Annotated in this window: 54 protein-coding genes (2 of these 54 cut by a window edge); 23 read left to right on the top strand and 31 right to left on the bottom strand. The window is 72.6% G+C overall.

From position 1 onward, the window contains the following. On the bottom strand, nt 1-2,835 hold the 5' portion of the coding sequence (locus A4U64_RS07855) for a UPF0182 family protein (RefSeq protein WP_198163409.1). Its footprint begins 153 nt before the window's first position; 2,835 of the gene's 2,988 nt are visible here — the first part of the coding sequence; the start codon lies at nt 2,833-2,835; its stop codon lies beyond the left edge, outside the window. A gap of 155 nt (nt 2,836-2,990) precedes the next feature. Here A4U64_RS07855 and A4U64_RS07850 point away from each other — a divergent pair, with 155 nt between their 5' ends. Next, complete coding sequence (locus A4U64_RS07850) at nt 2,991-3,596, top strand: PPA1309 family protein (protein ID WP_044476283.1); 606 nt, start codon at nt 2,991-2,993, stop codon at nt 3,594-3,596. 20 nt (nt 3,597-3,616) lie between these two features. Here A4U64_RS07850 and A4U64_RS07845 read toward each other — a convergent pair whose 3' ends face one another. After that, nucleotides 3,617-4,642, bottom strand: coding sequence for a YlbL family protein (locus A4U64_RS07845; RefSeq protein WP_029544543.1), 1,026 nt, complete (start codon nt 4,640-4,642; stop codon nt 3,617-3,619). 88 nt (nt 4,643-4,730) lie between these two features. Here A4U64_RS07845 and A4U64_RS07840 point away from each other — a divergent pair, with 88 nt between their 5' ends. From A4U64_RS07840 to A4U64_RS07830, 3 genes are all read left to right on the top strand, one after another. Further along, nucleotides 4,731-6,233 carry a zinc-dependent metalloprotease gene (locus A4U64_RS07840; RefSeq protein WP_065922416.1) on the top strand — a complete coding sequence of 501 codons (1,503 nt, stop codon included), beginning with the start codon at nt 4,731-4,733 and terminating at the stop codon, nt 6,231-6,233. 93 nt (nt 6,234-6,326) lie between these two features. After that, nucleotides 6,327-7,187, top strand: coding sequence for a TOMM precursor leader peptide-binding protein (locus A4U64_RS07835; protein ID WP_029544547.1), 861 nt, complete (start codon nt 6,327-6,329; stop codon nt 7,185-7,187). Nucleotides 7,188-7,245: 58 nt separating this feature from the next. After that, nucleotides 7,246-8,577: an ABC1 kinase family protein gene (locus A4U64_RS07830; RefSeq protein WP_029544549.1), complete on the top strand. Its 1,332-nt coding sequence runs from the start codon at nt 7,246-7,248 to the stop codon at nt 8,575-8,577. A gap of 21 nt (nt 8,578-8,598) precedes the next feature. Here the strand turns inward: A4U64_RS07830 and A4U64_RS07825 are convergent, their stop codons facing one another. Both A4U64_RS07825 and A4U64_RS07820 read right to left on the bottom strand, forming a co-directional pair. Then, on the bottom strand, nt 8,599-8,877 hold the full coding sequence (locus A4U64_RS07825) for a WhiB family transcriptional regulator (RefSeq protein WP_043797088.1): 279 nt from the start codon (nt 8,875-8,877) through the stop codon (nt 8,599-8,601). Between the two features lie 383 nt (nt 8,878-9,260). Further along, complete coding sequence (locus A4U64_RS07820; protein ID WP_232334177.1) at nt 9,261-11,393, bottom strand: ATP-dependent DNA helicase UvrD2; 2,133 nt, start codon at nt 11,391-11,393, stop codon at nt 9,261-9,263. A gap of 114 nt (nt 11,394-11,507) precedes the next feature. On the opposite strand from A4U64_RS07820, the gene A4U64_RS07815 reads away from it, so the two are divergent. Beyond that, nucleotides 11,508-11,762, top strand: coding sequence for a mycoredoxin (locus A4U64_RS07815; RefSeq protein ID WP_029544555.1), 255 nt, complete (start codon nt 11,508-11,510; stop codon nt 11,760-11,762). Between the two features lie 36 nt (nt 11,763-11,798). Here the strand turns inward: A4U64_RS07815 and A4U64_RS07810 are convergent, their stop codons facing one another. Next, nucleotides 11,799-12,641, bottom strand: a complete 843-nt coding sequence (locus A4U64_RS07810; RefSeq protein ID WP_081705050.1) for an SDR family NAD(P)-dependent oxidoreductase — start codon at nt 12,639-12,641, stop codon at nt 11,799-11,801. A gap of 103 nt (nt 12,642-12,744) precedes the next feature. Here A4U64_RS07810 and A4U64_RS07805 point away from each other — a divergent pair, with 103 nt between their 5' ends. Beyond that, a complete protein-coding gene (locus tag A4U64_RS07805) occupies nt 12,745-13,356 on the top strand; it encodes a TetR/AcrR family transcriptional regulator (RefSeq protein ID WP_081705051.1) in 612 nt (203 codons plus the stop codon). 5 nt (nt 13,357-13,361) lie between these two features. Here A4U64_RS07805 and nudC read toward each other — a convergent pair whose 3' ends face one another. Continuing rightward, nucleotides 13,362-14,264 (bottom strand): NAD(+) diphosphatase, encoded by a 903-nt coding sequence (nudC, locus tag A4U64_RS07800; RefSeq protein ID WP_065922414.1) that lies wholly within the window; start codon nt 14,262-14,264, stop codon nt 13,362-13,364. A 26-nt stretch (nt 14,265-14,290) separates the two neighbouring features. Further along, nucleotides 14,291-15,358, bottom strand: coding sequence for a potassium channel family protein (locus A4U64_RS07795; RefSeq protein WP_006942770.1), 1,068 nt, complete (start codon nt 15,356-15,358; stop codon nt 14,291-14,293). A 103-nt stretch (nt 15,359-15,461) separates the two neighbouring features. Here A4U64_RS07795 and A4U64_RS07790 point away from each other — a divergent pair, with 103 nt between their 5' ends. Then, nucleotides 15,462-15,854 carry a DoxX family protein gene (locus tag A4U64_RS07790; RefSeq protein ID WP_029544562.1) on the top strand — a complete coding sequence of 131 codons (393 nt, stop codon included), beginning with the start codon at nt 15,462-15,464 and terminating at the stop codon, nt 15,852-15,854. 6 nt (nt 15,855-15,860) lie between these two features. Here A4U64_RS07790 and A4U64_RS07785 read toward each other — a convergent pair whose 3' ends face one another. From A4U64_RS07785 to A4U64_RS07775, 3 genes are all read right to left on the bottom strand, one after another. Further along, nucleotides 15,861-19,226, bottom strand: coding sequence for an ATP-dependent helicase (locus A4U64_RS07785; protein ID WP_157127573.1), 3,366 nt, complete (start codon nt 19,224-19,226; stop codon nt 15,861-15,863). After that, nucleotides 19,226-22,549, bottom strand: coding sequence for an ATP-dependent helicase (locus A4U64_RS07780; protein WP_065922413.1), 3,324 nt, complete (start codon nt 22,547-22,549; stop codon nt 19,226-19,228). The genes A4U64_RS07785 and A4U64_RS07780 overlap by 1 nt, the downstream gene beginning before the upstream one ends. A gap of 146 nt (nt 22,550-22,695) precedes the next feature. Further along, nucleotides 22,696-23,106, bottom strand: coding sequence for a PaaI family thioesterase (locus tag A4U64_RS07775; protein WP_006942764.1), 411 nt, complete (start codon nt 23,104-23,106; stop codon nt 22,696-22,698). Nucleotides 23,107-23,158: 52 nt separating this feature from the next. Between A4U64_RS07775 and A4U64_RS07770 the strand changes: the two genes are divergently transcribed. From A4U64_RS07770 to A4U64_RS07760, 3 genes are read left to right on the top strand one after another with little or no spacing between them, the layout of a single operon-like run. After that, nucleotides 23,159-23,701: a winged helix-turn-helix transcriptional regulator gene (locus A4U64_RS07770; RefSeq protein ID WP_029544571.1), complete on the top strand. Its 543-nt coding sequence runs from the start codon at nt 23,159-23,161 to the stop codon at nt 23,699-23,701. Then, nucleotides 23,698-24,474, top strand: coding sequence for an alpha/beta fold hydrolase (locus A4U64_RS07765; RefSeq protein WP_006942759.1), 777 nt, complete (start codon nt 23,698-23,700; stop codon nt 24,472-24,474). The genes A4U64_RS07770 and A4U64_RS07765 overlap by 4 nt, the downstream gene beginning before the upstream one ends. Next, nucleotides 24,475-24,771 (top strand): MGMT family protein, encoded by a 297-nt coding sequence (locus A4U64_RS07760; protein WP_006942757.1) that lies wholly within the window; start codon nt 24,475-24,477, stop codon nt 24,769-24,771. 6 nt (nt 24,772-24,777) lie between these two features. On the opposite strand, the gene yczR is transcribed toward A4U64_RS07760, so the two are convergent. Next, the gene (gene yczR, locus A4U64_RS07755) at nt 24,778-26,214 is read right to left on the bottom strand and encodes an aminotransferase-like domain-containing protein (protein ID WP_029544575.1); all 1,437 of its coding nucleotides are present in this window, start codon (nt 26,212-26,214) and stop codon (nt 24,778-24,780) included. Nucleotides 26,215-26,275: 61 nt separating this feature from the next. Between yczR and A4U64_RS29045 the strand changes: the two genes are divergently transcribed. Both A4U64_RS29045 and A4U64_RS07750 read left to right on the top strand, forming a co-directional pair. Continuing rightward, the gene (locus tag A4U64_RS29045) at nt 26,276-26,404 is read left to right on the top strand and encodes a hypothetical protein (protein WP_006942753.1); all 129 of its coding nucleotides are present in this window, start codon (nt 26,276-26,278) and stop codon (nt 26,402-26,404) included. Nucleotides 26,405-26,449: 45 nt separating this feature from the next. Then, nucleotides 26,450-28,186, top strand: a complete 1,737-nt coding sequence (locus tag A4U64_RS07750) for an NTP transferase domain-containing protein (protein ID WP_029544577.1) — start codon at nt 26,450-26,452, stop codon at nt 28,184-28,186. 12 nt (nt 28,187-28,198) lie between these two features. Here A4U64_RS07750 and A4U64_RS07745 read toward each other — a convergent pair whose 3' ends face one another. The 7 genes from A4U64_RS07745 to A4U64_RS07715 form a co-directional block, all read right to left on the bottom strand. Further along, nucleotides 28,199-29,701, bottom strand: coding sequence for an FUSC family protein (locus tag A4U64_RS07745; RefSeq protein WP_198163433.1), 1,503 nt, complete (start codon nt 29,699-29,701; stop codon nt 28,199-28,201). 152 nt (nt 29,702-29,853) lie between these two features. Further along, nucleotides 29,854-30,558, bottom strand: coding sequence for a sirohydrochlorin chelatase (locus tag A4U64_RS07740; RefSeq protein WP_006942747.1), 705 nt, complete (start codon nt 30,556-30,558; stop codon nt 29,854-29,856). Nucleotides 30,559-30,604: 46 nt separating this feature from the next. Further along, on the bottom strand, nt 30,605-31,762 hold the full coding sequence (locus A4U64_RS07735) for a uroporphyrinogen-III synthase (RefSeq protein ID WP_006942745.1): 1,158 nt from the start codon (nt 31,760-31,762) through the stop codon (nt 30,605-30,607). After that, nucleotides 31,759-32,181, bottom strand: a complete 423-nt coding sequence (nirD, locus tag A4U64_RS07730) for a nitrite reductase small subunit NirD (protein WP_006942743.1) — start codon at nt 32,179-32,181, stop codon at nt 31,759-31,761. Before nirD ends, A4U64_RS07735 begins: the two co-directional genes overlap by 4 nt. A gap of 56 nt (nt 32,182-32,237) precedes the next feature. Further along, a complete protein-coding gene (gene nirB, locus A4U64_RS07725) occupies nt 32,238-34,751 on the bottom strand; it encodes a nitrite reductase large subunit NirB (protein ID WP_065922412.1) in 2,514 nt (837 codons plus the stop codon). A gap of 45 nt (nt 34,752-34,796) precedes the next feature. Beyond that, nucleotides 34,797-36,266: a nitrate/nitrite transporter gene (locus A4U64_RS07720; RefSeq protein ID WP_006942740.1), complete on the bottom strand. Its 1,470-nt coding sequence runs from the start codon at nt 36,264-36,266 to the stop codon at nt 34,797-34,799. A gap of 96 nt (nt 36,267-36,362) precedes the next feature. Beyond that, the gene (locus tag A4U64_RS07715) at nt 36,363-37,664 is read right to left on the bottom strand and encodes an MFS transporter (RefSeq protein WP_043797064.1); all 1,302 of its coding nucleotides are present in this window, start codon (nt 37,662-37,664) and stop codon (nt 36,363-36,365) included. A 55-nt stretch (nt 37,665-37,719) separates the two neighbouring features. On the opposite strand from A4U64_RS07715, the gene A4U64_RS07710 reads away from it, so the two are divergent. Continuing rightward, complete coding sequence (locus tag A4U64_RS07710; RefSeq protein WP_006942737.1) at nt 37,720-38,385, top strand: FadR/GntR family transcriptional regulator; 666 nt, start codon at nt 37,720-37,722, stop codon at nt 38,383-38,385. On the opposite strand, the gene A4U64_RS07705 is transcribed toward A4U64_RS07710, so the two are convergent. The 3 genes from A4U64_RS07705 to A4U64_RS07695 all read right to left on the bottom strand — a co-directional run bounded on the left by A4U64_RS07705 (nt 38,382) and on the right by A4U64_RS07695 (nt 41,603). Continuing rightward, the gene (locus A4U64_RS07705) at nt 38,382-39,236 is read right to left on the bottom strand and encodes a TIGR02569 family protein (protein ID WP_006942736.1); all 855 of its coding nucleotides are present in this window, start codon (nt 39,234-39,236) and stop codon (nt 38,382-38,384) included. The genes A4U64_RS07710 and A4U64_RS07705 overlap by 4 nt on opposite strands. 95 nt (nt 39,237-39,331) lie before the next feature. After that, complete coding sequence (gene moeZ / locus A4U64_RS07700; RefSeq protein WP_037200995.1) at nt 39,332-40,507, bottom strand: adenylyltransferase/sulfurtransferase MoeZ; 1,176 nt, start codon at nt 40,505-40,507, stop codon at nt 39,332-39,334. Between the two features lie 49 nt (nt 40,508-40,556). Continuing rightward, nucleotides 40,557-41,603: a DUF3152 domain-containing protein gene (locus A4U64_RS07695; RefSeq protein WP_373566439.1), complete on the bottom strand. Its 1,047-nt coding sequence runs from the start codon at nt 41,601-41,603 to the stop codon at nt 40,557-40,559. A gap of 226 nt (nt 41,604-41,829) precedes the next feature. Between A4U64_RS07695 and A4U64_RS07690 the strand changes: the two genes are divergently transcribed. Beyond that, nucleotides 41,830-42,507 (top strand): TetR/AcrR family transcriptional regulator, encoded by a 678-nt coding sequence (locus A4U64_RS07690; RefSeq protein ID WP_006942732.1) that lies wholly within the window; start codon nt 41,830-41,832, stop codon nt 42,505-42,507. A 106-nt stretch (nt 42,508-42,613) separates the two neighbouring features. On the opposite strand, the gene A4U64_RS07685 is transcribed toward A4U64_RS07690, so the two are convergent. Both A4U64_RS07685 and A4U64_RS07680 read right to left on the bottom strand, forming a co-directional pair. Continuing rightward, the gene (locus A4U64_RS07685; RefSeq protein WP_006942731.1) at nt 42,614-42,844 is read right to left on the bottom strand and encodes a DUF3107 domain-containing protein; all 231 of its coding nucleotides are present in this window, start codon (nt 42,842-42,844) and stop codon (nt 42,614-42,616) included. A gap of 46 nt (nt 42,845-42,890) precedes the next feature. Then, complete coding sequence (locus tag A4U64_RS07680) at nt 42,891-43,595, bottom strand: ferritin-like fold-containing protein (RefSeq protein ID WP_065922411.1); 705 nt, start codon at nt 43,593-43,595, stop codon at nt 42,891-42,893. 205 nt (nt 43,596-43,800) lie between these two features. On the opposite strand from A4U64_RS07680, the gene A4U64_RS07675 reads away from it, so the two are divergent. Continuing rightward, nucleotides 43,801-45,405 carry a DEAD/DEAH box helicase gene (locus A4U64_RS07675; protein ID WP_065922410.1) on the top strand — a complete coding sequence of 535 codons (1,605 nt, stop codon included), beginning with the start codon at nt 43,801-43,803 and terminating at the stop codon, nt 45,403-45,405. Between the two features lie 9 nt (nt 45,406-45,414). Then, nucleotides 45,415-46,632: an Rv3212 family protein gene (locus A4U64_RS07670; RefSeq protein WP_065922409.1), complete on the top strand. Its 1,218-nt coding sequence runs from the start codon at nt 45,415-45,417 to the stop codon at nt 46,630-46,632. Between the two features lie 25 nt (nt 46,633-46,657). On the opposite strand, the gene A4U64_RS07665 is transcribed toward A4U64_RS07670, so the two are convergent. Beyond that, nucleotides 46,658-47,446 carry a ParA family protein gene (locus A4U64_RS07665; RefSeq protein WP_006942721.1) on the bottom strand — a complete coding sequence of 263 codons (789 nt, stop codon included), beginning with the start codon at nt 47,444-47,446 and terminating at the stop codon, nt 46,658-46,660. Nucleotides 47,447-47,541: 95 nt separating this feature from the next. Between A4U64_RS07665 and A4U64_RS07660 the strand changes: the two genes are divergently transcribed. Next, nucleotides 47,542-48,042: a GNAT family N-acetyltransferase gene (locus tag A4U64_RS07660; RefSeq protein ID WP_006942720.1), complete on the top strand. Its 501-nt coding sequence runs from the start codon at nt 47,542-47,544 to the stop codon at nt 48,040-48,042. On the opposite strand, the gene A4U64_RS07655 is transcribed toward A4U64_RS07660, so the two are convergent. Beyond that, complete coding sequence (locus A4U64_RS07655) at nt 48,012-48,440, bottom strand: hypothetical protein (RefSeq protein WP_006942719.1); 429 nt, start codon at nt 48,438-48,440, stop codon at nt 48,012-48,014. The two genes, A4U64_RS07660 and A4U64_RS07655, sit on opposite strands and share 31 nt — an antisense overlap. A 47-nt stretch (nt 48,441-48,487) precedes the next feature. On the opposite strand from A4U64_RS07655, the gene A4U64_RS07650 reads away from it, so the two are divergent. Beyond that, nucleotides 48,488-49,450: a diacylglycerol/lipid kinase family protein gene (locus A4U64_RS07650; protein ID WP_006942718.1), complete on the top strand. Its 963-nt coding sequence runs from the start codon at nt 48,488-48,490 to the stop codon at nt 49,448-49,450. A 226-nt stretch (nt 49,451-49,676) separates the two neighbouring features. Beyond that, nucleotides 49,677-49,931, top strand: a complete 255-nt coding sequence (locus A4U64_RS07645) for a WhiB family transcriptional regulator (protein ID WP_006550236.1) — start codon at nt 49,677-49,679, stop codon at nt 49,929-49,931. A gap of 186 nt (nt 49,932-50,117) precedes the next feature. Here A4U64_RS07645 and A4U64_RS07640 read toward each other — a convergent pair whose 3' ends face one another. After that, nucleotides 50,118-51,596 carry a sensor histidine kinase gene (locus A4U64_RS07640; protein ID WP_006942716.1) on the bottom strand — a complete coding sequence of 493 codons (1,479 nt, stop codon included), beginning with the start codon at nt 51,594-51,596 and terminating at the stop codon, nt 50,118-50,120. A gap of 17 nt (nt 51,597-51,613) precedes the next feature. Then, on the bottom strand, nt 51,614-51,829 hold the full coding sequence (locus A4U64_RS07635; protein WP_003939128.1) for a biotin/lipoyl-binding carrier protein: 216 nt from the start codon (nt 51,827-51,829) through the stop codon (nt 51,614-51,616). 96 nt (nt 51,830-51,925) lie between these two features. Here A4U64_RS07635 and A4U64_RS29220 point away from each other — a divergent pair, with 96 nt between their 5' ends. Further along, nucleotides 51,926-52,000, top strand: coding sequence for a 50S ribosomal protein bL37 (locus A4U64_RS29220; RefSeq protein ID WP_022597109.1), 75 nt, complete (start codon nt 51,926-51,928; stop codon nt 51,998-52,000). Between the two features lie 64 nt (nt 52,001-52,064). Here A4U64_RS29220 and rsrA read toward each other — a convergent pair whose 3' ends face one another. Continuing rightward, nucleotides 52,065-52,349: a mycothiol system anti-sigma-R factor gene (gene rsrA / locus A4U64_RS07630; protein WP_006942706.1), complete on the bottom strand. Its 285-nt coding sequence runs from the start codon at nt 52,347-52,349 to the stop codon at nt 52,065-52,067. Continuing rightward, on the bottom strand, nt 52,346-52,975 hold the full coding sequence (locus A4U64_RS07625; protein WP_037200997.1) for a sigma-70 family RNA polymerase sigma factor: 630 nt from the start codon (nt 52,973-52,975) through the stop codon (nt 52,346-52,348). Before A4U64_RS07625 ends, rsrA begins: the two co-directional genes overlap by 4 nt. Before the next feature lie 162 nt (nt 52,976-53,137). Here A4U64_RS07625 and ybaK point away from each other — a divergent pair, with 162 nt between their 5' ends. Further along, nucleotides 53,138-53,635, top strand: coding sequence for a Cys-tRNA(Pro) deacylase (ybaK, locus tag A4U64_RS07620; protein WP_050035459.1), 498 nt, complete (start codon nt 53,138-53,140; stop codon nt 53,633-53,635). On the opposite strand, the gene A4U64_RS27655 is transcribed toward ybaK, so the two are convergent. Further along, nucleotides 53,619-54,074 (bottom strand): SOS response-associated peptidase family protein, encoded by a 456-nt coding sequence (locus A4U64_RS27655; protein ID WP_082120260.1) that lies wholly within the window; start codon nt 54,072-54,074, stop codon nt 53,619-53,621. The two genes, ybaK and A4U64_RS27655, sit on opposite strands and share 17 nt — an antisense overlap. 72 nt (nt 54,075-54,146) lie before the next feature. Between A4U64_RS27655 and aroA the strand changes: the two genes are divergently transcribed. Together aroA and rsgA are read left to right on the top strand one after the other, a co-directional pair. Next, the gene (gene aroA / locus A4U64_RS07610) at nt 54,147-55,433 is read left to right on the top strand and encodes a 3-phosphoshikimate 1-carboxyvinyltransferase (protein WP_198163407.1); all 1,287 of its coding nucleotides are present in this window, start codon (nt 54,147-54,149) and stop codon (nt 55,431-55,433) included. Beyond that, entirely contained in the window at nt 55,400-56,419 is a 1,020-nt protein-coding gene (gene rsgA / locus A4U64_RS07605; protein WP_006942701.1) for a ribosome small subunit-dependent GTPase A, read from the top strand. The genes aroA and rsgA overlap by 34 nt, the downstream gene beginning before the upstream one ends. A 79-nt stretch (nt 56,420-56,498) precedes the next feature. Here the strand turns inward: rsgA and A4U64_RS07600 are convergent, their stop codons facing one another. Next, on the bottom strand, nt 56,499-56,792 hold the end of the coding sequence (locus A4U64_RS07600; RefSeq protein WP_006942700.1) for a fatty acid desaturase family protein. The gene runs 942 nt beyond the window's last position; the window shows 294 of its 1,236 coding nt (coding positions 943-1,236); its start codon lies beyond the right edge, outside the window; it ends in the stop codon at nt 56,499-56,501.

The raw sequence follows: 56,792 nt of genomic DNA, 5'->3' as shown, positions 1-56,792 counted from the left end.
CGGGGCGGGAGCGGGGTTCGGCGCCGGAGCGGGCGCCGGAGCCGCTGCCTGACCGTCCTGCTCCGTCCCCTCGACCGGCGCGGTGGGCGCCGACTCGCCACCCGGCGCGGTGGCCGCACTGCCGACACCGGCCCCGAAGACCTGGTCCAGCGCCGAGGCGAGGGTGGGGGCGTAGCCGATGCGCACGCCGCCGGCAGGGCCGGGCTCGCGATAGCTGACGATCACCCGGGACAGCTGCGGGAACGTCGACGTGCTCCCCGTCGCCGAACTGCGTTCCGTGTACATCGGCTGGACGTAGAGGATCCCGCCCTGGGCGATGGGCAACGTCAGCAGGTTGCCGTACTGGATCCGGTTGGATCTCTCGAGCAGGGTCCGCTCCGACGCGACGCGCGTGTCGGAGATCATCGCGTTCTGCGTCTGTTCGGGACCGAACGTCTGAGTGTCGGTCGGCAGCCGCAGGATCGTGAACCTGCCGTAGTTGTCCGGGTCCGAGTCCACCGAGATGTACGCGGACAGGAACTGCCGGTTGAAGCCCACCATCGCCGAGGTGAGCCGGAACGACGGGCGGGCCGTCTCCTCGTCACCGATCAGCACGTAGTACGGCGGCTGGTTCGCGGTCGTGTCCACCGTCGGATCGCTCGGCACCGACCAGAACGCGTTGTTGGTGAAGAACTCGCGCGGGTCGTCCACGTGATACTTCGCGAGCATCTCGCGCTGCACCTTGAACAGGTCCTCCGGGTACCGGAAGTGCGAGCGGAGCTCGTCGGAGATCTGATCCTGCGGGGTCACCGCATCGGGGAAGACACCCATCCACGCCTTCAGGACCGGGTCCTGATCGTCGACCTGGTAGAGGGTCACGGTGCCGTCGTACGCGTCGACCGTCGCCTTCACCGAGTTCCGGATGTAGGAGACCTCCTTGCGGGGCAGCAGCCGGCCGGTGTTCTGGTCGACGCTGTCCTCGACGAGCCCTTCGAGGGAACTGCGCTGCGCGTACGGGTAGTTGTCGAGCGTGGTGTAGGCGTCGACGATCCACACGATGCGCCCGTCGACCGCGGCGGGATAGGCGTCGCCGTCGGCGGTGAGCCACGGGGCGACCTTCGTCACCCGGTCCCGCGGGTCGCGGTTGAACAGCAGCTTCGACTCGCTGCCGATGGCGCTCGAGAACAGGATGTTGCGTTCGGCGTACTTGGACGCGAACGCGAGCCGGTTGAACCAGTTGCCGATCGAGACGCCACCCGAGCCGGTGTAGGTGTACTGCGCGGTGTCGGTGTCGTACTCCCGCGGGGCCTCCCCCTCGGCGGCACCGACGATCGCGTAGTCGGGCTCCTCCTGCGCGATGACCTCACCGAAGTAGATCCGCGGCTGCTCGACCGGAATCACCTGGTTGCCCGACTCGAGCGATGCGATGTCGCTGACCATGTACACCGGGTAGCCACTGTTGCTGTTCGCGGCCTCTTCCGCAGACTCGCTGGCGGCCGCGTTCACCCGGTTGGCGGGAGCCGCGACCAGCCCGTTGCCGTGGGTGTACACCGTGTGCTTGTTGATCCAGTCGGTCTGGTTGCCCGTCAGGCTCGACGGCGACAGCTCGCGGGCGGCGACGATGTAGTCCTCGCGCTCCCCGTCGATCTCGTACCGGTCGATGTCCAGCGACGGCGGGAACCCGTAGAAGTTCTTCAGCTGCTGCTGCTGGGTGAAGGTGCGCGGCAGCACGTTGGGATCGAGCAGGCGGGTGTTGGCGATGGTGGTCACGTCCGCCGGCACGTTGCGCGGTGACGTGGTGCCCACGCCGGGGTAATCCCGGTACTCCACGATCTCGTCCGTGATGCCGTAGGCCTCACGCGTCGCCGCGATGTTGCGCTCGATGTACTCGGACTCCTTGACGGCGGCGTTCGGCCGGACGGAGAACTGCTCGACCACCAGCGGCCACACGGCCCCGACGAGGATCGACGAGAGCACGAGCAGGGCCGTCGCCATCGCCGGGATGCGCAGGTCGCGCAGCACGATGGCCGCGAAGAACGCCACCGCGCAGATGACCGCGATCGCCATCAGGATCAGCTTGGCGGGCAGCACGGCGTTGATGTCGGTGAAGCCCGCGCCCGTGAAGGTGGGCTCCTTGCGCCCGCTCCACAGCAGTGCGTACCGGTCGAGCCAGTACGCGATCGCCTTGAGCGCAACGAAGACCCCGGCCAGCACGGCCAGCTGGATGCGGGCGGCGCGGGTGAGGCTGCCGCCGCGGCCGGCGAGCCGGATGCCGCCGAAGATGTAGTGGGTGACCAGGCTGGCGAAGAGCGCCAGGATGACCGCCACGAACATCCAGTTCAGCAGGAAGCGGTAGAACGGCAGGTCGAAGGCGTAGAACCCGACGTCCAGCCCGAACTGGGGGTCCGTGGTGCCGAACGAGCCGCCGTTGAAGAACATCTGCACGGTCACCCAGCTCGCCTGCGCGATCAGGCCCGACAGCAGGCCGAGCACGATCGGAATGCCGAGGCCGAACGTGCGCAGCCGGGTCATCACCGTGGTGCGATACCGCGAGATGGGGTCGTTGGGCCCGGATGCGGGCACGAACACCGGCCGCGATCGGTACGCCAGCAACAGCGCCAGCCACACCACACCGCCCACGAACAGGCTCACGAGGAGGAACAGGACGATCCGGGTCAACAGCACCTTCAGGTACACGTCACGGAAGTCGACCTCGCCGAACCACAGCCAGTTGGTGTAGGCGTCCACCAGTCGGGGACCGACCAGCAGCAGCACCGCGGCCACCACGGCCAGGCTCAGCAGGATCTTGCTGCGTTTCGACAGCGAAGGTACTCCGGTGGGGGGCCTCATGCCCACGTGCCACACTCCCAATTCTCCGGCGACGCGAACGCGCCGCAGCTGTTCACCCCGACTGTCACCCACGGCACTCGCGGTGACCGTTTCGCCCCACTCTACGGAATGAGGCGACCACCACGCCGCGCGGCGACGAGACCCGGCGACGATGCAAGGATATGTCCGTGAGCGACAGTCATCCCGTCCCGTCCGAAGACGCCCTGCGCCGGTGCGTCGGTGAGATCGTCGACTTCGTCGACGCCGGTGGCTGGGGACAGCCGCCGACGATGTTTGCGCTGGTGCCCACGGCCCTGCTGGCGGCGTCGGAACCCACCCTGCTCGACCAGCTGGACGAGGGCCACGAGTACACCCCGGTGGAGCAGGAGGCCTTCCCCGACGACGTCGAAGGCGGCAGCCCCGCCCTCGACGAGTTCCTCGCCACCACCAGCTGGCCCGAGTCCGTCGCCGGCTGCGCCCTGGTGCAGGAGATCGTGGTACTGCCCCCGAGCGCGGAGTCGGATCTCGACGACGCACTGGTGCCGCTGCTCGCCGATCCACACGCCGCCGACGAGGCCGCCCGGGCCGCGGCGCACGGGCACCCGGAGCGGCGTGATGCCCGCCTGATCGCGGCGGTCCTGCGCGACGGTCCGTCGCTGTCGCTGCTGCAGCTGCGGCCCACCGACGAGGACGACCCGTTCGCCGGGATCGAGCTGCGCACCTACGACAACCTCGCGCCGAACGTGGTGTCCGCCCTGTACGCGACCCTCGAACCGGGCGACGACTAGGAACGGTCCCGCACGACGACCTAGCCGCAGGTGGGCGCGTCGCCGCCGGCGGCGAGGGAGCCGAGCGCGTCGATCGCGCCCTCGAGGGTCTCGACCTTGACCAGCCGCATCCCGTCGGGGGCGTCGCTCTGTGCCTCGGCGCAGTTGTCGGCGGGCACGAGGAACACCGTGGCGCCGTCCTCCGCGGCCCCGACGAGCTTGTGGGTGATGCCGCCGATCGGGCCGACGACCCCGTCGGAATCGATGGTGCCGGTACCTGCGACGACCTCGCCGCCGCTGAGCTCGCCGGGGCTGAGCTTGTCGACCACGGCGAGGCTGAAGATCAGCCCCGCCGACGGGCCACCGACGTCGGCGAGGTTGAACGTCACGTCGAACGGCACGTCCGGGACCTCCTCGGGGCTGATGCCGAGGAAGCCCTTGTCCGGATCGTCGGGGCGGGCTCCCACGGTCACCGAGGCGGTCTGCTCGACCCCGTCGCGCACCAGCACGACGTCGACTGGGGTGCCGGGCGCGACCGCGGCGACGGCCCGCTGCACGCTGCCGGCGGTGGTTACCGGCTCCCCGGCGACGGTGACGAGCCGGTCGCCCTCGCGCAGCACGCCGGCGGAGGGCCCGGACTCGCCGACCCTGGCGACGCGCAGGACGACGGGCAGGTCGAGGTGGTGCAGGGCGGCGAGTTCCGCGCTGCGTTCGGACTGCTCGAACTGGGCGGCGTCCGCCTCCTTGACCTGCTCCCTGGTCGCGGTGGGCGGGTAGATCTGCTCGCGGGGGGCGATCCCGTACCGGCTGCCCAGCCACGCCGAGAGCGCCTGCGCCACGGTCAGGCGGTCGCTGACCCCGACCGTGGTCATCACGAGCTCGCCACTGGTGGGGTCGGTGTCGGCGCCCTCGATGGCGACGACAGCCTTGCCGTCGATCTCGCCGAGGGTGTCGAACGTCGGGCCCGGCCCGAGCGCCACGTACGGCACCTTCACGTTCAGCGCCACCGTCACCAGCAGCAGCGCGGGGAACAGCGCCGCCAGGATCGTCACGAGCCGTCGATTCACCCGGCCAGGGTATCCGGAGCGGCGATGTTCGCGATCAGCGTGATCGCGGGGGCCGCCACCCCGCGGTGCGCCTTGTACCGTTGACGACATGAGCGACACGCCTTTCGGATTCTCGAATCCCGACGACGACCCGGACCGCAGGAAGGACTCCGGTTCCGGTGCCGAGGGATCCGGCGCCGAGGGTGCCGGCCCGGAAGGCGCCGGGTCCCAGGGCGGCGCCACCGGCGGGTTCCCCTTCGGTTTCGGGGCCCCCGGCGCAGGCGGTGCCCCGTTCGGCTCGGGCGGCGACAACCCGTTCGGCGCGCAGGGCTTCGACCCGGCGGCGCTCGGGCAGATGCTGACACAGTTCGGTCAGATGCTCAGCGGCATGGGCAGCGCGGTGGGGTCCGGCGGTTCCGGGCCGGTCAACTACGAGGTGGCCGGCAAGCTCGCCCGCCAGCAGATCGGCTCCGTCACCCCGGTGTCGTCCGGGTCGGCGGACGCCGTCCGGGACGCCGCACATCTGGCGGAACTGTGGCTCGACGGGGCGACGACCCTGCCCGCGGGCGCGACCCGCACCGTCGCGTGGACGCCCGTCGACTGGCTCGACAACACGCTCGAGACGTGGAAACGCCTGTGCGATCCGGTGGCCGAGCAGGTCAACGGCATGTGGATGCAGGGCCTGCCGGAAGAGGCCCGGGCGATGGCCGGGCCGATGCTCGGCATGTTCTCCCAGATGGGCGGGCTGGCGTTCGGTTCCCAGCTCGGCCAGGCCCTCGGGCAGCTCGCCAAGGAGGTCCTGACCTCGACCGACATCGGCCTGCCGCTCGGGCCCACGGGCACCGCGGCGCTGATGCCCGCCGCGATCGAGGCGTTCGGTGACGGACTCGAGCAGCCGGCCCAGGAAGTCCTGGTCTTCCTCGCCGCCCGGGAGGCGGCACACCAACGGCTCTACAGCCACGTGCCGTGGCTGCGCTCGCGCCTGCTGTCCACTGTGGAGGACTACGCGCGTGGCATTCGGATGGACTTCTCCGCGATCGAGGACCTCGCCCAGGGTATCGATCCCATGGCGCTGACGGATCCGTCGAAGATCGAGGAACTGCTCAAGGGTGCGGCGTTCGAGCCGCAAACCACCCCCGAGCAGAAGCAGGCCCTCGAACGCCTCGAAACGCTGCTCGCCCTGGTCGAGGGCTGGGTGGAGACCGTGGTCGCCGACGCGCTCGGCGACCGGCTGCCCGGGGTGGCCGCGCTGAGCGAGACGCTGCGCCGCCGCCGCGCGAGCGGCGGGCCCGCCGAGCAGACCTTCGCGACTCTCGTCGGTCTCGAGTTGCGGCCGCGGAAGCTGCGCGAGGCCGCGGCCCTGTGGCGCCGGCTCACCACCGATGCCGGGCCGGACGCGCGGGACAAGGTATGGGCGCACCCGGATCTGCTGCCGGACTCGTCGGACCTCGACAACCCGGCCGCGTTCCTCGACCGCGTCATCGGCGGAGAAGCGGCGGCGTTCGACGATCCGATCGCCCAGCTGCGCGAGACCGAGGCGCGCGAACGCGCCGAGCGGGAGAAGGGCGAGCCGGGCTCCGGCGAGTCCACCGATCCCGACGAATCCGCCTGAACGCACATCGGGCCAGGTAGGCGCCGGTTTTACCCTGTGGACAACCCGCCTCGGGCACAGGTGGTGCGACGGGTTTGCTGTCAGGCTGACGGCATGACCACGGCAACGCATCCACAGTCCGGACCGGCGCTCGACCCTGCCCTCGAGGTGCTCCACCGACCGGACGGGACGGTACAACTCGGGTGGGGTCCGGACACGGCGGCCGTCCTGTCCCCCGGCGCGGGGCTCGACGCGTTCGGACTCTCGACGGTGCTGCGCCTGCTCGACGGGCGCTCGTCGCGCGAGGAGATCCTCGCCCGCACCGCGCGGGCGGGGCTGCCGGGCGCCGCCGTCACCGCCCTGCTCGACGAGCTGACCGCCCTCGGTGCGGTCCGTGATCCCGGCGTAGCCGCGCTGCAGGTCCCCCGGGTGCGGGTGCACGGGCGCGGGCCGCTGGCAGACGCGCTGGTCGCCCAACTGACGGTGTCGGGCACGCGGCTGCGCCGGTCCGCCGTCTACACCGGCGACAGCGACGTCGCCCGCTGGGACGCGCAGTGCGTGCTGCTCACCGACGCGCTGGTGCCCGACCCCGGTCTCGTCCGCGAGCTGATGCGGCACCGTGTGCCGCATCTGCCCGTACTGCTGCGCGACGGCCGCGGCATCGTCGGCCCCTTCGTCGTCCCGGGCCGCACGAGCTGCCTGCGTTGCGCCGATCTGACCCGCACGGATCTCGATCCGCACTGGCCGCAGCTGGCCGCCCAGCTGTGCGACCGCGTCGGGTGTGCGGAGCCCGCAGCGGTGCTGGCGACCGCGGCCCTCGCCCTCGGACAGCTCGACGCGATTCTCGCCGCCTCGCCGTCCACGCCGCCCGCGACGTTGGACCGGACCCTCGAGGTGGATCTGCGCAGCCATCGACTCACGTCGCGGCGCTGGTTCCGGCACCCGGACTGCGGGTGCGGAGGCACACCCGCGTGAAGCGGCGCACCGCGCCGGTGACGCAGCGGCGCACCGCGCCGGTCTGACGCCGTCAGGCATGATGGTGGGCGTGGCCGAAATCCCCCGCAGAAGCAGTTCCCGCACCGCCAAGCTCGCCAGCATCCCCCTCGGGATCGCCGGTCGCGCCGCGGTGGGATTCGGCCGGCGTCTGGCCGGCGGGGACCGCGAGGAGATCGATGCCGAGCTCGCGGCGAAGGCGGCCGAGCAGCTGTTCACGGTGCTCGGCGAGCTCAAGGGCGGAGCCATGAAGGTGGGCCAGGCGCTGAGCGTGATGGAAGCCGCGGTGCCGGAGGAGTTCGCCGAGCCGTACCGGGAGGCGCTGACGAAGCTGCAGTCGGCGGCGCCGCCGCTGCCGGCCAAGGCGGTCCATCGCGTCCTCGATCAGCAGCTCGGCGCCCGCTGGCGGGAGCGCTTCGCCTCGTTCGACGACATTCCCACCGCCTCGGCGAGCATCGGCCAGGTCCACCGGGCGGTGTGGGCGGACGGCCGCGAGGTCGCGGTGAAGGTTCAGTACCCGGGTGCCGACGAGGCGCTGCGCGCCGATCTGCGCACCCTGTCGCGGTTCGCGGGACTGTTCGCGACGGTGATGCCGGGCACCGACGTGCGGGCCGTGCTCGACGAGCTGACCGCGCGCACCGAGGAGGAGCTCGACTACCGGATCGAGGCCGACAACCAGCGGACGTTCGCCAGGGTGTTCGCCGACGATCCCCGGTTCGTCGTGCCGCGGGTCGTCGCCAGCTCCCCGAAGGTCTTCGTCACCGAATGGCTCACGGCGACACCGCTTTCCATGATCATCGCCGAGGGAACCCGCGAGCAGCGCAACCGGGCCGGGGCGCTGCTGGCCGAGTTCCACTTCGCGTCCCCGGCACAGGTGGGGCTGCTGCACTGCGATCCGCACCCGGGCAACTTCATGCTGCTCGACGACGGCCGGCTCGGCGTCATCGACTTCGGTGCCACGGCCGCGATGCCGAACGGGTTGCCGCCGGTGCTGGGCCGGATGGTGCGGCTGGCCCTCGAGGAGCGCTTCGACGAGCTGACCACGCTGCTCTACGAGAACCGGTTCGTCCTGCCGGGCCGGGAGGTCACCGAGCAGGAGATCGCGGACTACCTGCGCCCGTTCACGGATCCGATCCACACGGAGTCGTTCCACTTCACCCGGGCCTGGCTGCAGAAGGCGGCGGGCACCGCCACCGACTTCTCCGGATCCAACTTCCGCACTGCGCGGGCACTGAACCTGCCGCCGGAGTACGCGAACATCGTCCGCGTACTCCTCGGCTCCGTCGGTATCTGCGCGCAACTGGACGCGCACGCGCCGTACATGCGGATCCTGTCGGCGTGGCTGCCGGGATTCACCGATCCGGTGGACTGACCTCCCGGCAGCCGGTCCGGCCTAGGCGCACACCAGTTCCTTGCGGGGGCGTCCCCGCGGACGCTTGCGGGCGACGACGACACCCCGTTCGAAGATCTCGCCGCCCCACACGCCCCACGGCTCGGCACGGTCGAGTGCCGCGGCGAGGCAGTGGGCGCGGATCGGGCACCGGCCGCACAGCGCCTTGGCTCGCTCCAGTTCGGTCGGTGATTCGGCGAACCACAGGTCCGGATCGCCGTCGCGGCAAGGCAACTCGCGCACGCGCGTCGTATGGTCGACGTCGAGCGTTGCGGTCTGCACGATGGATGTCTCCTCTGTCTGGTTCGGATGCGATGCGCGAACCGGGCAGAAGACGAAGAAGGCCACGGTCCGCTGGGCGGTGTCCGTGGCCGGAAGGCGAATGAAGATTACCGGGGTGAACCTCGGTGGCTTCGGGGCACGGACGAAGGGGCGGCTGCTCGCACGCGGGCGACGCGCGGAGTGCACGCGCGGGCGGCGACGGGGGCGCCGGCGACGGGGGCGGCGACCACCACTGCAGCTGCATCGAAGCCGAGCATCGGGGCCACCTCCTTCGTCGTCCGCGCACGGGCCTTTCCCGTGACATCGACCTCCAGCCTAGGAACTCGGCCGTCGATCGCACAACCCATTTTCTACCTGCGGTTTTACCGCAGCTTTGCGAACCGCTAGAGATCGAGGGTATCGGGCGCGCGTTCACCGCGCACGACGGCGAGCACGTCCGCGCCGAACTGCTCGAGTTTCTTCGCCCCGATGCCGGGGATGGCGACGAGGGCACGGTCGTCGCCCGGCCGCTGCTCAGCGATCGCGATGAGCGTGTTGTCGCTGAACACCACGTAGGCGGGGACCTTCATCTCCTTGGAACGTTCCCGGCGCCAGTCCTTCAGCGCCATCAGCAGCGATTCGTCCAGGTCCGACGGGCAGCCCTCGCAGCGCCCGAGCATGGTCGCGGACGACCCCATCAGAGGCTTTCCGCACACGCGGCACTGCGGCCGCTTACGTTTCGGCGACGCGGGGGCCGCGATCCGGGAGGCCGGCGAGTCGTCGGGGATCAGACCGTGCAGGAACCGGGACCGCCGCCGCGACCGGCGGCCGCCCTCGGTGCGCGAGAGCGCCCAGGACAGTTGCAGGTGCACGCGGGCGCGGGTGACCCCGACGTACAGCAGGCGGCGCTCCTCCTCGATGCCGGCCTCGTCGGGCGGCGTGGAGCTGTCGCCGACGACGTGCACGATGGGCAGGGTCCCGTCGGTGAGGCCGACGAGGAAGACCGCGTCCCATTCCAGGCCCTTGGCCGCGTGCAGCGACGCGAGCGTCACGCCCTGCACCGTCGGCGGGTGCCGCGCCTCGGCCCGCGCCGCCAGGTCACGCAGCAGACCGTCGAGATCGAGGTCGGGCTCGTGCCCGAGAAGCTCCTCGGTCAGCTGCACGAGCGCCCGCAGCGATTCCCACCGTTCACGGGCCTGCGCACCGGCAGGCTCGGCCTCGGTCAGGCCGAGCGGGGCGAGCACCGCCCGCACCAGCGTGACGAGGGCGGCGCCGCGATCGGCGCCCTCGGGCAGGTCGTCGCGGCCGTGGGCCTGCCGCAGCGCGCCGACCGCCTGGCGCACCTCGGCGCGGGTGAAGAAGCCCTCGCCGCCGCGGACCTGATACGGGATACCGGCCTCGGTGAACGCCTGCTCGTAGGCCTCCGACTGGGCATTGATGCGGTAGAGCACCGCGATCTCGGCGGCGGGCACCCCCGATCCCAGCAGCTTCGCGATCGACTTGGCCACGGCCTGCGCCTCGGCGGGCTCGTCGTCGTACTCGGCGAACGCCGGCTCGGGTCCGGGCGGGCGCTGGCCGACGAGCTGGAGGCGGGTCCCGGCGATGCGGCCGCGTGCCGCACCGATGACCCGGTTGGCGAGGGACACCACCTGCGGCGTGGAACGGTAGTCGCGTTCGAGCCGGACCACGGTGGCGTCCGGGAATCGGCGGGAGAAGTCGAGCAGATACTGCGGGGTGGCACCGGTGAACGAGTAGATCGTCTGATTCGCGTCGCCGACGACGGTGAGGTCGTCGCGGTCGCCGAGCCACGCGTCGAGCACGCGCTGCTGCAGGGGCGTGACGTCCTGGTACTCGTCGACGACGAAGCAGCGGTAGCGGTCGCGGAACTCCTCGGCGACGGCGGTGTGCTCCTCGAGCGCGGCGGCCGTGTGCAGCAGCAGGTCGTCGAAGTCGAGGAAGATACCGTCGTCGCGCACCTTGAGGGACTCGTAGCCGGCGTAGACGGCAGCCACCCGTCCGGCGTCGGCGGGGGGCTCACGCCGGGCCCGGGCCACCGCGGCCGGGTAGTCCTCCGGCGCGACGAGCGAACCCTTGGCCCACTCGATCTCCGAGAGCAGGTCGCGCACGGTGTCGGTGTCGGTGGCGAACCCGGCACGGTGCGCGGCCTGGGAGACGACGGCGAACTTGCGGTCGAGCAGCTGCCACGGCGTGTCGCCGACCACTCGCGGCCAGAAGTAGCGCAGCTGCCGCAGCGCGGCGGCGTGGAAGGTACGCGCCTGCACCTGCGGCCCCGAGCCGCCCACCCCGAGTTCGCGCAGCCGGCTGCGCATCTCCCCGGCGGCGCGGGCGGTGAACGTGACGGCGAGGACCTGGCCGGCCGCGACGTGTCCGTGGGACACCAGGTGCGCGACGCGGCGGGTGATGGTCCGGGTCTTTCCCGTCCCGGCACCGGCGAGGACACACACCGGGCCCCGCGGCGCGAGGACCGCCGCCGCCTGCTGGGGATCCAGGCCCTCCACCGATGCATCTGCTCGCATGGGCTCCATCATGGCAGGACGCGGTGACAGGCCTCCGGCCCACACCGACTGTGGTGGAGAACACATTTCACCGTCGCGCGGAACAGCGGGTGCCCCGGAGTTGTTGTGCGCACCGTGACTACGACCGATGCTCCCGCCCTGACGCTCTACACCACCGACTGGTGCGGCTACTGCCGCCGCCTCAAGAGCCAGCTCGACGAGCACGGCATCGGCTACGCCGAGATCGACATCGAGGCCGACCCGTCCGCCGCCGAGTTCGTCGGCAGCGTCAACGACGGAAACCACGTGGTCCCCACGGTGAAGTTCGCCGACGGCAGCACCGCGACCAATCCCCCGCTGTCCGCGGTCAAGCAGGCGCTCGGTCTCTAGCCGACGGCACCGCATCCGCCGGGAGCACCGAGGAGCTCAGGTGGTGTATCCCGGCGGGGCCGGCACGGCGTGTTCGGCTGCCCGGCTGACCTGCTCCCATGCCGCCCAGTCCCGGATGCGCTCCTGCGCGAGTCCGACCGCGGCGTCGTAGACGACGCTGCCGAGGATCAACCGTCTCGGCGGGGCGTCGCTGTCCACGGCTGCCCGGACCGCGGCCGCGGCGAGCGCCGGCTCGCTGTCGACGCCGCCGGCGGCCGACGTCGCTGCCATCTCGGCGCGCAGCGCCGCATAGTCGTCGAGCGGCGCGGTGGCGGGCATGTCCTTGTACAGGTCCGTCCAGTATCCGCCGGGTTCGACGATCGTCACGGCGACCCCGAAGTGTGCAGCCTCGGCAGCGACCGCCTCGCTCAGTCCTTCCAGTGCGAACTTGCTGGCGCTGTACAACCCGGTGGTGGGAAATGCCGCGATCCCCGCAACACTGGAGATCTGCAGCAGGTGGCCCGGGCGCCGGCGCAGCGCCGGCAACACCGCCTGCGTGACCCACAGCGCTCCGAAGAAGTTGGTCTCCATCTGAGCGCGTGCCTGCTCCTCGGTGAACTCCTCGACGAAGCCCGTCCACATCGTCCCGGCATTGTTGACGACGACATCGAGGCGCCCGAAGTGGTCGACAACCCGATCGACCGCCGCGAACACCGCCGACCGGTCGGTCACGTCGACATCGACGGTGAGCACCCGCTCGTCGTCCCGGAACTCGGGCACGGCGGTTGCGGTGCGGGCAAGAGCGGCCACCCGGTCTCCTGCGGTGAGCGCCTCCCGGGTGAACGCTCGGCCTAGCCCTCGGCTTGCCCCCGTGACCAGCCATATCCGCTGCTCGACCATACCGGCGCCTCCTCGAATCTAGACGAGACGGATCGTCTCGCCATGCGAGTATGCGACCCTCGTTCCCTCTTGTCAAGACGGTCCGTCTCGTCTCGGTTTGGCTATGCTGGGTTCCATGCCGCCGAGAACCACCCGCCGCAGCGACGCCGCCCGGACAGCGATCCTGACCGCCGCGGTGGAGTTGGTCGGTGAAGTGGGCTACAGCAAGTCGAGCATCGAGGCGATCGCTGCCCGAGCCGGCGTCGGGAAACAGACCATCTACCGGTGGTGGTCGTCGAAGGGATCGGTGCTGCTCGACGCCTACCTCAACGCAAACGTGGGCGGCGAACCGGAGGACCCGCAGGGCCTACCGAACACGGGCGATCTCGTCGCCGACATGAGGGCGGTGCTGCGCGCCACCGTCGACGAACTGAACGATCCCCGGTTCGAACGGCCGTTGCGCGCGCTGACCGTCGCCGTACTCGAGGACGAGTCCCTGGCCGCCGAATACTCCCGTCGTCTCGACGAGCCGACGCGGCAGATGAAGAAGGAGCGGCTGCGCGCGGCGCAGCGACAGGGTCAGCTGTCCCCCGATGTGGATCTCGACGCCGTCGTCGACACCCTCTTCGCCCCCGTCGCCCAGCGCTGGCTGCTGCGCTCCGGTCCGCTGACCTACGAATACACCGATCACCTCGTCGAGACCGTGCTCACCGGTCTGCCGAGGCCGGGGTCCTGACCGGTTCAGTTCCCCCGGACCCAGCCCTCCAGCATGCCCCGGGCGATCGAGATCGATCCCGGCAGCAACAACGGGGCGTCGGCCGGGGAGGCCCAGTCGCCGAGCGCCAGCGCGGCCCGCACCTCGTCGCGGGTGAACCAACGGGCCTCGGCGATCTCCCCGTCGATGAAGGCCAGCGGATGCTCCGGATCGGCGACGGCGGAGAACCCGATCATCACCGACCGCGGGAACGGCCACGGCTGGCTGCCGAGGTACCGCACGTCTCGCACGTCGACGCCGACCTCCTCGCGGATCTCCCGCACGACGCAGGACTCGAGCGACTCCCCCGCCTCGACGAACCCGGCGAGCACGGAGAACCGTCGCTCCGGCCACACCGGCTGTCGCGCCAGCAGAACCCGGTCCGCGCCGTCGTGCACGAGGCAGATGATCGCCGGGTCGGTACGCGGGAACTCCTCGTGACCGGTGCTGGTGCTGATCCTCGACCAGCCGGACAGGGTCGGCTCGGTCGGCGCTCCGTCCAGTGAACTGAAGCCCGCGTTGTCGTGCCAGTTGAGCAGGGCCACCGCGGTCACCATCAGACCCGCGTCGGCGTCGTCGAGCCGCTCCCCGACCCGGCGCAGATCGGCGACGGTTCCGGTCTGCGCGAGCACCCGGATCGCCCACACGTGCCGGTCGCCGCGCACACCGAGGAACACCGCGCCGGGAACCGGCTCGGGTCCCAGCTCCACCGCCGCGGCGAACACCAGGGCGTCGCCGTCCACCGGCACCTGCCCGCGACGATCGACCCGCAGCAGATGGGCCCGGGACCAACCGTCGTGCAGGGCCGCGGCGTCGCCCCGCAACTCCTCGGCGCGGTCGACGACCGCACGGGAGAGCAGGGGGGTGTCGGACAGCTGGAAACGGCTCACGACTGCACCCTAGCGGCGGCGCGGGCTCAGCCCGACACCCGCCGGATGTAGAGCAGCTTGTCGTCCGCCTCCACGGCGTCGACCTCGGGGGACCCCACGCGCAGCAGGCGGCCGTCGCGCACGACTCCGAGCACGATGTCGGACAGGTGCCGGGGCGATCCACCCACTTCGTTCGGTTCGACGTCGCGTTCGGCGATCGCGAATCCCGCCTCCGGGGTGAGCAGATCCTCGATCATCTCCACGACGCTCGGCGTCGTGGTGGCGATGCCGAGCAACCGGCCCGCAGTCTCAGACGAGATGACCACCGAGTCCGCGCCCGATTGACGCAGCAGATGCGTGTTCTCCGATTCGCGGATGGCCGCGACGATCTTCGCCCTCGGGGCGATCTCGCGGGCGCTGAGCGTGACGAGCACCGCGGTGTCGTCGCGGTTGGCGGCGACGATGATCGCGGCGGCGTGCTGAACGCCCGCCAGGCGCAGCACATCCGACTTCGTCGCCGAGCCCTGTACCGTCACCAGCCCCTGCCCGGCGGCGGTCTCGAGTACCACCGGATCGGTGTCGACGACGACGATGTCCGACGGCGGAACCCCGTCGCCCAGCATCGCATCCACCGCGGTACGGCCCTTGGTGCCGTATCCGACGACGACGGTGTGATTACGCACGCGGCGCCTCCAACGCTGAATCTTGAACGCCTGGCGCGAACTCTCGGTCAGTGCCGAGAGCGTCGTACCGACCAGGACGATGAGGAAGAAAATCCGCAACGGCGTGACGACCAGGACGTTGATCAGTCTCGCCTCGGGTGTGAACGGGGTGATGTCGCCGTAGCCGGTGGTCGACAGCGAGACGGTCGCGTAGTAGATGCAGTCCAGCAGCGACAGTGCGTCGCCCTGGGCGTCGCGGTAGCCGTCCCGGTCGAGGTAGACCACCAGCACGGCGAATGTCAACGCCACCACCGCATATCCGACGCGGCGAGTGATGGCCCGGCTCGGGCTCGTCTGCAGCTGCGGCACCCGCAGGATGCCCACCAGCGCGAAGTCCGGGCGCTCGGTGAGCACGTCGGAACGGCTGAAGCGGGCACGCAACCTACCCGGCATGGCGGCGCTCCCGCGGTGTTCTCGGCTCCGGTGACGCGGTCACCGACGTTCTCGTTGCTGACATCGGCTCGCAGCCTACGCGTCGGCCGCTAGTGTGGCGCGCATGTCCACACTCCCGTCCCAGCGCGCGGCGCTGCGGCTGTCCGCGCTCCTCCTCGGAGCGGGCGCGGCGCACTTCGCCTCCCCCCGGCCGTTCGACCGGATCGTGCCGACGGCGCTGCCGGGCTCGCCACGCACCTATACCTACGTCTCCGGGGTGGCCGAGCTGACCGCCGGGACGGCGCTTGCGATTCCGCGGACCCGGCGGCTCGGCGGGACGCTGGCCGCGGCCCTGCTGATCGCGGTGTTCCCCGCCAACGTGCAGATGGCCGTGACATGGCTGCGCAGCGAGCGGCTCTCCCCGGCCGCGAAGGCGGTCGCGGTGGCCCGGCTGCCGCTGCAGGTGCCCCTGATCGCCCAGGCTCTCACGGCGCGGCGCAACGCCCCGCGCCGCTGACCGCCGCTATCGCTCGCCGGCCGACGGGCGGTCCGCGCCGGCGCTGCGCACCAACCGGTCCAGCCGCTCGGCGCCGGGCAGGTCCTCCGGCGCGATGGTCCGCCCGGTGCGCACGTAGTGGAATGCGGCCCGCACCTTGTCGAGAGGCGGCACGGCCGGTCGGCCCGTCGCGCGGAACGTGCGGGCGGCCATCAGCTGCGCCCAGGCCAGTCGGTACGCGGCCAGCTGCATCGCCACCGCCTCGAGCCGGTCCTCGTCGGGCTCGGCGCCGGTCTTCCAGTCGATGACCGTCCAGCCGCCGTCCGGGTCCTCGAACACCGCGTCGATCCGGCCACGGATCACCACCCCGGCCAGCGACGTCTCGAACGGAACCTCCACCTCCACCGGGCTGCGCTGCGCCCACCGCGAGCGCAGGAACGCCTCCTGGAGCCGGTCGAGTTCGGTCTCGTCGCCGCCGGCGTCGTCCGCGCCGGGCAGTTCGTCGAGGTCGAGCAGCCGCGTGGCGCCGTATCGCCGTTCGAGCCAGGCGTGGAAGGCGGTGCCGCGGCGCGCCAGCGGATTCGGCCGGAACGGCAACGGACGGCGCAGCCGCGCCGCCAGCGCGGCCGGGTCCGCGGCCAGATCCACCAGCTGGCTGACCGACATCTGGGCGGGCAGCATCACCTCGGCACGCTGCTCGGCGCGCCGGGCCCGCTCGGCGAGCAGCGCGTCGACGTCCGCGGCCCAGTCGTCGGGGTCGTCGTCCGGGATCGCCGGGGGCTCGGGTTCGGGCTCCTCGAGCATCGCGAGGACCAGGGCCGCGCCCTGCTCGACGAAGGGACGCCGCACCCCGAGGGGATCGCGCGGCCACACGGCGGTGTGCGGATCCGCGGTCATCGGGTTCTCGGTGCCCGGCTCCGGCGCCGGGGCCCAGGTCTCGATGCGGCCGAGCCCGGGTCGCGCCGCCACCAGCTCGTGCAGTTCGGACAGGAACGGGGACGGTCCCTTCGGGTCCGTTCCGGACTCGGCCCAGTGGTGCCCGGAGACGAACAGGGCCCGCTCCGTGCGGGTGAGCGCGACGTAGAACAGGCGCCGGTCCTCGTCCAGTTTCCGGCGCTTGAGGGCGTCCTTGTGCGTGTCGATGCAGTTCTCGAGCGATTTGCGGTCGTAGACCTCGTCGAGATCGAGGACGGGGACGCCGTCGCTGTTCTCGCCCGGCAGCGCCCGGTCGCCGCGCAGCGACGGCGGCAGTTCCCCGAGGGCGCCGAGCCATGTGCTGCCGGCCGTCGACGAGGGGAACACCCCGGCGGTCAGGTGCGGGACCGCCACCACCTCCCATTCGAGGCCCTTGGCCGAGTGCACGGTCAGCACCTGCACCCGTTCGGTGGCGACCTGCACCTCGCCCGGAGCGAGTCCGCCCTCGATCGCCTCGGCGGCGGAGAGGTAGGCGAGCAGGCCGGTCAGCGTCGCCGAACCGCGGCTCGCGTACCCGGCGACCACGTCCGCGAAGGCGTCGAGGTTCTCCCGGCCGACACCGCCGTCGCTGCCCGCGCGGGCCTGCGCCTCGATGCCGATGCCGAGAACCCGCTCCACCTCGGCGACGAGCTCCGTCAGCGGCTGGCCCAGCCGCTCCCGCAGGGACGCCAGCTCCTTGCCCAGCGCGACGATGCGCGCGTAACCGAACTCCGAATACCGATGCGGCGGACCGGGATCGGAGAGTGCGTCGGCGATCCCGGCCTGTTCGGACTGCTCGCCCGGCAGGGCGCTGTCGAGCGCCTCGGCGAGGGCGGCCGAGTCGGTGACCGTGCCGGCGACGCCGAAGCGGCCGCCGATGGCGAGTTCGCCGGCCCGGCGCCACAGCGCCTTCAGGTCGGCGGCGCCGAGCTGCCAGCGGGCACCGGTCAGCACCCGCACGGCCGCGCTGCCGGCCGTGGGGTCCGCGGCCAGCCGCAGCATCGCGATCACGTCCGCCACCTCGGGGGTGTGCAGCAGGCCGCCGAGACCGACCACCTCGACGGGCAGGCCGTGGGCTCGCAGCGCCTCCGCGATCGGCGCGGCGTCGGCGTTGCGGCGCACCAGCACCGCCGCTGTCGGCGGCGACGCCTCGGCGGCCCGGGCGGCCGCGTACTCGGCGGCGATCCGCCCGGCCACCCATTCCCGTTCGGCCTCCACGTCCGGATGCAGGGCGAGCCGGACGTCGCCGGGGGTCGGCTCCGGCTTCGCCCGCAGCGTGCTGACCTGGACACCCTTGTGCCGCAACGGTTCCGATGCCAGATTTGCCAGCTCCAGCGCCTCTGGGGGGTTGCGCCAGCTGGTGAGCAACTCGAGCCGGGGCGCGGGGCTGCCGTCCGGCAGCGGGAAGTCCGTCGAGAACCGGGGCAGGTTTGCCGCGGACGCGCCACGCCATCCGTAGATCGACTGCATCGGATCGCCCACCGCGGTCACCGCGGGCATCCGCTCCGAGGCGCCGCCGGACAGGGGACCGCCGAACAGCGACGACAGGAGGACACGCTGCGCGTGGCCGGTGTCCTGGTACTCGTCGAGCAGCACCACCCGGAAGCGGGCCCGCTCGGCGCGGCCGACCTCCGGGTGGTCGCGGGCCATCCGGGCGGCGAGCGACATCTGGCTGCCGAAATCCAGCGCGCCCTCGCGGCGCAGCGTCTGCGCCAAGCGTTCGACCAGGGGCAGCAACTCGATCCGGGCCTGCTGCGCGTCGAGGATGTTCAGCAGGGTCTTCGACGGTCCCCCACGCTGATTCGGGCCGGCGGGCAGCGTGTGCACGAGCTTGTCCAGCTCGGTGTGCGCGACGCGCAGGTCCTCCGGCTCGACGAGGTGCTCGGCGAGCTGCCCCGACAGGGCCAGCACGCACTCGGTGACCGACGCGGGATTGCGGTCGGTGTCGAGGTCGCCGTCCCAGGCGCTGACCACGCGGTACGCGAGCTGCCACAGCTCGGTCTCGGACAGCAGGGTCGCCGACGGTTCGATGGGCAGCAGCAGCCCGTGCTCACCGAGCAGGCGCCCGGCGTACGCGTGATAGGTGCCCACCTCCGGCTCGCCGGCGAGGATGCGAGCGCGCAGCCCGCCGCTCGGGTCGAGGTCGCGCACCAGCGCCGATCCGGCGAGCTTCGCCAGCCGCCGGCGGATCCGGGTGGTGAGCTGCTGGGCGGCCTTGCGGGTGAACGTCAGGCCCAGCACCTGTTCCGGGTCGACGAAGCCGTTCGCGACGAGCCAGACCACGCGCGCCGCCATCGTCTCGGTCTTGCCGGCGCCGGCGCCGGCGACGACGAGCGTGGGCTGCAGCGGCGCCTCGATCACCGCGGCCTGCTCGCCGGTCGGCGGGAACTGCCCGAGCGCGGCGGCCAGCTCGACCGCACTCACCGTCGGTGGTGCCACTATCCCGTCACCTGCCTGCCCTCGTCGTGCGCCGGGCAGCTCGACAGGACCGGGCAGTGCCGGCACCCGTCGTTGACCCGGGCCAGGAACTGCGGCCCGCGGGTGGCCGCGGCTGCTTCGTAAATCACGTCGCGCCAACGGTCGAGCGCCTCGGCGTCCAGCGGGGGCTGTACCCGCTGGGTGGCGCCCTCCTTGTTGTGCGGTTTGGCGACGAACACCAACCGTGCCCCGCCGGGTTCGCCGGCGGGCTGCCCGTCGATCGCGCCCGCCGCGGCGGCGACCTGGTAGGCGGCCAGCTGCGCGTGCTGCTGCGCCGCCTCCTTGGTGACCGGATGGCGCGCGGTCTTGACGTCGATGATCACGGGCCGCCCGTCGGGGTCGCGCTCGAGCCGGTCGATCCGGCCGCGCAGCCGCACCCGAGGCTCGTCCTCGGTCCGGGGTTCGAGGATGCCGTCGACGGCGATCTCGACCCCGACCTCGGTGAGCTCGCCGCGGGTGCCGCGCAGCCACGCCGAGAACGTGTCGAGCATGGCGCGGGTGCGTTCGAGCTCGCGACGGGCGTACCACTGGGAGCCGAGATCGACCGAGTCCCATGCCCGTTCGAGCGCCCGCTCCACCTGGTCGGGCGGGATCCGCCCGGCGAGCGCCTGCACCAGCGTGTGCACCAGGCTGCCCGCGACGGCGTGGGTGTTGTCGCCGTCGGAGCCGCCGTGCCGCTCGAACATCCACCGCAGCGGGCACGTGGTGAGCTGTTCGACCGTCGACGGCGACAACGGCACCGCGTCGGCCCCGGGGTCCCACAGTTCCTGTTGCGTGCTGGGCTCGGCGGTGCCGTACCACTGGTCCGGATGCGCGCCCCGCACACGGGCCCGGGCGAGCCGCGCGAGCTGTGCGGCCGCCCGGCGCTGCCGCTGCGGATCGTCCCGGGCCACCACGGGATCGCACACCACGCTGCGCAGCTCGGCGACGAGGGTGGGGAGGGCGAGTACCCGGGTGCGGGTCTCCTCGGGCAGCACCGAGACGTCCTCACCCGCCTCGTCGACGACGTCGTCGGAGTCCGCGCCCACCAGCTCGTCGACGAACCGGGACCGCACCATGTCGGTGTCGCCGCCCACCGATTCGACGGCGGTGACGAGCAGGGTGCGCCGCGCCCGGCTGCACGCGACGAGGAACAGGCGGCGCTCGTCGGCCAGTAGCGGCGCGGTGCGTGAGAGCCGCGTCGAGCCGTCGCCGCCGCCGTCGGCCCCGGACACCGCGTCGATCAGCGTCTCGATGCCCAGCAGGGTGCCGCGGGCCCGCAGGCTCGGCCACAGGCCCTCCTGCACGCCGGCGACCGCCACGACGTCCCACTCCCGGCCGGCCGCCGAGTGGGCACTGACGACGGTGACCGCCTCCGCCGGCGCGACCAGGCGGGTGCGGACGGTGCCCGGGATCTCCTGCTCGGTGAGGTAGTCGACGAATCCGGCGAGCTGGGCGCGCGGCAGCCGGTCGACGTAGTCGGCGGCGGCGTCGAACAGCGCCACGATGCCGTCGAGGTCGCGGTCGGCCTGCGCGCCGACCGGACCGCCGCGTTCGGACGCCGCGGCCCACTTGCGCTCGAGTCCGGTGGCCTGCCACGCCTCCCACAGCACGTCCTCGATGCCGCCGCCGCGGCGCGCGGCCTCCCGGGCCTTGCGCAGCACGGCCTGGGCCTTCTTCAGCGGCGCCGCCTCGACGTCGGTGAGTCCGCGCTCGAGCCGTTCGGCGTTTTCGCCCTCGTCGTCGACGAGCAGCAGTCGCAGCAGTTCGGCGGAGTCGCGGTCGCCCCCGGCGGCGAGCTCGACACGGCGCAGGCCGCGGCGCAGGCGGCGCAGGGCGACCGGTTCGGCTCCGCCGACGGGCCCGGACAGCAGGGCGAGCGCCTCCTCGCCGCCGAACGGCAGCCCGGACAGTGCCCGCAGTACGAGCAGCAGCCCGGCGACGCCGTGCTGGCGGGCCAGCGGCAGCTCGGAGGCGGCCGTGGTCACCGGCACGCCGGCCGCCAGCAGGGCGCGCCGCAGCGGGGCGAGCGAGCGCGGCACCGACCGCACCACGACGGCCATCCGGGACCACGGCACCCCGTCGACGAGGTGGGCGCGGCGCAGCGTGTCGGCGACGAGCGCGGCTTCCTTCGCCGGCGTCGGCAGCACCCGGACCCGCACGGTGCCCGGGTCGTCCGACGGGACGGCGGGTGCGCCGCGGTGCGGCGGGAGGCCGGACAGCCGGCGGGTGATACGGCCGACGAGTTCGGCCACCTCGGGGGCGGCGCGGTGGTTGGTGCCGAGCACCACGCGGCGGCTCGGGTCGTCGTCGACCAACGCGGCGAGGAAGGCCGGGTCGGCGCCACGGAAGGTGAACACCGCCTGGTCCGGATCGCCGGCGACGGTGGTGGTGCGGGTGCCGAGCCCGACGACGCGCACCAATTGCGCCGCCTGCGGGTCGAGATGCTGGGCGTCGTCGACGAGCAGGTGCCGGATTCGGGACCGTTCCCGTGCGAGCAGGTCGGGGTCGGTGACGAACGCGGCGAGGGCCGCCCCGACGAGTTCGGCGGCGTCGAGGGCGGGCGCGGTGGCCTCGGGCGCCTCGATGCCGACCGCGCCGCGCAGCAGCATGATCTGCTCGTACCGGGCGGCGAATTCGCCGACGGCGACCCACTCCGGCCGCGACCGCCGCTGCCCGAGCTCGATCAGGTCCTCGGGACCGAGGCCGCGTTCGTTGGCGCGCAGCATCAGGTCCCGCAGCTCCACCGCGAAGCCGGTCATGCCGAGCGCGGGCCGCAGCCGCTCGGGCCACATGCCCGCGCCGTCGTCGAGATCGCCGCGCAACAGCTCGCGCAGGACGGCGTCCTGCTCGGCGCCGGTGATCAGGCGCGGGGGCGGGTTGCCGTGCGTGGACGCCTGCAGCCGCAGCACCGCGAACGCGTACGAGTGGACGGTCCGCACCAGCGGTTCCCGCGTGGCCCGGGGACCACCGGGAACCGCCCCCACGCGGAGCAACCCGGCGGTGATCGCCTCTCGCACCTCGGTCGCGGCGCGCCGGGAATGGGTGAGCACCAGCACCGACTCCGGGTCGGCGCCGGCGGCGATCCGGGACACGGCCAGGTCCACGAGCAGCGCGGTCTTACCCGTCCCGGGGCCGCCCAGCACCTGCCACGGCCGCCACTGCGGCATGGGCGGCGAATCGGCGAACACCCGCTGCACGTCCTCGGGCCACTGTCGCTGCGGCGGCGCCTCGTCCGGCCTCGGCACCAGCCGCACCTCGGCCTGCCGGGGCCGGGCGTCGGGGCGGATGTCGGCGTCGGTCATGGGGCCATTCCAGCAGACGGGACCGACACCGCCGCGGAGCGGCGAATCCCGCACCGCCGCGAAGCGGCGAATCCCGCACCGCCGCGAAGCGGCGAATCCCGCACCGCCGCGAAGCGGCGAATCCGACAAGGCCGCGGAGCGGCGAGTCAGCCGGGCAACGGAATGTTCTGCAGCCGGACCTGACCGCGCGCCAGGGTCCTGCCGCTCTCGGTGCCGGTGACGGTGACGAGCCACAGCTGCTGGACGCGGCCCTGCTGAAGCGGTTCGGCGACGACGTCGACGCGCTCCCCCGTGCTCGAGCGCAGGAAGTCGGTGCTGTTGTGCACCCCGACCGCGAACTGGCCGCGGTCCTGGACAGCGGCGCTGGCCCCGACGCTGGCCGCGGATTCGACGGCGGTGGTGTAGACACCGCCGTGCACGACGCCCCACGGAGTGTGATGGTCCCGGCTCAGATCGATGTGTCCGGTGACCCGGGTGCCGGAGACCTCGTCGAGCACGAGGCCCGCCGCCTGCAGGAAGGCGCTGCCGGCGGGGAGATCGGTAGAGGTGGTGTCCATGGCGTCACGCTAACTTCTGAAATTACAGTTAGCAAGGGTCTAGCCTCGATGCATGCGCTGGTTGGAGACGGACACGGCGAACTGTTCCGTGCAGCGGACACTGGACGTGATCGGCGAGAAGTGGACCCTGCTCGTCCTGCGGGAGGCGTTCAACGGCGTGCGCCGGTTCGACGACATGCGGCGGCACGTCGGGATGTCCGAGCCGATCCTGGCCGACCGCCTGCGCAAACTGGTGGCCGCGGGAATCCTGCGCCCGGTGCCGTACCGGCAGGCCGGACACCGCACCCGCAACGAGTACCGGCTCACCGACAAGGGTCTGGACCTCTTCCCCGTCCTCGTCGCCCTGCTCCAGTGGGGCGACCGCTACTGCGCCGACGAGGACGGGCCCCCCGTGGTGGTTCGCGACCGGGTGAGCGGCCGGCCCGTCGCCGCGGTGGTCGTTCCCGCCGGCACGGCCGGACTGACCGCCCGCGAGACCGAATCGACCCCGGGTCCGGGAGCCCGGCCCGTCCCCGCCGACCGGCCGCACCGGTCCCGCGCGAGCGCATCGGCTGCCACCGGAACCGGCCGCGGCCCTGACACAATCGACGGGTGAACGAACTGCACACCCATCTGTTCGGCCCCGCCGACGGTCCGCAGCTGCTCGCCCTGCACGGCCTCACCGGTCACGGCCGGCGCTGGGAGCACCTCGCGTCGGAGCACCTGCCCCAGGCCCGGGTCATCGCGCCGGACCTGCGCGGGCACGGCCGCTCCCCGTGGACGCCGCCGTGGAACTTCGAGACGCACGTGCGGGACCTGCTCGCCGTCCTCGACGCCCACGCCTCGGGTCCGGTGCTGGTGGTCGGGCATTCGTTCGGCGGCGCCCTCGCCGTGCATCTGGCGGCGACCGCCCCCGAGCGGGTGCGCGGGCTGGTGCTGCTGGATCCGGCGATCGGGCTGCCGCCGGAACGCATGCTCGAGATCGCGGAGCTGACCGTGCAGCACCCCGACTACACCGACGCGACCGAGGCCCGCGCCGACAAGACGAACGGCGCGTGGGGCGAGGTCGATCCCGCGCTGCTCGACGCCGAACTCGCCGAGCACCTGATCACCCTCGACTCGGGCCGGGTCAACTGGCGCCTGTGCGTTCCCGCCCTGGTGACGTCGTGGAGCGAGCTGGCGCGTGAGTTCGTCCTGCCACCGGCGCACCTGCCCACGATCGTCGCGCGGGCCGCGAAGGTGCAGCCGCCGTACGTGACCGACGAGTTCCGGGCCGCCCTCGCCGACCGCCTCGGCACGAACCTCACGGCGCTCGACATCGACTGCGACCACATGATCGATCAGGCACGACCGGAGGAGACCGCGGCCCTCGTCCGGAAGCTGCTGTAGATGCCGGCAACGAGCGAGGCGGACGTCGAACGCGTCCGGGAGCTGGTGGCCTCCGTCCCCGAGGGCCGCGTGACCACCTACGGCGACGTCGCCGCGGCGGCCGGCCTGTCCAGCCCGCGCACCGTGGGCTGGATCATGCGGACCGACAGCGCGGACCTGCCGTGGCACCGGGTGGTCCCGGCCTCCGGAAGGCCCGCCGCGCACCTGGCCCACCGGCAACTCGCCCGGCTCGAGCTCGAAGGCGTGCCGATCCGCGACGGCCGGGTCGATCTCGCGGCGGCGCGGCACCGCTTCTGAGCCGGCTCACACCAGCGGTGGTGCCGCTCGCCGCGGCTCGAGGACGGCCGCGCCGAGCCCGGCCAGCACGTCGACCGCGGCGAGCAGTTCCGCGACCGGCCGGGTGAACGGCAGGCGCTGATGGTCGTCGAACGCGTGGCCGGTGCCGAATCGGGTGCCCGGCAGCAGGACGAGTCCCTGCCGTTCCGCCGCGGCGACGAGGCGGGTGGAACCGATGCCGTCCGGCAGCCGGCACCACAGCGACAACCCGCCCGCGGGCGGGACGAACCGCCACCCGGGCAGGCGTGCGGCGACGGCCGCGGCGAGCGCCTCCTGACGGGCGCGCAGCCCGGCGCGGCGCTCGTCGAGGATCCGCTGCCACTGCGCGAACAACTCCACGGCGGCGAGCTGGTCGAGGATCGAGACGCCGAGCTGGCGTCGCAGCAGCACCTCCCGCACGCGCGCGACGGTCGCCCGGTCGCCGCGCACCCAGCCGATCCGGATGCCGCCCCAGACCACCTTGCTCAACGAGCCGACGTGCACGGTGGCCGCGTCCGGGACCGCCGCCCCGAACGGCTCGATGTCGTCGCCGGCGAACGACAGCTCCGCGGCGACCTCGTCGACGACGGTCAGGACGCGGTGCCGCCACAGGGTCGCGGCGAGGGACCGCCGCGCGGCCACGCTCAGGCTCGCACCGGTCGGATTGGCGTGGTCGGGCATCAGGTACGCGACGGTCGGGGCGTGCTGCCGCGCGGCGCGATCGGCCTCGTCGACGATCACATCCGGATCGTCGACGTCGACGGGCACGGCGACGGACTGGGCTCCGGTCGCCGCGATCGTCTCGAGCGCGCCGGGATGGCTCGGATGCTGGTGCAGCACCCGTCGTCCCGCCCCGACGACGGTGTGCAGGACGGCGTCGAGTCCGTCCGCCGCGGCGGCGGTGATCAGCACCTGCTCGGGGTCGGTCGGCAGTCCGCGGGCGGTGTACCGCGCCGCGACGGCGGCACGCAGCTCGGGCAGGCCGCTCGGCGCGTATCCGTGACCGGCCAGCAGGTCGGGCAGCCGGGTCTGCGCGACCGCGTAGGCGGCGGTCAGCAGGGACGACGCCTCCGGGGCGGCGTTGCCCAGGTCCAGCACGCCGGGCACGGGGGCGCCGAGCGCGGTGCCCCACGGCTGCCGGCCGTCGGGAGCGGCAACGAACGTGCCCGCCCCGTGCCGGGTGAGCGCCCAGCCGTCGTCGCGCAGGTCGCCGTAGGCGGCGGCCACCGTGACGCGGCTGACGCCGAGCGCGTCGGCCAGCGCCCGCTCGGCGGGCAGGCGCGCGCCGACCGGGAGCCGGCCGTCGGCGATGCGGCGGCGCAGCGCGGCGGCGACGGCCCGGTACAGCGGACCGCGGTCGGCTCCGACGTCGCCGAGCAGCGCCGCGAGCCGGGCAGCGGACGGGGTGGCGGACACGTCCTTCATACAGTCCACTTTCGCACGGTGGACCGGAATCTCCGGTCCACCGGCCCGAGAGAATAGGACCATGATCTTCCTGGTCGTTCTCCTCACCGCGCTCAGCCTGGCGGCGGCCACCTGGACAGTGCTGGACACCGCGCAGGGCGGCCGGTGCGGTATCGGCGGGCCGCCGCGCAGTCACCACACGCCCGACTGACCGCCCCGGCACACCGCGCCGGCCCGCGTCGGGCAGCATGAGCTCATGAGTTCGCTGACCGACGTCGAGGCCGTCATCGTCGCGGGCGGACGCGCGACCCGCATGGGCGGCGTCGACAAGCCCGCACTCGTCGTCGGGGGCCGGCGCATGCTCGACATCGCGCTGGCCGCGGTGGCCGGGTGCCGCCGGATCACCGTCGTCGGACCACGGCGCGACGATCTCGACCCGGCGGTGGTCCAGGTCCAGGAGCAGCCCGCCGGGGCCGGGCCCGTCGCCGCCCTCGCTGCCGCGGGTCTTCACGCACCGGTGGTGCTGGCCCTCGCCGCCGACCTGCCGTTCCTCACCGCGGACACGGTCACCGCACTGGTGGAGACCCTGCGCGGCGCCCCCGGAGCCGACGCGGCGTTCGCTGTCGACGACTCGGGCCGGATCCAGTTCCTGCTCGCCGCGTGGCGTGGTCCCGCGCTCGCCGGCCGCCTCGCCGCGCTGGGGACGGATCCGGCCAATCAGCCGATGAAGGCCCTGCTGCCGGAGCGCTACGTCACGGTTCCGGTGGCGGGGACCGCGGACTGCGACACCCCGCAGGAGCTCGCGCAGGCCCGCGCCGCGCGTCCCGGGCTCGTCGCGGCCGACCCCGCCGCCGCCCGCGCGGAGATCCGGCGGTCGTTGCCGCGGTTGCCGGTCCGCACCGTGGCGCCCCAGGCGGCGGAGGGTGCCACCCTCGCCGCGGCACTCGTCGCCGCCGAGGCCCTGCCGCGGGCCGCGGTGTCGGCGATGGACGGGTACGCCGTCGCCGGCGACGGTCCGTGGCTGCTGCGCGCCGAGGTCCACCGGGCCGGCGCGACCGAGCCGTTCACCCTGCACGACGGCCAGGCCGCGCGGATCGCCACCGGTGCCTACCTGCCGCCCGGCGCGACGACGGTGGTGCGCGACGAACACGTCGAGGTGACCGACGGCACCGTGACCCGGATGCCCGGCGCCCCGGTGCGCGACGACGCGCGCCGTCGCGGGGAGGACTGGGCGCCCGGTCACGTGCTCGCCGAGGCGGGCACTGCCCTGGGCCCGGCGGTGGTCTCCGCTGCGCTGAGCGGCGAGGTGACCGCGGTGCCGGTCCGCGGGCCCGTCCGGGTCCACGTGGTCGTCACCGGCGACGAGATCCGCCGCGACGGGCCGCTGCGCGACGGCCAGACCCGCGATTCTCTCGGCCCCGTCCTGCCGCGGTTCGTGCAGTGGTGCGGCGCCGCCGTCGCCGGCGAGGCGCACCTGCGCGACACCGTCGACGGGTTCGACCGGCTGCTCCGCGAAGCCACCGACGTCGACACGATCGTCGTCACCGGGGCGACCGGCGGCGGGGCCGCCGACCAGCTGCGGGCGGCGCTGGCCCGCGCCGGCGCGGCGATCGTCGTCGATCGGGTCCGGTGCAAGCCGGGCGGTTCCCAGGTGACAGCGGTGCTGCCGGACGGTCGTGTGGTGCTCGGCCTGCCCGGCAACCCGGTCGCGGCCGTCGCGACGCTGCTGGTGATGCTGCCCGCCGTCGTCGACGGGCTGACCGGACGACGGCCGGAGCCACCGTGGACCGCGCCGCTCGCCAACGCCTCGCAGGTGAGCGGCGACGTCACCCGGCTGCTGCCGGCGACACAGACCGACGACGGACTGTGGGTGTGCGACAACGCGATCCGCACCGCACACCTGGCGGGGCTGATCGGGCGACGGGCGATCGCGCTCGTGCCGCCCGGCGCGGCGGACGGCGATCCGGTGGAACTGGTGCCGCTGCCACACTGACCGGCGCGCCGGTCAGGCCGGGTGCGCGAGGACCCGGTATCCGGTCTCGTGGAGCCGCCGGTGCTCCGGCCACCGGTCGCGGGTCCAGCCGGGTTCGGTGTGGGCGGCGACGATCGCGGCGGTCGTCGCGGCGTGCAGGTCGAACTCGAGGTCGCGGCGCAGTTCCGGCAGGACGGTCCGCTCCCCCGCCGTGCGCGCCTGCACGATGGTGGCGACCGTCTCCGCGACCCGCGCGTCGGCGCAGCGCAGCACGCGACGATGCGCGAACGGCAGCACGACCCACAGCACCGCGACGGCGACGAGCACGCCGATCACCGTCTCGAGCAGGCGGTCGCGGGCCACCACGGCGAAGTCGTGCGGCACCCCGGCGCCGCCGAGCAGCAGCGCGAGCGGAGTGATGAACACCATCGCCACGCCGTAGTTCCGGACCAGGTACTCCTCGGTTCCGGCGAGCAACACCGCGACCACCACGACGAGCGCGACGGCCGTCGGGGCGGCCCACACGACCGCGGCCAGCACGCCCAGACCCACGACGGTGCCGGCGAACCGGTGCAGGCCCCGGTAGCTGCCCAGCACCCGGTCGGGTCCCTGATGCAGCACCATCGCCGCCGTGATCACCGCCCAGTCCGGCCGCCCGACACCGCACGCGAGCGCCAGTGCGCCCGCGACGGGACCGGCCACGACGAGGCGGAGGACGATGGTCCAGGATCGACTGCCGGGCCGGGCGGCCCGCGCCAGCCGGTATCGCGCCGACGGGCGCGGCAGCGGTGGTTGCGGCCGCAGATCGTCGGTCTCGGAGGCGGCACCCTCGTCGGTTCCTGCGACGACCGTCGCGAGCCGCAGGTGCGCCGCTCGGAGCGTCCGGGTCAGCGGATGCGCGCCCCCGCCCAGCCGCCCGTCGTGCAGGCACATCCACGCGGCGTGCAGCGCCCGGACCGCCTCGTGCCGCGGCCCGGTCTCCGCCGGGGCGCGCAGGCAGGCGTCGACGGCCTCCACGGCCGCCGCCACCGCGGCACGCTCGGGTGCGCGGGGCCGGGCCACCGCGCCCGACATCGACACCACCACTGCCGTGCCCGCGCCGGCCGCGGTCCACGACACGACCGCACCGACCGGCACGCCGGCGCTCGGCAGTGCCGCCGCGATCTCCAGGGTGAGCAGCGGCAGGAACGCACCGGGTGCACCGAAGCGCAGCGCGTCGACCAGGAAGGCGCCCATGGCGACGACCGCCGTCATCACCGCCACGAGCAGCAGCCACGTCCATTCCGAACCCGTATGCACGAGCGTGCCGACACCGGCGCCCAGACCGGCCAGCGCGACGAGCACCGCCGCGACGACCATCACCACCTGCCACCGCGCCCGGTAGGCGCGGCCCTCGCCGTAGACGACGGCGAACGCCCCGAGGGCGGCCGTCGCGGCGACGGGCCCGTGACCGAGCGCGAGGCCTGCCAGGCCGGGCAGCGCCACCGCGGCGGCCGCGCGCAGGGCACCGGGCCAGCGCCGGCCCCGCCGGGGCACCCCGAGCAGGAGCGTCCGCGCAGGCCCCGGCGCCGGGATCGGCGGGCTCGCCGCGTCACTCCGGGACCCGGCTCCCGGATCTGTCACCGCTTCGGACACGAGGATCGACGATACGGCGCGCACCCGCGGTCGGCGGCGCCGTGTCGGCAAGGTCACCCGCGCAGCGGGCCTCCGGCGAGCAGCGCCGTCGCCGCCGACCGGTACCGCTCGGCCACCAGGCGCACGATCGAGTCGTGCACCCCGAGCGGGGCCGCCACCCCGTCGGCGCCCGCATCGGCGAGACGCGCGTGGAACAGCCCGTCGGCGAGCAGGTACGAGGCGACGAACACCCGGCGCGCACCCGCGGCGCGCAGTCCGGCGACGACGTCCGGCACGCGCGGGGCACCCGTGGCGACGTACCCGACGCGCACGGCGACGCGCGCGAGGGCCGACAACATGTCCGCGGCCCGTCGCACGTCGCCGAGGGCGCGGGGGTCGGAGGAGCCCGCCGCGGCGAGCACCACCGCGTCACCGGGTTTCCAGCCGGCCGCGGAGAGCCGGTGCAGCAGCACCCGTGCGAGCACCGGGTCGGGTCCGAGCGCGCGGGTGACCGCCACGGCGGGATGCCCACTGTCGGCGACCTCGCGTGGCACGTCGGCGTGCACGTGGTAGCCGGAGGCGAGGAAGGCGGGCACCAGCACGGTGGGCCGGCCGGAATCGCGCAGCACCTCCGCCGGCGAGGGTCCGAGGACGTCGACGAACGCGACGCGGGTGGCGCCCACGTCGCGGGAGACGGCGTCGGCGAGGGACGCGATCATCTCGACGCCGCGCGGATTGCGCGTGCCGTGAGCGACGAGCAGCAGGGCCGGGTCGATCATGGTCACAACTCCTGATCCGGAACGGGGTCGGCCGGAGACGATGCCCCTAGCCGAGCGGGTATTCCTTGTCGGCGCAGCCCACCGGGTCGACCGCGAGCCGGTAGCCACGCTTGACGACGGTCTGCACGATCGTGGGGGCGCCGAGCGCGGACCGCAGCCGCGCCACGGCGGTCTCCACGGCGTGGGTGTCGCCGCCGCCGCCGGGCAGCGCGGCGAGCAGTTCCTCACGCGAGACGACCCGGCCGGGCCGGGCGGCGAGGGTGCGCATCAGCGCCATCGCGGCGGGCGCCAGGCAGCGGATCTCGCCGTCGACCACGACGCAGCGGCCGCGGACGCTGAGGACGTGCCCCCCGGCCTCGATGCGGTGGGCGCGCCGCGGCAGCTCTTCGGCCAGGTGCCGGGCGAGGGATCCGAGCCGGGCCCGGGCCGGTGCCGAGACCGGCACCTCCAGCTCGACCAGCGGCGCGGCCGTCACGGGCCCCACGCACACCGCGGTGACCCCGGTGCGCAGCGCGCGCAGCATCAACTCGAGCATGCCGGTGGCCTTGGAACGCATCAGCAGCGACGCGACGGCCGGCGCGCTGGTGAAGCTCACCGCGTCGATGCTGTGGTCGGCGATCTGCTCGATGAGCCGGTCCAGCGCGGTGGGGTCGTCGGGCGGGGTCCACCGGTACACCGGGACCGCCACCACGTCGGCACCGGCGTCGCGCAGCACCTCGCACAGGTCCGCGCCGGGTTCCCACTCGGTGCGGGCGCCGTGCAGCTGCACCGCGATCCGCACCCCCTCCACACCCTCGGCCAGCAGGTGCTCGAGCACCTCCGCGGACGACTCCGACGCCGGCGACCACTCCTCCCGCAGGTCGGCGGCCCGGATCGCGCCGGTGACCTTCGGCCCGCGGGCCAGGATGCGGCTGCCGCCCAGGGCCTCGCCGAGCTGCTCGGCGAGGCCCCAGCCGTCCGCGGCCCCCATCCAGCCGCGGAAGCCGATCGCCGTGGTGGCCACGGTGATGTCCGGCGGGGTGTCGAGGATGTCGCGCGTCACGCGCTCGAGCTCGGCGTCGTCCGCGAGCGGGATGATGCGGATGGCGGGTGCGTGGACAACCTCCGCGCCGCGCCGGGTGAGCAGGGTGGCGAACTCGTCGGCGCGGCGTGCGGCGGTGATGCCGATCGTGAAGCCGTGCAGCGGCGCGTTGTCCTCGCTCACGAACGCTCGCCGTAACCGCGGTGCACGGGCACGAGGCTGTGGATCTGGACGACACCGGCCCACACCCGCACGTCGTACACGGGCAGGCGGACCGACGGATCGTCGAGGCAGCGTCCGTCGTCCAGCGAGAAGACCTGCTTGAGCAGCGGCGAGGCGACGGTGGGCTCGCCGCTGCGGTCGCCGACGATCCCACGCGACATCACCGCGGCGCGGCCGAACGGATCGAAGTTGCCCACCGCCCGCAGACTGCCGTCGTCGAGCCGGAACAGCGCGGCCTGCTCGCCGCCGCGCAACAGCACGGCGACGCCGCGGCCGGGGATGAGGTGACTGAGCGGGCACGCCGACGTCCACTCCAGACGCCCGTCGTACACGCTGGCACGCGACGCGCGCTCGGGGGTGTGCGTCTCGATGACGGTCATGAATGTCCTCCTTGGAACTACGGACGGAATTCTCCGGGGCCGGTGTTTCTCGGGCGTTAACCCGAGATTCCCTCACGGTAAGAGGGCATTCCGACCAGCACCGGCACCTTCCGCTTGCCCGAGTCGTCGAACCGCACGGTCGGGTCGGCCACCTCGGGCGCGTTGACGAACGACACGAACCGGGACAGCTTCTCGGGGTCCTCGAGCACTCCCTTCCACTCGTCCCGGTACCCGGCGACGTGCTTGGCCATCGCCGCCTCGAGCTCGTCGCCGATGCCGAGGCTGTCCTCGCACACCACCGCCCGGAGGTGCTCGAGCCCGCCCTCGAGGGACTCGAGCCAGGGCGCGGTGCGCTGCAGGCGATCGGCGGTGCGCACGTAGAACATCAGGAACCGGTCGATGTACTTGACGAGGGTCCCGTCGTCGAGACCACCGGCGAGCAGCTGCGCATGCTTGGGCGACTGGCCGCCGTTGCCGCACACGTACAGGTTCCAGCCGTTCTCCGTGGCGATCACCCCGACGTCCTTGCCGCGCGCCTCGGCGCACTCGCGGGCGCAGCCGGAAACGCCGAACTTGAGCTTGTGCGGTGAGCGCAGCCCGCGGTAGCGCAGTTCGAGGTCGACGGCCATGCCGACCGAGTCCTGCACGCCGTACCGGCACCACGTCGAGCCCACGCAGCTCTTCACGGTGCGCAGGGACTTGCCGTACGCCTGGCCGGATTCCATGCCGGCGTCGACGAGCCGCTGCCAGATGAGCGGCAGCTGCTCGACCCGCGCACCGAACAGGTCGATGCGCTGGCCGCCGGTCATCTTGACGTACAAGCCGAAGTCGCGGGCGATCTCGCCGATGACGATGAGCTGCTCGGGGGTGCACTCCCCGCCGGGCATCCGCGGCACCACCGAGTAGGTGCCGTTCTTCTGGATGTTGGCCAGGAAGTGGTCGTTGGTGTCCTGCAGCGCCGCCTGCTGCCGGCCCAGGATGTGGTCCGAGTCGGTCGAGGCGAGGATCGAGGCGACGACGGGCTTGCAGATGTCGCAGCCGGTCCCCTGGCCGTACTTGGAGATCAGTGCCGAGAACGTGCGGGTGTTCGTGGCCTGCACGATCTGGAACAGCTCGGCCCGGGACTGCTCGAAGTGCTCGCACAAGGACTTCGACATGACCACACCGGACGCCGCGAGGAGCTGCTTGACGGTGGGCAGGCAGCCGCCGCACGTGGTGCCGGCGCCGGTGCAGGCCTTGACCTGGGCGATGTCGCACGCGCCGTCCGCGATGGCACCGCAGATCGTCCCCTTGGTGACTCCGTTGCAGGAGCACACCTCGGCGTCGTCGGGCAGCGACCCGGCGCCCGGCTTCTCTCCCGCCGGGGAGATCAGCGCCGCGGGGTCGCCGGGCAGCTCCCGGCCGACGAGCGGCCGCAGCGACCCGTACGCGGAGGCGTCGCCGACGAGGATGCCGCCGAGCAGTGTCTTCGCGTCGTCCGAGACGACCAGCTTGGCGTAGGTGCCCTTCGCGGCGTCCGACAGCACGACCTCGAGGGCGCCCGGAGTGGTGGCGTGCGCGTCGCCGAAGCTCGCGACGTCGACGCCGAGCAGCTTGAGCTTCGTGGACAGGTCGGCGCCCGGGAACTCGGCGGCGCCGCCGAGGAGCCGGTCGGCCACCACCTCGGCCGTGCTGTAGCCGGGGGCGACGAGGCCGTAGCAGGTGCCCTCGACGGCCGCGCACTCGCCGATCGCGTAGACCGCGTCGTCGGTCGTGCTGCGGCAGCCGAGGTCGGTGCGGACACCGCCGCGCGGGCCCAGCTCGAGCCCCGCGTCGCGGGCCAGCCCGTCCTGGGGACGGACGCCTGCGGAGAACACGAGCAGCGCGGCGTCGATCACCGACCCGTCGGACAGTTCCACCCTCAACCCGCCGGGGCCCTCGGTGATGCCGGCGGTGCCGACGCCCGTGTGCACCGTCAGCCCGAGATCGGTGACGAGCCGGGCGAGAAGCGCACCGCCGCCCTCGTCGACCTGCAGCGGCATGAGCCGGGGGGCGAACTCGACGACGTGCGGCGTCATGCCCAGCATCCGCAGCGCGTTGGCCGCCTCGAGGCCGAGGAGCCCGCCGCCGACGACGACGCCGACCGCTCCCGGAGCGGCCCGCTCCGCGCCGGCCCGGATGCCGTCCAGGTCGTCGAGGGTCCGGTAGACGAAGCACCCGGCCAGATCCTTGCCGGGAATCGGCGGGACGAAGGGGTACGAGCCGGTGGCCAGGACGAGCGCGTCGTACCCGATCACCTCACCGGCGTCGGTGGTGACGGTGCGCCCGGCACGGTCGATCGCCGCGGCCCGGGTGCCGATCCTCAGCTCGACCAGGTCGTCGCCCTCGTACTCGTTGCCGGCGAGGGCGAGTTCCTTCGAATCCCACGAGCCGACATAGGAGGACAGTCCCACGCGGTCGTAGGCGGGCAGCGGTTCCTCGCACAGCACCGTCACCGACCAGAGGTTCTTCTCGTCGCGGGCGCGCAGCGCCTCGACGAAGCGGTGGCCCACCATGCCGTGTCCGACGACGACAACAGACTTGTGGCTCATACCGTTTCCTTCTTCCTTGCGTACGTGATGGGGGGCCGGCCGCGGTCAGACGCGGGTGGCCACCGTGTCGGCGGTGACGTCGCGCGGTGCGGGCGTCTCCGCGGGCGGGGCGGTGGGTCGGCGCAGGAACACGGCCCAGGTGACGACGATGCAGACCAGGTAGAAGGCGAGGAACACCCAGAACGCCATGGTCGCCGACTTGGCTTCGCTGCTGTAGGACGCGCGCAGCACCAGGTTGATCCCGACGCCGCCGAGTCCGCCGATGGCGCCGGCGAATCCGATCAGGGCGCCGGACATGCTGCGCGCCCATGCGGCCTTCCCGGCCCGGTCGAGCGAGTCGAGGCTCTGCGCCTTGGCCTCGAAGATGGACGGGATCATCTTGTAGACGGAGCCGTTGCCGATGCCCGAGAGCAGGAACAGGGCGATGAACCCGAGGACGAAGGTCACCATGATGCCGCCGGTGGCGGCGCCGGCGGTGGCGTCGTCGAGGGTGCCGGCGGTGACGAGCAGTCCCGCCGCGAGGGCCATTGCCGCGAACGTGTACAGCGTGATCCGGCCGCCCCCGATCCGGTCGGCCAGCTTGCCGCCGAGGGGCCGGGCGATCGAGCCGAGCAGCGGGCCGATGAACGCGATCTGCGCGGCGTGCAGGGAGGCCTCGGCGGCGGTCGCGCCCCCGGCCAGGAAGTTGATCTGCAGCACCTGCCCGAACGCGAAGCTGAAGCCGATGAAGGAGCCGAAGGTGCCGATGTAGAGGAAGCTGAGGATCCACGAGTCGCGGTACCTCAGGGATTCGCCCATCGCCCGCAGGTCGGCGCGCTGGTCACCGAGGTTGTCCATGAACAGGGCCGCGCCGAGCGCGGCGAAGGCACACAGCACCAGGTAGACGGCACACACGATCCACGGCTCGGTGTTGCCGACGGTGGCGATGACGAGCAGGCCGACGAGCTGGACCACCGGCACGCCGATGTTGCCGCCGCCCGCGTTCAGGCCCAGCGCCCAGCCCTTGAGCCGCTGCGGGTAGAAAGCGTTGATGTTGGTCATCGACGAGGCGAAGTTGCCGCCGCCGAGTCCGGCGACCGCGGCCACCACCAGGAAGGTGGTGTACGAGAAGCCGGGGTTGAGCATCAGGTACAGGGCCGCGAGGGTGGGGATCAGCAGCACCAGCGCGCTGAACACCGTCCAGTTCCGACCGCCGAACCGGGCCGTGGCGACGGTGTAGGGAATGCGCAGCAGCGAGCCCACGAGGGTGGGCACCGCGACGAGGAAGAACTTGCCGGCGGGATCGATGCCGTAGACGTCGGCCGGCATGAACAGCACCATCACGGACCAGATGGACCAGACGGAGAAGCCGACGTGCTCGGCCAGGACGGACCAGATCAGGTTCCGCTTCGCGATCTCCTTGCCGCCGGCTTCCCATGCCGCCGTGTCCTCGGCGTCCCAGTGTTCGATGCGGTGCTTGCGCGCGAACTTCGCACGCAGGCCTTCGGTCGGTGATACTCCGGTCGTTGCGGCCACCCCATGCCCCTTCCTCGGGTCGGTATCGATGGACCCAAGGTAGGAAACGGGTGTTGCCGCGGTGCTGCCCTCGGTGACTGCCGCGTCAAGAGATGCTCACCTGCGGCAGGAGGCCTCCGTGAGGTCGGCGCCGCGGGTGCTCGCGGGCTGTGGACCGGCACCGGAACCGCCCCAGGTGTCCTCGACGTACCGGGGCCGGCAGGCGACCCGGCCGGCGACGAGCACCACGAGCGCCGCACACCCGAGGAACGCGAACGGCGCCGTCCAGCCGCCGGTGGCCTCGCGCAGCACACCGACCAGCACCGGGCCGAGACACGCGACGGTGTAGCCGAGACCCTGGGTGAAGCCGGACAGGGCGGCGGACGCTGCGTGGGTGCGGGTGCGCAGATTGATCAGGGTGAGCGCCATGGGGAACGTGGTCGGCCCGACGCCGATCGCCAGCACCCACAGCGCCGTGGCCGTCAGCGGCGCGAGCAGCAGACCGGTGAACCCCACCGCGTAGCACGCCACGCACACGACGACGAGCGGGAACGGATCCCGCATGCGGGCGCACGCGGCGGGAGCGACGAACGAGGCGGTCAGGCCGACGAACGAGAACAGGGCGATCATGGCGCCGCCGAGCGCCTCGCTGCCGCCGGCGTCGAGCAGCACCGCGGGGATCCAGGTGAACATCGAGTAGGTGATCAGCGAGGTCATGCCGAACATGCCGGCCATGCCCCACGCGACGGGCGAGCGCCACACCCGGCCGGGCGTGGGCTGGGAGTGCGGCGCGTCGCCGGCAGCCGGACGCGTGCCGCGGGCCCGGTACAGGACGCCGATCCACGGGATCGCCGCGGCGAACGCCCACGCCGCCCACAGCCCGATGGACCAGCGCCACCCGGCGGCCTCGGCGACGGGGACCGCCGCGAGGGCCGGCAGCACCGTCCCGATCTGGACACCGACGATGTACACGGTGCTCACGACCGCGAGCCGGTCGGAGAAGTACCTCTTGACCAGTGGCGGGATCACCACGTTGCCGACCCCCATCCCGGCGAGCGCGAGCGCGGAGAACGCGAGCAGTGTCCACGTCTCGTGGGTCAGCGCGCGCGCTGCCATGCCGAATCCGGCGGCCAGCATCGCGACGAGGGCCGTGGCCTCGAGCCCGGCCCGGCGCGCGATGACGGGGGTGAGCAGCCCGAACACCGCGAACATCGCGGTCGGCACCATGCCGAACACGCCCACCACGGCGGGCGCGAAACCGAGCTCGGCGCGGATCTGCTCGGCGAGCGGGCTGAACGAGGTCACGGCGAGGCGCAACGTGAGCGCGGACATCACGATCGCAACGAAGACCAGGAGCCGTCCCCGCAGGAGGGACGGGGACGAGGATCCGGCACCGGTGACAGCCACGAGCGAAATCATAGGATGACCCGACGTCTATCGTCGAAGGTGTTTTCCGGATGCAGGAAGGATCCCCATGCGCACCGTGCGACGCACCAGCCTCATCGCCCAGGTCACCGAGCAGTTGCGCGACCAGATCCGCACCGGCGCCTGGGCGGTGGGCACCCGCATCCCTCCCGAACCCGCCCTGGCCGAGCTGACCGGGACGGGCCGCAACACCGTGCGCGAAGCCGTGCAGGCGCTCGTGCACTCGGGGCTGCTGGAGCGGCGGCAGGGCTCGGGCACCTACGTCGTCGCCACCTCGGAGGTGGGCAGCGCTCTCGGCACCTACTTCGCCGACGCCCACGAGCAGGACGTGCTCGAACTGCGGCAGGCGCTGGACGTCACCGCCGCAGCGCTCGCCGCCCGGCGCCGCACCGACGCGGACGCCGCGCACCTGACCGAACTGTTCGACGCGCGGATGCGCGCGTGGGCCGACCCGCGTTCGGCCGCCGCTCTCGCCGCCGACGTCGCCCTGCACCGCGCAATCGTCGAGGCCAGCCACAACGCCGTGTACCTCGAGTTCTACGACTCGCTGCTGCCCGTCATCGAGGAGACGATCCGGCGCCGCGTCGACGAGACGGGGGCGGGGTTCCACGACGAGCACCGCGAGCTGGTGCTCGCCGTCGTCGCGGGAGAGCCCGGCCGCGCCACCGCCGCCGCGCTCGCGATGTTCGGGGAGCTGCGCGGCGGCGAAGGCTAGAGGAGCAGCCGCACCAGATCCGAGGTGTGTGCCAGCCCCGGGAACGCCTCCTCCGTGGAGCGCGGATGCAGGGCGTGCACGGCGAGCCGGAACATCACCGCGCGCAACAGCATCTGTGGCCATTCCGGCAGGTCCTCCCACCGGCCGATGAGCTCGTCGTCGGCCCCGCCCCACGACAGCGCGTCGACGACGGCGACACCGGCCGCCCACGACGCGGGCCGCCAGTAGGGGGTGATGTCGGTCAGGCCCGGCGCGGCGCTGCCGGCGAAGAGCACGGTGCCGAACAGGTCACCGTGCACGAGCTGATCGGGCAGGTGGACCGGCTTGCGCAGCGTCGCGAGCTGGTTGATCAGGTCGATGCTCTTGCGTCCGTCGGGAGTGACGGTTTCCGGGGCGCCGGCGGCGCGGGCGGTGCGCAGGGGCACCGCCTCCCACGCCGCGCGGTCGGCGGCGACGAACACGTCGACGTCCTCCCACGGCGCCACGGGCGGCTGCATGAGGAAGCGCGGCCGCTCCAGCTGGGCGGTGGCCGCGTGCAGCCGCAGCGACAGGGCCACCACCTCGTCGTGCCGCGGTTCGGAGGTGCCCACGATGTAGGTGTCGGCGCGCCAACCGGAGACGACGTAGCGGCCGTCGGTGGAGCGGACGGGCCGCGCCAGTCGCACCCCGTCGACCCCGAGGGTCTCGCGCACCTTCGCCGACCACGCTGCGCGGGCATGGTCGGCGACCGGCGAGAGCACGACGTCGCCGCACCGCCAGCCACCGTCCCAGTCCGCCCCGAGCGGGACCGGTTCGACGTCGCGGAGGCCGAAGGTCGAGCGCACGTGCTGCGGGGGTTCGAGGGGACTCACGGGGCACACCGTACAGTCGGCGCCGCCCCGTTGAGGGGAAGGCACTCCGTTACCCGGGGACACCATTCCCGCATCGTTATCTTCCCCGTATTCCCTCAGTACACGGGCAGCGAAGGGTCCACCTGCTGCGCCCACGCGAGCACCCCGCCCTGCAGATGCGTGGCGTCCGCGAACCCGGCCTCCTTCAGCACCGCGAGGGCCTCGGCCGAGCGGATCCCCGTCTTGCAGTGCAGCACGATCGGCCTGTGCTGCGGCAGCTCCGCCAGCGCCTCGCCGGAGAGGATGCGGTCCTTCGGGATCAGCCGCGCCCCCTCGATGTGGACGATGTCCCACTCGACCGGCTCGCGCACGTCGATCAGCTCGATCTCCCGGTCCGACTCGAGCAGCCGGCGCAGCTCGGTCGGGGTGATGGTGGACTCGGCGAGGGCGGCTGCGCCGTCGTCCGGCACCACACCGCAGAAGGACTCGTAGTCGACCAGCTCGGTCACCGGCACCCGGCCCGGGTCGCGGCGCAACGTCACCGTCCGGTAGCTCATCGCGAGAGCGTCGTAGATCATCAGGCGTCCGAGCAGCGACTCGCCGATGCCGGTGATCAGCTTGACCGCCTCGGTGGCCATGATCGACCCGACGGACGCGCAGAGCACCCCGAGCACGCCGCCCTCGGCGCAGGACGGGACCATCCCGGGCGGCGGCGCCTCCGGGTACAGGTCCCGGTAGTTCAGCCCCCGCCCGTCCGGTGCGGCCTCCCAGAACACCGACACCTGTCCCTCGAACCGGAAGATCGACCCCCATACGTACGGCTTGCCGGCGAGGACCGCGGCGTCGTTGACGAGGTAGCGGGTGGCGAAGTTGTCGGTGCCGTCGAGGATCAGGTCGTACTGCTCGAACAGTGCGACGGCGTTGCCGGGGTCCAGGCGCACCGGGTGCAGCCGCACCTCCACGTTGTCGTTGATCCCGCGGATCGTGTCGCGGGCGCTCTCCCCCTTGGGGCGGCCCACGTCGGCGATCCCGTGGATCACCTGCCGTTGCAGGTTGGACGATTCGACATCGTCGAACTCGACGATGCCGAGGGTGCCGACACCCGCCGCGGCGAGGTAGAGCAGCACCGGCGAACCGAGGCCGCCGGCGCCGATGCACAGCACCCGCGCGTTCTTCAGCCGCCGCTGCCCCACCACCCCCACCCCGGGGATGATCAGGTGCCGGCTGTAGCGGGCCACCTCCTCGCGCGTCAGGTCCGCAGCGGGTTCCACCAGAGGTGGTAATGGGCTCACGACAGCTCCTCGGCCGGCTCGATCGGGCGGTTACCCGATTGTCCCATCCTCACGCCCGCGGATACGGCCACGGGTTGAACCTGCAGGTGAGTCCGTCGCGGGGGACGAGGCCCTCGGGATCGAGGCCGGCGATGTCGTCGTTGGCGGTGCCGAAGGACTGCTGCATCATGATCGGCGCGAGGCCCCCGTCGCTGCCGCACCCCTCGTGGGCGGCGAAGCCGATGGCGTGCCCGACCTCGTGGTTGATCTGATACTGACGGTAGGAGCCGATGTCACCCTGGAATGCGACGGCGCCACGCACCCACCGCGGCTCGTTGAGCAGGACCCGGCCCAGGCCCGGGTTGTAGCACGACACCTCCAGCTCGATGTCGTACCCGCAGCCCTGCCGGATCGTCATCTGGGACGTCAGCGACACCCGGAAGTCGGGCACGCCCTGATCGACGCGACGGAACGCGAACGCCGGGTCCTGTGTCCAGCTCTTCGGGTTGGCCAGGGTCTCGTCGACCATCCGGGCGAACGCCGCGTCGCCGCCGTAGCCGGTGGCGTCGACCCCGTCCTCGATCTCCACGGTGTAGGTGTAGACGCGGCCGGTGCCGACCTGACCGCTGGTCCCGGGCACCACCCGCCAGGTGCCGGCGCCGGCCACCGTGAACGGCCCGCCGTCCGGGAGCGCGCCGGACGGCAGATCGGCGGGGAACGTGCCGTCCGCGACCGGCGCGGGCACGCCCACCACGTCGCCGGATGCGGCCGCCGCGTCCCCGGCCGCCGTGGCCTCGGGCGTGCTGCCACCGGTGCGCAGCGCATCCACCAGGACGATCACCGTGAGGACCGCGAGGACGGGGATGGCGTAGGCCCGCCATCCGTAGGTCGCGACGAACCGGCCGAGCCGGGTCTGCCTGCGCACCCCGCGGTCCGGGCGCGGCGGGCGAGGAACCTTCTCCCCGCCCGAGACGGGATCCCACTGAGCTCGCAGAGGCTGGTGGGAAGGGGCGCGGCTGCGTCGCCGGTCGGACGTCCGGTCCTCGGGTGTCCGGTGCGGACTGCGCACCGGGCGGCGCGGTGTGTCCGTCACGCCGGCTCCTGCTCGGTCGGTCACGGTTGCCAGACTCTCATACGGCCGTCGCCGGCCGTGCCGGGTCGCCGAGCGCGGGCGCCGACCGCCGCCACGCCGATGTGGCGCCGCGCACAGTGGGCCTTCGGCTGGGATACTCGTGGGTAGGGGTGCACGGCACCTCGAGGCCCCCCGGCCTGTAACGTGCAGAGACGATTGCACGTCGTAGTGGTAGGCATCACTTCGACGAATTTTTCGGATTGGGAGCGACATGACCGAACTCGCAGCCCGGACATCGTCCGGCCGCGCCACCAGCTCGGGCAACGGCACCGGCACTCGACGCGGCGCCCGGATGCCGCGGGACGAGCGCCGGGTCCAGCTCCTCGCTGCAGCCAGCGAAGTCTTCGTCACCCGCGGATACCACGCGGCCGGCATGGACGAGATCGCCGAGTGCGCCGGGGTCAGCAAGCCGGTGCTGTACCAGCACTTTCCCGGCAAGCTCGAACTGTACTGCGCTGTGCTGCAGAGCTACGTCGACAGCCTGATCGCCGGAGTCCGCCAGGCCCTGCGGTCGACGACCGACAACAGGCAGCGCGTCCGCGCCGCGGTGCAGGCGTTCTTCGACTTCGTCGACAACGACTCGCAGGGTTTCCGTCTGGTGTTCGAATCGGACCTGATGGGCGAGCCGCAGGTGGCCCACCGCGTGGAGCAGGCCACCGAGGCATGCGTCGACGCGGTGTTCGACCTGGTGAGCCACGACTCCGGTCTGGACCCCTACCGGGCGCGCATCCTGGCGGTCGGCCTCGTCGGCACCAGCCAGTTCACCGCCCGCTACTGGCTCGAGGCCGCCCGGCCGATTCCGAAGGAGGACGCCGTCGACACCACGGTCGCTCTCGCCTGGGGTGGACTCTCGCACGTGCCGCTGCAGCCGGAGCTGCGCAGGCGGTAACCGGAAGGCGCCGACCAGACGGCGCCGACCCCAGGGCCGGGGCCGCGCCCGCGACGACAGAAGGGCCGGGGCAGCAGCCCCGGCCCTTCGTCGTGATGCCGTCGTTCTAGGTCGCCGCGAACCCGACCTTGCGAATGTCGGCGGGACCGATCTCGACGTAGGTGACCCGCGCCGCCTGCACGATGAGCTTGCGGCCCTTCTCGTCGACGAGTGTCAGCACGCCGTCCTTCTCGCCGGCCAGGGCTTGCGCCACGAGCGACTCGACCTCGTCGGGCGTCTGCTCGCTGATCACGGTGAGCTCGCGGGGACTGTCCGCAACACCGATCTTGACCTCCACGGTCGACCTCCGAACTCTCAGGGCTCTACAGCTGTCCCCGCCCAGGCTAGTGCAGTCCCAGCACCGCCATCCGCTCGGCGTGCTCGAGCTGCATCCGGTCGAACAACGCGGCAATGTCGGTGAGATCACCGGACGCGGCGATCACCAGATCGGTGAGGTCCTCACGCTGGGCCATCACGTACTGCGCCTGGGTGATGGCCTCACCGAGCAGCCGCCGTCCCCACAGCATCAGCCGGTCCTTGTCGGCCGCGCTGCGCCGCACCGCCTCGCGCACCTCGTGCACCACGAACTCCGAGTGCCCGGTCTCGGCGAGGACCTCCCGCACGACCTCCGCCACCTCGGGGGCGAGGGTGCCGGCGATCTCGCGGTAGAAGTCGGCGGCGATGCCGTCGCCGACATACGCCTTGACCAGCGACTCGTGCCAGGTCGAGGGGTTCGTGGACGCGTGGTACGCGTCGAGGGCGCGCCGGTAGGGCTCCATCGCCGTGTAGATCTCCACGCCGCGCGCGGTGAGCGCGGCGTGCAGCGTCTCGAAGTGGCTCATCTCCGCGGCGGCCATGCTCGCGAACGCCACCCGCCCCTGCAGGCTCGGCGACATCCGTGCATCGTCGGCGAGGCGGTAGAAGGCCGAGATCTCACCGTAGGCGAGCACCGCGAACAACTCGGCGACGCCGGGATGATCGGCCGGGACGCGCGCCGGAGCGGCGGGTGGACGAGACTCTGCGGCGGACGGCGACGTTTCGGCTCCCATGACGACACAGCGTAGTACCCAGCCGGTGACCGCGCGGCTCACGGTACAATGGTCCTGGAAGGCCGCGCCTCGAGGCGCCGACCACCGGCCCCGCGGACTTCACCGATGATGTGCGCGCACCCGATCGCAGATCGCTGCCGCGCCTCGCAGAGCCCGTTCCGGTCGCTCTCGCTGAGGCGCAGGCCGGTCGCCTCTCCACTCGTGCGTGCGTGCCGAGACCAGGAAGGCCAGACCCCTGAGCAAGATCACTGTCGACCACGAAGACGACGCCACCGAAACCACGGTGTCGGCCCAACTCGACTCCACCCACACCCCGCCCACGTTCGGCGAGCTGGGCGTGCGGGACGAGATCGTCCGCGCTCTCGCCGAGATGGGCATCGAGCGCACCTTCGCCATCCAGGAGCTGACGCTCCCCCTCGCCCTCGCCGGCGACGACCTGATCGGACAGGCGCGCACCGGCATGGGCAAGACCTTCGGGTTCGGTGTCCCGCTGCTGCACCGCCTCACCACCACCGCGTCCGGCACCACCGCCCTCGACGGAACGCCCCGCGCCCTGGTGATCGTGCCGACGCGCGAGCTGTGCCTGCAGGTCACGCAGGACCTCGAGAACGCCGCCAAGTACCTCCGCGGCGCCGACGGACCGCTGAAGGTCCTGTCCGTCTACGGCGGGCGCCCGTACGAGACACAGGTCGACGTGCTGAAGAAGGGCGTCGACGTCGTTGTCGGGACCCCGGGCCGCCTGCTGGATCTCGCCAACCAGGGTCACCTGATCCTCGGCAAGATCGGCATCCTGGTGATGGACGAGGCGGACGAGATGCTCGACCTCGGCTTCCTCCCGGACATCGAGCGCATTCTCGGCATGGTGCCCGACCGCCGCCAGACGATGCTGTTCTCGGCGACGATGCCCGGCCCGATCATCACGCTCGCCCGCACCTTCCTCACGCGCCCGACGCACATCCGGGCCGAGGAGCCGGAGTCCTCCGCGGTGCACGAGCGCACCAACCAGCTCGTCTACCGCGCGCACGCACTCGACAAGGCGGAGCTGGTGGCGCGGGTGCTGCAGGCCGAGGGCCGGGGCGCCACGATGATCTTCACCCGCACCAAGCGCACCGCGCAGAAGGTCGCCGACGAGCTCGCCGAGCGCGGCTTCGCCGTCGGAGCCGTGCACGGCGACCTGGGGCAGATCGCCCGGGAGAAGGCCCTCGACAGGTTCCGCAAGGGCAAGATCGACGTGCTCGTCGCCACCGACGTGGCCGCCCGCGGCATCGACATCGACGACGTCACCCACGTCGTGAACTACCAGTGCCCCGAGGACGAGAAGACCTACGTCCACCGCATCGGCCGCACCGGCCGGGCGGGGCGCACCGGCATCGCCGTCACCCTGGTCGACTGGGACGACATCCCGCGCTGGCAGCTCATCGACAAGGCCCTCGACCTCGGCCTGTCCGACCCGGTCGAGACGTACTCGAGTTCGCCGCACCTGTTCGAGGAGCTGGGCATCCCCGAAGGCACGACCGGCACGGTCCGCAAGGCGCCGGCGGAGCGGCCCGCCCGCGAGGAGGCCGCCGAGCCCGCCGAGGACGCAGCACGACCCAAGCGCACCCGGGTCCGCCGGCGCACCCGCGGTGGCCGGCCCGACTCCGGAAGTGCCGAGAACACCGGACCCGAGAACACGAGCGCCGCGTCGGAGCAGGCCGAGGACTCCGGGGACGGGACGGCGGCGCCCGCACGCCGGCGCCGGCGCCGGCGCCGCGGCGGTTCCTCCGCGACGGCGAAGAGCGACACGGTTACGGCCTCGGCTGCCCAGTAGTCGGCCGCGATGCTCGCACCGGAGCGCAGAACCCGGGCGGACCTGATCGCAGCCCTCCTGCTCGCCGTCGCGGTCGTCGCGGCGGCGAGCGTCGTCTGGCTGCGGTCGGACGCACGCGGCACCGTGTCCGTCACGACCGACGCGGCACCCGACGCGCCGGCGTCCGCGACGGCGGTGCCGTCGACGCTGACGGAGGCGTGGCGGGCCCCCAGCGGCGCGACGTCCCGTCCGATCGCGGTCGGAGGTGTCGTGGTCACCGGCGACGGCGGCACGGTCACCGGCCGCGCCCTCGACTCGGGCGCCGAGCTGTGGCGCTACGGCCGCGACATGCCGCTGTGCGGGGTCGTGGAGGACTGGCGCACCGCCGTGGCGGTGTACCGCGACCAGCGGGGATGCAGCCAGGTGACCCAACTGGTCCCCGATTCGGGAATGCGCGGGGCGCAGCGTTCCAGCGACGCCGACGACGCAGTGACCCTCACCGCCGCCGACACCCACGTGATCTCGCGGGGCGACACCCGCCTCGAACTGTGGCGGTCGGATCTCGTGCGCACGCTCGAGTACGGGCGCGTGGACGCGCCCGTCGTGCCGGGGGCGCAACCCCGCAACGGGTGCACGCTGCGCTCGGCCGCGGCCAGCAGCACCCGGCTGGCGGTCGTCGAACGCTGCCCGGGCGAAGAGGCGGACCGGTTGACGCTGCTCGAGACGACCCCGGAGGCAGACTCCCAGCCGAAGGAGATCGCCTCGTCGGTGCTGCCGGAACTGGGGCCGGACGACATGGGTACGCGCGTCGTCGCGGTGAGCGGTGAGCGCACGGTGCTGTACCTGCCGCCCACCGCCTCCTCCGGGCCCGTTCTCGCCGGATACGACGCCGCCGGCACGCTGACCGCCCGACACCCGCTGTCGGCCGCGGCGACGCCGGACGCGGTGTTCCCCGCCGCGGTGCAGGGTTCGTTCCTCACGTGGTGGTCGGGCACGGAGACCGTCGCCCTCGGCGGCGACGACCTGGTGCCGCGGTGGACGCTGCCCGGGACGACGGGCACCGGCGCCGCCATGGCCGGGGCCCTGCTGCTGCCGGTGCGCGACGCCCTCGCGGTGGTCGAGCCTGCCACCGGGGCGGTGCAGGGCCGGATTCCGGTCGTGCGCGACGAGGCGGGAGTGGTGAACGTGGCGGTCGCCGGGACTTCGGTGCTCGAGCAGCGCGGGCCGCAGGTCGTAGTGCTGCGATGAGCCCCCGAGGGACTCACCGCGCACCTCACGACGTGAAGGTGACCAGCTTCTTGCCGTCGCGCCAGTGGGCGAGCAGGTTCTCGGCCAGCTCGCGATAGGCCTCGGCGCCCTTGTTCTTCCGGCCGGCGAGCACCGACGCCCCCGACGCCGACGCCTCCGCGAAGCGCACGGTGCGCGGGATCGGCGGCGCGAGCACCGGCATGTCGTACCGGTCGGCGACGTCGGCGAGCACGTCGCGGCTGTGCGTCGTGCGAGCGTCGTAGAGCGTCGGCAGGGCACCGAGGAGCTCGAGGTCGGGGTTGGTGATCTGCTTGACCTCGGCGACGGTACGCAGCAGCTGCCCGACGCCGCGGTGCGCGAGGGTCTCGCACTGCAGGGGCACGAGCACGGACTGCGCGGCGGTCAGGCCGTTGAGCGTGAGCACGCCCAGCGACGGCGGGCAGTCGATCACGACGACGTCGAAACTGTCGAGCAGCGGGGCCAGCGCCCGCCGGAGGGTGAACTCCCGCCCCGGCCGCATCAGCAGCAGCGCCTCGGCCCCGGCGAGGTCGATCGTCGCGGGCAGCAACGTGAAGCCCTCGTCCGTGTCGAGCAGAACCTCCTTGGCCTCCGCCGCCCCGACCAGCACGTCGTGCACCGAGCGTTCGAGCCGGTCGGGGTTGTGCCCGAGCGAGAATGTCAGGCATCCCTGCGGGTCCAGGTCGACGACGAGCACCCGCTGCCCCAACCCGGCCAGGGCGGCCGCCAGAGACGCGACGGTGGTCGTCTTCGCGACGCCACCCTTCTGATTTGCCACCGCAAGTACCGTTGTCACGGAACGATCCTCGCCTAAAAGTCGTCCGAACGCGAGAATCGACCGCGACTTCCGCCGTCCGGCGGGTCGCCGATCCCCACGAAAGGCCCCCGATCGTGATCCGCCGCGCCCGTCCCGCCGACGTCGACGCCCTCACCGCCCTCGTCTACGAGCTGGCCGAGTACGAGAAGGCCCGCGCCGAGTGCACCGTCGTGCCCGAGCAGCTGCACACGGCGTTGTTCGGCAGGGACGCCGCCGCGTTCGCCCACGTCGCAGAGGACGCACAGGGAACGGTGGTGGGCATGGCGCTGTGGTTCCGCAACTTCTCCACCTGGGACGGGGTGCACGGCATCTACCTCGAGGACCTGTACGTCCGGCCCGAGCACCGGGGCCACGGCCACGGCCGCGCTCTGCTCGCGGCACTGGCCCGCGAATGCGTCGACCGCGGCTACAGCCGCCTGAGCTGGTCGGTGCTGGACTGGAACACGCCGTCGATCGGGTTCTACCGCTCGCTCGGCGCCGTCCCGCAGGACGAGTGGACCACCTTCCGCCTCAGCGGGCAGGCACTCGCCGCGCTCGGCGGAGATCAGGCCACGTCGTCGGCGTCCGGGGCGTAGTCCTGCGCCAGCCAGCGCGTCGTCGGCGGGCTGAACAGCAGCACCAGCGCCGGCACCACGATCAGGGCGAGCAGGATGCCGAGCACGACCTGGTGGGAGTCCGTCAGCAGCGACCAGGCCACCGGCAGCAGCAACAGCTGGGCGACGATCGCCACGGCCCGCCCCCACCGCTTGCCCCGCAGCAGCGCGATCCCGGCCGCGAGCACGCCGCCGAACAGGATCCCCAGCCACAGTGCGAGGCCGTAGCCGTTGCCGACCGTCTGGTCGTGCCCGCCCGTGAGGGCCCGGACCACGGAGACCACAGCGAAGCCGATGGCGATCACGCCTTCGAGGACGACGAGACCACCCGCGGCTCGAACGGTCGACGGAACGGTGCTGCGTGGCGACTCGGTGGACACCCGGCCAGCGTAGTGGACCCGTACGAGACCACTTAGGCTGATGCTCCGTGCGCGCACTGCTGATCGTGAACCCCAACGCGACGACCACCACTCCGGCCGGTCGCGACCGGCTGGCCCGTGCGCTCGCCGACCGGGTCTCCCTCACCGTCGCCCACACCACCCATCGGGGGCACGCCGCCGAACTGGCCCGCTCGGCGCACGCCGACGGGATGGACGTCGTCGTCGCGCACGGCGGCGACGGCACCGTCAACGAGATCGTCAACGGTCTGCTCGGCACCCCGTCGGAACGGGTGGCCGACCCCACTCTCCCCCTGCTCGCGGTGGTCCCCGGCGGCTCGGCCAATGTCTTCGCCCGGTCGCTGGGCGTGGACGCCGATCCGGTGACGGCGACCGAGCAGTTGCTCGACCTGCTGGCCCAGCGCACCACCCGCCGGATCGGCCTCGGCCACTGCGACGGCCGGTGGTTCGTCTTCAATGCGGGACTCGGGCTCGACGCGCAGGTGTGCGAGGCCATCGACCTGAGCCGGCTGGGCGGGCGGAAGGTCACCACCGCGCGTTACGTCGCGCATTCGATCACGCAGTTCTTCAAGTCGAAGGGCGCCGAACCCGCGCTGACGTTGACGCTGCCCGGCCGGCCACCGATCCCGGGCGTGTACTACGCGTTCGTCTCCAATTCGAGCCCATGGACCTACCTCGACAAGCGCCCGGTGCATACCAACCCGGGCACCTCGTTCGAGACCGGGCTCGGAGTCTTCGCGATGACGACGACGGCGGTGTTCGCGAGCCTGCGGGTGGTCCGCCAGCTGCTCGCGCGGCGCGGCGATCCGAACTCCCGTCGCCTGGTGCGCGTCGACGACGTCGCGCGGGTGCAGGCGGTGTCGTCCCGGCCGATCGGCCTGCAGGTCGACGGCGACTACCTGGGCCTTCGCACCGAAGTGGAGTTCGTGTCGGTGCCCGCCGTGCTCGACGTCGTGGCCCCGTGTCCCGGGCGCGCCGACGCCCGTACGTGATCCGGGTTACATTTTCGTTTCCCGAGGTGTACAAAGGAAGTTCGAACCCAAATACCCGGGACACCGTCGGCGTGAGCTTCCCCACGGTCGTGACGTTTTCTATTGACTTCACGCTGGTTCGTGAAAGCATTCACAAGTAACCGCGCGGAAACACTTGCCGACGCGCACATGAACTTGCCACCACGATCAGCCGGTGCGACGAGCACTATCGAAGGAGAGTAGAAGCATGGACTGGCGCCACAAGGCCATCTGCCGCGACGAGGATCCCGAGCTGTTCTTCCCCGTCGGCAACAGCGGTCCGGCCCTCGCGCAGATCGCCGACGCCAAGCTCGTGTGCAACCGCTGCCCCGTCACCGCCGAGTGCCTCTCGTGGGCCCTCGAGTCCGGCCAGGACGCGGGCGTCTGGGGCGGCATGAGCGAGGACGAGCGTCGCGCCCTCAAGCGCCGCAACGCCCGTACCCGGGCACGCACCGCGGTCTGACGCGACCTACGCCACAGAGCTCCGGGAAGGCCCGGCACCGTTTCGGTGCCGGGCCTTCCCGCGTCCGGAGGCCGCGCTCCCCCGTCCCGGCAGGGACACGGCGACACCGTCCCGGCAGGGACACGGCGACACCGTCCCGGCAGGGACACGGCGACACCGTCCCAGCAGGGACACGGCGAGACCGTCTCAGCCGAGTGTCACCCGGCCCAGCGGAACCCGCAGCCGCGCGTCGGTGCCGGTCGGCGCAGCCCGTTCGAGCCGCAACGTCCCGCCGAGTTCCGCGGCGACGAGCGTGCGCACGATCTGCAGGCCCAGGCGGTCCGAACTGCCGAGGTCGAACCCCTCCGGCAGACCCTTGCCCTCGTCGTGGACCACCACGTCGAGCCAGCGGGCCGACCGCTCGGCGCGCAGCGTCACGGTGCCGGAGGCACCCGGGTCGAAGGCGTGTTCCACGGAGTTCTGCACGAGTTCGGTGAGCACCATCACCAGCGGTGTCGCCCGCTCGGCGGGGAAGACCCCGAGGCTGCCCTCCCGGCGCACCCGGACCTGGCTGCCCACGGCCGCGACGTCGACGACGATGGGGATCAGCCGGTCGACGACGTCGTCGAGATCGACCTCCTCGTCCACCGACATCGACAGCGCTTCGTGCACGAGCGCGATCGACGTCACCCGGCGTACCGCCTCGGCGAGGGCCTGCCGGGCCTCGGTGTTGCCGGTGCGCCGTGCCTGCAGCCGCAGCAGGGCCGCGACCGTCTGCAGGTTGTTCTTCACCCGGTGGTGGATCTCCCGGATCGTGGCGTCCTTGCTCAGCAACGCCCGGTCGCGCCGCTTGACCTCGGTGACGTCGCGGATGACCACCGCAGCGCCCTCGAGCCGGCCGCCGGGCGCGAGCACCAGCGCGCGCAGCAGCACGGTGGCGCCGCGGGCCTCGATCTCCATGGGCCGCCCCAGCTTGCCGTGCACCGCTCCGCGCAGATAGGTCTCGACGTCCTCGCTCTCGAACGGATCGGTCACCAGCGCGCGCGTCGTCTCGATCAGGTTCTGGCCGAGCAGGTCGGAGTTCAGGCCCATCCGGTGGTAGGCGGACAGGGCGTTCGGGCTCGCGTACACCACCCGGCCGGACCGGTCGAGGCGGATGAAGCCGTCCCCGGCCCGCGGACTGGACTTGGTGTCGGATCGGGATTCCGGATTCGGGAAGGTGCCTTCGCAGATCATCGTGAACAAGGCGTCGGCGCATTCGAGGTAGGCGGTCTCGAGGGCGCTCTTGGTGCGCCGCGCCACGGTCGCCGCGTCGCGGCTCAGGACCGCGATGACCTGCCCGTCCCAGCGGACCGGCACGGCCTGACGGCGCAGGGGCGCGACGTGGCTGGGCCGTGAGTCCGCGGAGACGACCACTCCGGTCTCGAGGGCCCGCAGCACGTGTGGGTGCTCCCGTTCGGAGACCACCGAACCCACCATGTCCTCGGGCAGCACGGTCGAGGCGGTGGTGGGCCGGCACTGCGCCACGCACACCACCCCACCCGGCTCCGCGCTCACCCACAACAGGACGTCCGCGAAGGACAGGTCCGCGAGCAACTGCCATTCGCCGACGACCCGCTGGAGGTGATCGACCGCACCGCCCGGCAGATCGGTGTGCTCGGCGAGGAGGGCACTGAGGGTGGACACGGGTGGCACGTGCGGACTCAGGAGATGACCGCGATGAGATCGCCCTGCTGGACGACGTCGCCGACGACCACGTCCAGCGATGTCACGGTGCCCGACGTCTCGGCGAGCACCGGGATCTCCATCTTCATGGACTCCAGGATCACCAGTGTGTCGCCTTCGGCGACGACGTCCCCCTCCTGCACGACCACCTCGAACACGGTGGAGACCATCTCGGCGCGCACGTCCTCGGCCATCGGGCACCTCATTCCACGAAGAAGACGGTGGCCCTGCTTTCAGGGCCACCGGACCACACGTGAAACACTGTAATGAACCAGAAAGGAGATCGGACCATGGGTAAGCGAGGCCGCAAGAAGCGCAGCCGCAAGGGCAACGCCGCCAACCACGGCAAGCGTCCCAACGCCTGAGGCGCGCGCACACGAGTGAGGGGGCCGGAAGCAGCTGCTTCCGGCCCCCTCACTCGTTGGTGGCTCAATCCCGGACGTCGGTGCGGGTCGTCACGACGACGGTCCGCCGGATCTCTATCAGCAGCCGCTCCCGGAGGCCCTCCGGAGCGTGCTCGCCGCCGCATTTGCGGCTCAGCAGGGACTTGAGCTGGGACTCGAGCCCGTACGCCTCGAGGCAGGACCCGCAGTCGTCGAGATGGCGCTGCAGGCGCTCACGCGACCGATCGTCGCACTCGCTGTCGAGCAGCAGGTAGACGTCCGCGATCACCGCGGAACAGTCGAGCTGATCGAAGTCGGCCGACTCGCTCACCTCGAGACCTCCTTCTTGTCCGCACCGTCTCCGACGGCCGCGTCGACGGCTCCGCTCCGGTTGAATCCCCGCTCCCGCGCGACATCGGCCAGCAGGCCGCGCAGCTGCTTGCGGCCGCGGTGCAGCCGCGACATCACCGTGCCGATGGGGGTCCCCATGATCTCCGCGATCTCCTTGTACGGGAAGCCCTCGACGTCGGCGTAGTACACCGCCATCCGGAACTCCTCGGGCAGCTCCTGCAGCGCAGCCTTGACGTCGTCGTCGGGAAGCGCGTCGAGCGCCTCGACCTCGGCCGACCGCAGACCGGTGGAGCTGTGCTCGGCGGTCGCCGCGAGCTGCCAGTCGGTGATCTCCTCCGTCGGGTACTGCGCGGGCTGGCGCTGCTTCTTGCGGTAGGAGTTGATGTAGGTGTTCGTCAGGATGCGGTACAACCACGCCTTGAGGTTGGTGCCCTCCTTGAACGAGGAGAAGGCGGAGAACGCCTTGATATACGTCTCCTGAACCAGATCCTCCGCATCCGCAGGGTTGCGGGTCATCCGCAGGGCCGCGCCGTAGAGCTGATCGAGCAGGGGCAGTGCATCCCGCTCGAACCGTTCGGCCAGTTCCGCACCAGACTCCTCGACCACACCGATCCCTTCACTTGCCGTATCCGTGAAGGCTACCGGTCGGGGCGGGCACAGCACAGGCACGCGGTACTCCCTCGCTCTCGGTCACCGGCCGCGCCCGATCGGGGCGGCCACCCGGAATCAACACGACAGGTCCGGCCCTTGTTCCCTACATTGGCGCGCATGGCCTCGACCTCCACTCCCGCGACGAAGCTGCTGCTGCGCGAGAACATCACCCACCGCATCCACGAGTACCCGCACGACCCGCGGGCCGGCTCCTTCGGCTCCGAGGCCGTCGAGATGCTCGGGCAGCGGCTCGGGGTGGTCCCCGCGCAGATCTTCAAGACCCTGGTGATCAAGCTCTCCGACGGCAAGCTCGCGGTGGCCGTGATCCCGGTCCCGGCGACCCTCTCGCTCAAGGCGGCGGCGGCCGCCCTCGGTGGCGGTAAGGCGGTCATGGCCGAGCGCAGCGACGCCGAGCGCGCCACCGGCTACGTCCTCGGGGGGATTTCACCGCTGGGCCAGCGCAGCCGGCTGCGCACCGCCGTCGACGCCTCCGCGCAACAGTGGGATCGGGTCCTGTGCAGCGCGGGACGCCGCGGCCTCGAGATCGAACTCGCGCCGGCGGACCTGGTGCGGCTCGCGGGCGCGGTGGTGGCGCCGATCACCACCGGGGCCTGATTCGGCGCCGGGCGTCAGAGCAGGGTGAGCTGCTCGGCGGCGGGCGAGGCCGGGGCGAGCAGTCCGGGACCGTGGTTGCGGACGCTGCCGACCTCGGCCGACGCCGGATCGTGATCGAGACCACCGCCTCGCGGCTCGACTTCGGATCGGACCACCGCGACCACAGCCCGGCCGTGCAGTGGCGCGAACCGTCCCGCGGGGACATGCAGTACGGGATCCGCCCGGCCCAGCCAGCCTTGCCGGCAGGGCCGGCCCTGCCGTCGGCCGACGACGGGTCGTGCTGCCACTCGTACCAGCCGTCCGTCGGCACCAGGCACCGCCGGTGCCGCACCGGCCGCGCGAAAGCGGGCTCGAGCGCGGCCGATTCGGGTCGGGCGTTGAAAAGCGTTGCGCTCCGGACAATCTCGGTGGCGAACGACGGGACGGGCCCCCAGCGCATCCGCCGGATCCGCCGTCACCGCATGCCGGCCGCACACGGCTTCGAAGTGTGGCAGGTGTGGCCCTCGCGCGGATGGGCGAAGATGGACGGGTGAATCCGTGGAGTGCGCCCCGAGCCGAGTCACCCGTCGACAGTTCCGTCACGCTGCCCGGGTCCAAGTCGATCACCAACCGCGCCCTGATCCTCGCCGCCCTCGCGGACGGCCCGTCGACCGTGACCGGCGCGCTGCGCAGCCGCGACACCGACCTGATGATCGGCGCCCTGCGCGGACTCGGCGCGACGATCGACGAACGCGACGACGGCACCACCCTGCACGTCACCCCCGGCCGGCTGCACGGCGCCCGGGTGGACTGCGGCCTGGCCGGCACGGTGATGCGATTCGTGCCGCCCGTCGCGGCACTGGCCGACGGCGACGTCTTCTTCGACGGCGACGAGCAGGCGCGCACGCGGCCGATGGGCACGGTCCTCGAGGCCCTGCGCTCGCTCGGCGCCGACGTCGACGGCGACACCCTGCCCTTCACCGTGCACGGGCGCGGCCGCCTGCGCGGCGGTGTCGTCACCATCGACGCGTCCGGCTCGTCGCAGTTCGTCTCGGGGCTGCTACTGTCCGCCGCGGCGTTCGACGAGGGCGTCACGGTCCGGCACGCCGGGGCGGCCGTGCCGTCCATGCCGCACATCGACATGACCGTCGACATGCTGCGCGAGTCCGCGGTGACGGTGGACACCACCGTGCCCGACACCTGGCGGGTCGCGCCGGGCCCGATCCGCGCGGTGGACCGCGTGGTCGAGCCGGATCTGTCCAATGCGACCCCGTTCCTGGCGGCCGCGGCCGTCACGGGCGGCACGATGTCGGTGCCGCGGTGGCCGCAGCGCACCACCCAGGCCGGCGACGCGATCCGCGGCATCCTCCAGCAGATGGGCGCCGACGTCGCCCTGTCCGGCGGCACGCTCACCGTGCGCGGCCCGGAGCGCCTGCGCGGCCTCGACATCGACCTGCACGACGTGGGTGAGCTCGCCCCCACCGTCGCAGCGCTCGCGGCGCTGGCGACGACCCCGTCCACGCTGCGGGGCATCGCGCACCTGCGCGGGCACGAGACGGACCGCCTGGCCGCCCTGGCCACGGAGCTCGGCAAGCTCGGCGGCGCCGCGACCGAGACCGCCGACGGCCTGCACATCGTGCCCGCGCCGCTGCACGGCGGACGCTGGCATTCGTACGCGGATCACCGGATGGCCACGGCGGGCGCGATCGTGGGCCTCGTGGTCGACGGCGTCGAGGTCGAGGACATCGGCACGACCGCCAAGACCCTGCCGAACTTCCCCGAGCTGTGGGCCGGGATGCTGACGGGAGCACGCTCCTGAGCCGGCGCACCTACGACGAGTCCGATGTCCGGATCCGTCCGGGCAAGGGCTCGCGTCCGCGCACGAAGGACCGGCCGGCTCATCTCGACGCCGCCGAGGCGATGGTGGTCTCGGTCGACCGCGGTCGGTGGGGCTGCGTGCTGGGCGGCGATCCGGCACGGCCGGTGGTGGCGATGCGGGCCCGTGAGCTCGGCCGCACCCCCGTCGTGGTCGGCGACCGGGTCGCCGTGGTCGGGGACCTGTCGGGACGGCCCGACACCCTGGCGCGGATCGTGCGGGTAGAGGAGCGCACCACGGTGCTGCGCCGCACCGCCGACGACACCGACCCGTTCGAGCGGATCGTCGTGGCCAACGCGGAGCAACTGCTGATCGTCGTCGCGCTGGCCGATCCGCCGCCGCGGACCGGGCTGGTCGAACGGTCCATGGTCGCCGCGTACGCGGGCGGTCTCGACCCGGTGCTGTGCCTGACCAAGAGCGATCTCGCCGATCCGGCCGAGTTCACCGCGCAGTTCGCCGACCTGGACGTCCGCGTGATGCTGGCCGGACAGGATCGGGACCTGACGGAACTCCGGGAGATGCTCACCGGCAAGGTGACGGCCCTGATCGGCCACTCCGGCGTCGGGAAGTCGACCCTGGTCAACAGACTCGTCCCGGATGCCGACCGGGCCATCGGGGCGGTCTCGGGCGTCGGGAAGGGCCGGCACACCTCCACGCAGTCGGTGGCGTTGCCGCTGCCGGGCGGTGGTTGGGTGATCGACACGCCCGGTATCAGGTCGTTCGGACTCGCGCACATCGGCGCCGACAACGTGATCGCCGCCTTCTCAGATCTTGCCGAGGCGGTGGAGGCCTGCCCCCGCGGCTGCACCCACCTGGGCCCGCCTGCGGATCCCGAGTGCGCGCTCGACGAACTCGAGGGCAAGTCCCGGCGCCGCGCGATGGCGGTGCGGGCTCTGTTGACCGCGATCGCCGCGAACGAGACCTGGTGACCGAGAGCCGGTGATACGGGCCCGCGACGCCGAGCGCCCGGCGTCACGGGGACGCCGGGCGCTCGATGCGGGCTCGGGATCAGCGCATGCCCAGGAGGCGGCGCACGCCGCGGACCCGGCGGTTCTCGCGGATCGCGGTCGCCAGACCGCGTCGCCGGCCGGTCGCGGGGTCCACCACGGCGGTGCCGCCGAAGCCGCGTTCGGACGCGGTTTCGGGTGCGGCGTCCGGGGTGTCGGCGAGGTACTTGTTCGGCAGCGACAGCTTGGCGATGGTGCGCCACGACTTGAAGTACTGCACCGCGAGCGGGCCGGTGGTGTACGGCAGGTCGTACTTGTCGCACAGCTGCCGGACCTTCACCGCGATCTCGGCGTA

The organism is Rhodococcus sp. WB1 (assembly GCF_001700945.1).
Lineage (GTDB): Bacteria > Actinomycetota > Actinomycetes > Mycobacteriales > Mycobacteriaceae > Rhodococcus > Rhodococcus aetherivorans.
The sequence above is the reverse complement of the archived record's forward strand: the minus strand, read 5'-3'. Positions and strand labels throughout refer to the sequence as shown.

Excerpts from the sequence above, each read along its gene's own strand:
- A4U64_RS07850 (WP_044476283.1), top strand. The coding sequence starts at position 2,991 with ATGTCCGTGAGCGACAGTCATCCCGTCCCGTCCGAAGACGCCCTGCGC.
- A4U64_RS07840 (WP_065922416.1), top strand. The coding sequence starts at position 4,731 with ATGAGCGACACGCCTTTCGGATTCTCGAATCCCGACGACGACCCGGAC.
- A4U64_RS07835 (WP_029544547.1), top strand. The coding sequence starts at position 6,327 with ATGACCACGGCAACGCATCCACAGTCCGGACCGGCGCTCGACCCTGCC.
- A4U64_RS07830 (WP_029544549.1), top strand. The coding sequence starts at position 7,246 with ATGATGGTGGGCGTGGCCGAAATCCCCCGCAGAAGCAGTTCCCGCACC.
- A4U64_RS07820 (WP_232334177.1), bottom strand. The coding sequence starts at position 11,393 with ATGCGAGCAGATGCATCGGTGGAGGGCCTGGATCCCCAGCAGGCGGCG.
- A4U64_RS07810 (WP_081705050.1), bottom strand. The coding sequence starts at position 12,641 with ATGGTCGAGCAGCGGATATGGCTGGTCACGGGGGCAAGCCGAGGGCTA.
- A4U64_RS07805 (WP_081705051.1), top strand. The coding sequence starts at position 12,745 with ATGCTGGGTTCCATGCCGCCGAGAACCACCCGCCGCAGCGACGCCGCC.
- A4U64_RS07795 (WP_006942770.1), bottom strand. The coding sequence starts at position 15,358 with ATGCCGGGTAGGTTGCGTGCCCGCTTCAGCCGTTCCGACGTGCTCACC.
- A4U64_RS07790 (WP_029544562.1), top strand. The coding sequence starts at position 15,462 with ATGTCCACACTCCCGTCCCAGCGCGCGGCGCTGCGGCTGTCCGCGCTC.
- A4U64_RS07780 (WP_065922413.1), bottom strand. The coding sequence starts at position 22,549 with ATGACCGACGCCGACATCCGCCCCGACGCCCGGCCCCGGCAGGCCGAG.
- A4U64_RS07775 (WP_006942764.1), bottom strand. The coding sequence starts at position 23,106 with ATGGACACCACCTCTACCGATCTCCCCGCCGGCAGCGCCTTCCTGCAG.
- A4U64_RS07770 (WP_029544571.1), top strand. The coding sequence starts at position 23,159 with ATGCGCTGGTTGGAGACGGACACGGCGAACTGTTCCGTGCAGCGGACA.
- A4U64_RS07760 (WP_006942757.1), top strand. The coding sequence starts at position 24,475 with ATGCCGGCAACGAGCGAGGCGGACGTCGAACGCGTCCGGGAGCTGGTG.
- yczR (WP_029544575.1), bottom strand. The coding sequence starts at position 26,214 with ATGAAGGACGTGTCCGCCACCCCGTCCGCTGCCCGGCTCGCGGCGCTG.
- A4U64_RS29045 (WP_006942753.1), top strand. The coding sequence starts at position 26,276 with ATGATCTTCCTGGTCGTTCTCCTCACCGCGCTCAGCCTGGCGGCGGCC.
- A4U64_RS07750 (WP_029544577.1), top strand. The coding sequence starts at position 26,450 with ATGAGTTCGCTGACCGACGTCGAGGCCGTCATCGTCGCGGGCGGACGC.
- A4U64_RS07740 (WP_006942747.1), bottom strand. The coding sequence starts at position 30,558 with ATGATCGACCCGGCCCTGCTGCTCGTCGCTCACGGCACGCGCAATCCG.
- nirD (WP_006942743.1), bottom strand. The coding sequence starts at position 32,181 with ATGACCGTCATCGAGACGCACACCCCCGAGCGCGCGTCGCGTGCCAGC.
- nirB (WP_065922412.1), bottom strand. The coding sequence starts at position 34,751 with ATGAGCCACAAGTCTGTTGTCGTCGTCGGACACGGCATGGTGGGCCAC.
- A4U64_RS07715 (WP_043797064.1), bottom strand. The coding sequence starts at position 37,664 with ATGATTTCGCTCGTGGCTGTCACCGGTGCCGGATCCTCGTCCCCGTCC.
- A4U64_RS07710 (WP_006942737.1), top strand. The coding sequence starts at position 37,720 with ATGCGCACCGTGCGACGCACCAGCCTCATCGCCCAGGTCACCGAGCAG.
- A4U64_RS07690 (WP_006942732.1), top strand. The coding sequence starts at position 41,830 with ATGACCGAACTCGCAGCCCGGACATCGTCCGGCCGCGCCACCAGCTCG.
- A4U64_RS07680 (WP_065922411.1), bottom strand. The coding sequence starts at position 43,595 with ATGGGAGCCGAAACGTCGCCGTCCGCCGCAGAGTCTCGTCCACCCGCC.
- A4U64_RS07670 (WP_065922409.1), top strand. The coding sequence starts at position 45,415 with ATGCTCGCACCGGAGCGCAGAACCCGGGCGGACCTGATCGCAGCCCTC.
- A4U64_RS07645 (WP_006550236.1), top strand. The coding sequence starts at position 49,677 with ATGGACTGGCGCCACAAGGCCATCTGCCGCGACGAGGATCCCGAGCTG.
- A4U64_RS07635 (WP_003939128.1), bottom strand. The coding sequence starts at position 51,829 with ATGGCCGAGGACGTGCGCGCCGAGATGGTCTCCACCGTGTTCGAGGTG.
- ybaK (WP_050035459.1), top strand. The coding sequence starts at position 53,138 with ATGGCCTCGACCTCCACTCCCGCGACGAAGCTGCTGCTGCGCGAGAAC.
- A4U64_RS27655 (WP_082120260.1), bottom strand. The coding sequence starts at position 54,074 with ATGCGCTGGGGGCCCGTCCCGTCGTTCGCCACCGAGATTGTCCGGAGC.
- aroA (WP_198163407.1), top strand. The coding sequence starts at position 54,147 with ATGGGCGAAGATGGACGGGTGAATCCGTGGAGTGCGCCCCGAGCCGAG.